We start from the raw sequence: 56,208 nt of genomic DNA, 5'->3' as shown, positions 1-56,208 counted from the left end.
AAGTGAAAAAAGAACTGCAAGACAGTCAATCTAGGTCCCTAATTGATTATGGGAGCGGTACTGGGCTCGTTGGTTTGGAAGTGGCCGATATGGTCGCCTCGACTCTATTAATCGATTCATCGGAGCAGATGTTAGAAGTGGCAAAAGCAAAGATCACTCAGAGAGGAATCACCAAAGCTGATGTCCTTCATTCCGACTTTACACAGGGAACGCCTGAAGTGAAAGCAGACATTATCCTCATGTCACTCGTCCTTCTCCACATCCCAGATACCCGAAAGATTTTACAAGAAATGTTCACCATCCTCCATGACGGCGGCAAGCTTATCATCGTGGACTTTGACAAAAACGAAGAAATCAGTCATCCAAAGGTACATAACGGATTTGTACATGAAGAGCTAAAAGAAACACTCTCTGAGGTGGGATTTACTTCTACCGGGATTAAGACATTTCATCATGGAAAGCGTGTGTTCATGAAGAAGGATGCTTCGATGTTTATTGCGAGCAGTATGAAGTAAAGAAACAGTCATTCTAAAAGAAACCGAGTCGGAGGTAATGACTCGGTATTTTTGTTGTGTGACAAGAACTCTACTTGTTCCACATAGGGAGGGGATTTTAGAATAATTGAAGAATAAGTAGACAGAGATGTAATTTATTTTGGAGGATTAATATGAAGATCAGACCTGTAAAAAAAGAGGAATATCGTTACGTTGAAGACTTTGTCTATGAAATATTCAGGAACACCACTTTTTCAGATGGAGTCATTGAAAAAGCATTGGTAAGGGAGATCCGTGAAAAAGCCTATTATATTCCCCAACTAGATCTGGTTGTGGAGGAAGAAGGAAAGATCATCGGTCACTTTATCCTCTCAAAACTCCCCATTAGTCATAAGCATGAACATGAAATCTTGATGTTATCCCCTGTTTCAGTCGTAAAGGATCAACAACAACAGGGCGTTGGCACGTTTATGTTAGAGGAAGGAATCACATTAGCGGCTGAAATGGGGTTTAAAGGAATCGTGGTTGAAGGAGATCCCCGGTACTATCACCGTTTTGGATTTAGGACATCGACTGCATTCGGAATCTACGCGTCGGAGAAAAACCTCCCACCTTCTGAAGAGAATTTAATGGCCATGGAATTGAGTGAAAAGGGGCTCGAGAATATTTCAGGCGAAGTGGATTATTCGATTTATCGTGCGTTGAGACATTAGTGTTTAAAATGCTCAAATGATAGACCAAAGGAAAAGGGCTGCACATTCCCTTCCCTTTTCCTTTGGAAACTAAATGATTATCAGGAAAGGATGAAATATTCTTTCTCAGTTGGACTGTTTCACGCTAAGTACGGTGATCGTCACCAGGATGACCGCCATTCCCAACACTTGAATGAGGTTCAAGTGATCCCCGATTACCAGAACGCCAAATAATGATGCGGTCACCGGCTCTACCATAGCAACCATCGAAGCATTTGCCGGAGTAGTCTTTCGAATTCCAATTACATACACTAAAAAGGACAGTCCAGCACCCAGGAGCCCTAATAGTAAAAATAGCCCTAAATCCTTAGACGCCAGTACAGCTGCTGATTCCCCTTTGTCCGTAAAAAGAAAAAGGATGAAACAAAATGAAAAAAAAGCAATGCTTAACGTGGTGGGTGGTTTTCCATGAGAAGACGCATTCTTAAACCCGAATATAAACAAAGCATAGGAAAGGCCAGCAGCAAGCCCGGCAGCCATTCCTACCAAACTCACTGAAATCGACTCAGTATCATAGGCACCAGTAAGCAGGATAATCCCCAAAAGAACACCGGTAATGCAACTCCATTTAAACCAAGTAGAACGTTCTATTCGTAATAAAAAGGAGATTAAAAGGACGAATACAGGCGCGGTGTACATTAAGGTAGCGGCAATGGCAACGCTCGAAGCTTGGATACTTAGAAAATAAAAGGTGAAGTTACCAGCAACGCCAACACCTGCTAAAAGAGACCATATCCAAATACGAGTAGAGATGCCACGGTTTTGTTTAAAGCGAAGGAGAAACCACACGAAAAAACAAATAAACCCAACAGCCCCTCGGTAGAGTGAAATCACTATAGGATCCCAGCCCTTATTCAATAAAATATCGGCAATTCCCCCACTAATGCCCCAGCATATAGCGGCAACAATAACTAATCCTATCCCTGTAAATTTCATCGTGTGCCTCCTAAAGATAATATTTGGTACGAAAAGCTTGAGCAAGATTATTAAAGTTGTTAACGGTGATTCCTTTAATCTCCCTTGCCTAAACCAATGAAAGGATAATTTTTAAAAAATGGGTAAAATGAAACAAAAATAAAGGGTTACAAGAAGTAAATTAATAAGAAAAGTGAGGATTCATATGACTCAACTAACATTCCATGAATTACAGAACTATCTGGCACTAAAATACAAAGAAGGACGCACGTCGTCTGGTTTGTTTATGAAGCTAGTAGAAGAAATCGGGGAGGTAGCAGAGGTACTGAACCAGTTGGAAGGCAGAAAAGAAAATACAGGGAATCCTTCCTTAGAAAAAGAGTTAGTGGATGTTATACACTACGCAGTCGCCATTGCGAGCATAAATGAGATTGATCTAACATCGGCCATAATTGAAAAGGATAAACAAGCTGCATTGAAGTATAATCAATCTCCAAATTTAGAAGAATATTTAAGCCGTCCATAAATAACAAAATCACTAAAGGATTTGTTAATTTCCAAATTTTTCTTTCTGTTTATGTTAAAATAGCGTTATAAGAAAAGCGAGAAGAGTGGAGTGGGAAATGCGATGGAATTGTTCGAAATTAAAGTTTCTTAAAATGGTGAAAACCTTCTTATCAAATACCAATTAACCAAAATTGAAATTCCTTTATCAGATATTAAGGATGTTGTAAATGATGATACGTATGGAGGAGAAGAAAAGTCAGCTCTAAGAATTGGCACCCCTTATGGACATACGGACCGAGTTGTGATTAAAACTAAAAAAGGAACGTATATACTGTTCACTAGCATCGGTGGACTTAGAGTGAAAATCCTGTCCATTATGGCAGCATAGTGTAGTATTCTACTCGAATTTATTAGATTAAAAGCTAAAAGCTCCAAGGAATGATTCCCAGGAGCTTTTTTCATTCTTAAGGTTTGCTAGGAACCTTAATCGCTTTAATCATCTGACGTATGGAACCAAGGTGGTAGGCGGAGTGGGCGATTGCCCCGAGCAGGCCCGTTCCGGTCTGTTCATCTAAGGAGTCAAGGGAGTCAATCGTTGTAAGCAGTGTGGAGTATTCTTGTTGAAGTTGAGAGGTGAATTGTGTCCATGTGTTGGTGTCTACACTCGTGATTTTCCAGGATGCTTCCCAGTCCTTGTCGGGTTCTTCTCCATTCAAGTAGGATCTCGCCACCCATACATAATAACGGGTATGATCGGTTTGGGCGGCGATTGTCGTGCCGTTGACCGGTATCGAAGCGTCTTCTGCCGATAATCCTTCGAGCGTCCCGAATAAACCACTGCCAGGCTTAGATTCTGTGTACCAGCTTCCGTTTCCTTCAGGCCCTTCAAATGTTTCCTTTAACAACGTCTTTACAGCTGCCAACATCGGATTCTTCATTTTAGTACCTCCTGAATTTGGGTTTAACCATCTAAAGCGCTTTAGATGGTTATAAGTTTACTCCGGTTGTTTCTAACTGTCAATATGTATTATGATGGTTAGAGTAAAGGAGTCATGATTATGTCGGAAACAAACCCTTATATGATGGTCGGAGAACGAGTATGTATGGATTTCATCAATACCGTCAGCTGGCGGGAAAGTACGGAGAAAAGGCGGGACTGGTTTACGAGTTACGCCAAATTGGTCGACTGGTCCGTTCACGCTGAAGTGTTGACAGTTCAACAGGCACAAGATCTTCTTAGTGAAGCAGATGAAAACCCCTCTAAAGCAAAAGATGTCCTGAAGCAGGCAATCGAATTGCGTGAAGTCATGTATCGAATGTTCAAGCGCATTTCAAAGAAAACCTCACCCAACGAGCAGGACCTGGCACGCTTCAATGAATCAGTGAGCCACTTTTATCAATCACTACAAGTTATCCAAGACGAGGATCAATTCATATTAAAGTTCAAAGAAACAGATGCCCTGGATACCATGCTGCCACCTATTCTACAATCAGCTGTCGATTTACTTACTTCAAAAAATGAGTTGGGGAGGGTCAAACAGTGTGAGGGAGACCCTTGCGGATGGTTATTTTTCGATACGAGCCGGAATAAAAGTCGCCGCTGGTGTTCCATGGCGGATTGTGGGAATCGTGCGAAGGTGCGGAGGTTTTATCAGAAAGGGAAGTGACGATGCTGGTTCACTTTCCTCATCATTCTGTAATCAACCTAATATGATAAGTATGTCAGAAAGATTGACGTACTTTTTTTCAGTAGGAAGTTCAAAAATCGAAAGGACGAATGCAATTGAAGCGACTATGGATCATAATGGTCATCTTGCTCTTGTCAGGGTGTAATGCCACTGAACAGAGTGAGAAATCTTCTAATGAACTTGAAAAAACTCCTTCAACAGAAACAAAGACAATTGGAAATCTCAAAGAGGGGTACACTTTCGATGAGTTCATGGAAGATCAGGAGGTCTCGTTAAAGGGGACTGACATTCCTTACAGGGTGGAAGAAGAATTTACAGATCAATCAATTGCTCTTGAAGGAAAGGCACAGCTCAGCAGGTATTATAATTATGGCTTTAACAAGCTAGAAGGCAGTCACTTTGTCATCAAGGTGACGAAAAAAGATGAGTTGGATTGGTATGTTTATTTACCAAGGGAAGAGTACCCGGACCTGTTTGAAGCGTTAAAGAAAGGACCGGTGGGTGTGTACGCGACCGTTTCCATCCCGAAAGAATATTTCGAAACGGGGCAGGGTCACCTTTCAATCGTTGAGGAAATATTGTTTAAACAAAGCGATGTAGAAGAAAAGCCGCTGGATGACGAATTGGCAGACTATATGAAGGAGCATTCGGTTGAGCTTACAGCAAGGGATATTCTGTACGACTTAAAGGGGATGTCAGATCGACCATTCGCCCTCAGTGGGAACGCACAGCTCGTGACCTTTCGCTATGCCAGCGCATACAAGGACCTAGAGCCGACCCATTTCGTATTAAGTGTGCGGGACACGGTAAATAGCGAGGAGCAGCTTTGGAGGATTGTTTTTGACAGGATGAAGTACAAGGAATTGTATGAACAGGCGCTCGGTGGGATGGTCCATGTCAATGTCACCGCGATGGTGGAGGAGGATCGCTTTACCGAATATTCCGGAACAAATGCCGTCGGACAGGATGTGGAATTTGAGCCGTTGGAACGCTATGCCGATACATCGATGGAGGGACAGTCCTATATGGAGGAAAACGGATTATCTTTCATCGGAAGGGAAGTATTGTATGATCCGATTTCCTATATTGAAGAACCTTTCTTTGTAGAAGGAACGGCGGAGATGGACCCTTATGCCACTGCCAGCGGAGAGTATGAAGATCTGCAGGAAACCCACTTCCGAATTGATATCGTCGAAGATCCTTACGGTGAACAGTATGTCGATTATCCCCGGGCGCTGGAAGGGTGGACGCTCTACCTTGACCGACAGAAATATCGGCATATCTATGAGAAGCTCAGCCAGGAAAAGTACCTTGATGTCATGGTAACTGCACGCATTCCCCGGGACAGATACAAGATGGGGCAAGGCGGGAAAGCGCTGGTTGAGAATGTGGTTATCAAGTAGTGCTATTACTGCAAAATATGAACCAAAGAAGCAAGAGGTCCAATCCTCTTGTTTTTTTGTAGTATTTCAAATTAATGAAGCCAAATCCATCACACGGCCGTCTAATACATAGTCATACACAAAGGAAAAGAAGGTGAGTTCAATTATTGAATTAGTTCACAAAGCTCAAGAAGGCGACGAAGAGGCTTTCTTGACAATGTTTCAAGAATACGAGAAAGATATTTATCGAATGGCGTATGTCTACGTGAAAAATCAGGAGGATGCTCTTGATGTCCTTCAAGAAACGGCCTATCGCTCCTTCAAGAAAATAGGAACACTAAGGAATCCTGCCTATTTTAAAACGTGGTTAATCAAAATTACCATAACCTGTGCCACGGATATGTTAAGACATAGAAAGAAAGTCATTCATCTGAACCCGGAATACGATACCCCTATTGAATTAGAAGATTATGATCTTCCGCTTTCATTATCCTTGCAAGACTTGATTGAGACATTAAATGAAAGTGAAAAAAACATCATACTCTGGAAGTTTTACCATGGATATACCCTTAAGGAGATTTCAGAACTCGAGGAATCGCCATTGGGCACAGTAAAGTCTGTATTATATCGAGCGCTGGCAAAACTCCGAAAACAGGTTAGGAGGGTTGATATGTATGAATAATCATATTAGACGCGAATTAGAAAAAATTGAAATTCCCGATGAATTACATAGCAGAGCCAGATTAGGCGTCGAAAAAGCAAAAGCAGAATTCAATGTGCCGAGTCTTCCCCCTGGAAAGGAGAAGAAGCCAAGTCCAGTACTCTCTTCAAAAGGAAAAAAACACCTTTATAAAAGACTTTCAATCATTGCAGCGGGACTATTGCTCATTGCTTCAACGCTAACATTCACACCTGTGATAGCGGCCATTCAAGAGGTATATGACAAAATTTTCTCAAGTAAGCATATTGATGATTCAGGAGTGAGAAATGCCGTTCTATCAGGTGATGGACAAATTCTTGATCAAACCTATATTGATGAAGAACATGATATAACCGTCCATTTTGAACGCTTGTTGACGGACGATAAGGAAACAAAACTCCTCCTTACCTATCAAAGTGAAAAAACCGATTTAAAAGATTATTATATTGATTTGTTCGAAGGTGTAAGTTCGATCAATTTAGTGATTGGAAATGAAAAAAGAAAATTGAAAAATGTAGGTTGGGGAAGTAGATATTATGACAGTAAAGAGAACAAAGTAGTATCAGCCCTTTCGTTTGAATCATTAAAGGATTATAAGGGGAAGGACATCCGGTTGGAAATTGATCAATTAACGATTTATAAAGATAACGGTCGGGACGGCGTGGAAACAACCTGGCCATTAGAATTTACCATCAAGCCAGCTGCAGTATCAGAAAGGAGAACGGTAGAACTCAATAAAACATTTACTTACAAAAGGGAAACCTACACTGTTACAAGGGTCGAGTTCTCAAAGCTTGAAACAAGAGTAGTCGTTACGGGGTCCGACACAGGGACCATAACAGAAGATGGTATAGAATACGATGTGATGAGTAAACTGGAACGACAATTCCTCCATGCTAGGAAAAATAGTGAAGAATACGGGTATAGTGTCAACGAAAAGAAATCAGGAGTGTTTATAAAATCAGAAGGCAAAAAAGTGGAACCGATTTTTAGTAAAGGTGAAGTAGATGGAGAAAAAGATGAATACATCATGACGTTTGCCCCGGTTAAGAGTCAAAAGGACTGCATTCTTGAAGTGGGTGACGCTGTCGATATACCTCTAACTAAATCCGGAAAGGTAATTCAAAAAAAGGTAGAGGATGAAAAATCAGAAATTGAAGCGTTGTTAGCTGAATATGGATATACATTAGTTCCACTGTCCAAAGAAGAAGAGAAAGAGATTAATCAATATCTGGAGGCATTCCCAAAAGAACTCTCTATAAAGAGAAAAGCGATAGGGAAGCTAAAAGGTCATGAAAACTCGAAAATTCTAGAAGTCAGTATATCGGAAAGATCTGGAGTCATTAGTCGTTCTGAGGCTAGTACTTCAGAAGAAGCTAAAAAAAATCGAGAAGAAAATGGTTTGTCGTTCATCCCAGTTTATTTAAATCCAAATTAATTTTATGAAACTACTACAAGAATAAATAATTCATTTCAATATAGGGTGAAACAGTAGAAAGTTGGCCATTTGGTTTACGTTTTTTCGTTATAGGATAGGGTGATTGTAAAGGATAATTAGATTGGAGCTAGAACCGATGCCCCCAATAAAAAAAGCATACGCCTACGTCACTAGAGTAAGAGATGGAAGGCTACAAGTACTGGTATTTCAACACAGGGATATTCCAGAAGCAGGTATCCAAATACCTAAAGGTACAGTAAAAGAAGATGAAGACACTTTTAGCGCAGTAATAAGAGAAGTTAAAGAGGAAACTGGAATTCAAAAATTCGAAGTGGAAAAATTGATGTCAGCTGACTATTGGGAAAATGATGACGGTGCTATGCATAATAGGTATTTTTATAAAATCATTTGTAATGAAATGGCTGATGCGTGGGAGTACAACCCAATGGGTGGAGGAGAAGAAGAAGGCCTTACTTTTCAGTTCTTTTGGATCTCATCCGATGAAGAAGTTGAACTAATAAGAGGTCACGCTGACTATTTGAAGCGGGTTTTTGATGAATAAGAAGTGGATCGTAACTTTGAAGTGGGCTTATCCAAAATAGGATAAGTCCTTTTTTATGAAAGAAAAAGGGATTTTTAGTTAGGGATGAGGTATTGGAAATACAGGCTTATTTTTCTGAAAATTCAAATCTTCAATTGCTAAAAAAATCCAGTTTGTTATAATTAAATAGGATATGAAATTGATTCGTGAAGGGGGTTGTAAATCGTGCGTTCAAAGAAACTTCATACAAGAACAACTACATTTACGATGTCAAAACCTTCTTATCGCATATAGTAAATCCTGAGATTTCTTAATCTTATTAGTGAGTGGGGACTATCGTGTATTGATAGTCTCTTTTTTATTCGGAAAAGAGCAATTGAATGAGGATCAATAGGAGGAAATGTAAATGGTGAATTTTCGATCAACCGAGTTGGTAATGGAAGAACAGGAACTGAAAAGATACTTACAAGAATATAAGAGCGGAGATAAACCATGGGACGTAAAGAATCATGTTCGTCTTGTAAAGTCCATGATGCATTTCATCGGATCTACGGATAGTGAGCTTAGGGACAAATTGATTTCCAGCACCTTTTTTCAGTTAGCCATAGACAACCAGTTGGAGCATGAATTATTGCGGGATCTATTGGATTACTGTTTAAGTGACGACATGTTGTTCAAAAGGATTGGTGAAAACGGTACGGATACCGTGTTTACAAGGGCATTTGTCTCACTTGTCATCGCCGTTATTTTATATAAGGATAATGAGGATGATTTTCTCACCCGGGACGCTGTGTATAAAACCAAAGATCACTTAATCAACTACATCAACTCTGAAAATGATCTGAGGGGCTTCGTACCTGTGAAAGGCTGGGCCCATAGTATAGCCCATGTGGCAGACGCGTTTGATGAATTGATTCTCAATAAAAAAATGGAACAGAAAGATTACTTAGAGATGTTGCCCCCACTTTGGGAGAAAATCCTTGTATCTGACAGTGTCTATGTTCATGGTGAAGACGAGAGAGTGATCACACCGATACTCGCCATGTTAGAAAAGGGATTGAACGTAGTGGAAATAGAACACTTATTAAAAGGAATACCGGCCGAACTGAAACGTAGAAAAGAACATCTAAAGGAAGAGAATTATTGGTATTTAGAAGCGAACTTGAAGACATTTTTAAAAAGCTTTTACGTAAAGGTAAGTTCCCGTGAAGAGTTGATTTCTCTTCGTCGGGATATTGAGTTGTGCTTATCTGAATTTTAGAGGGGGCAGGGGATGAAAAAGAATAAAATGGTCCGGGAATTCGTTGATACCGAGTTCAAAGCGGAAGAGGGATATGAAGATATCCTAGAATTATCACGGGCTTGTAAGTATTCGAACTGCACTCATATAACCGAGGAAGACTGTGCGGTTCAAAGAGCCATCCATGAAGGCACTCTTTCAGAAGAAAGATTTAACGCCTTTTTTAAAGATAAAAACGAAGCAGAATATGTTTCTAAACAAAAGAATAAAACCAAGGCCATCGAGTATATGAAGAAAAGGGATCTATTTAAAAGATCTTAGATCGAAGTGCTTTGTTTAAACAAAGGGGTAAAAAATATGAATAAGCATGAACCTATCGAGATTGAAGACGGATTAAGGTTGGTTTATAAAGAACCCAAAGTATACACTCGCTATTACTCTATTTACCATGGACAGAAATATGCAGATTCCTATTTTAGAAGATCCCCGGAGACGTTAGTGGAAGTGGCAACCATCTTTGACTGCGGATATTTCATCATGGAAGGCGAAATGATCATTGGCGGTGTACTTCTGAAACCCAATTTCCTGTCGGATTTATTTGTAGTGCCACCCTTTAAAGATTACGAAGGGTTGGCCAGCAAGCTATTAAACTATGTAAAAAAGATATCTGCGACTGAAGAAAAAATCATTGTAAGAGAAGTGGTAGAGGAACTTGTGGCAACGTATGAGCAACTTGGATGCAAGATTCATGAAGTGAATGTATGGATGATTCGTCCGACGGAGCCCATGATGGCCATTCTGCCTGAAGGGTATAGCTCGAGGGCTGTAGCAAGTGAAGATGCCAATGATATCGCATGTTTACTTATGAAAGCCTATAGGGCCAATCCGGCGTATAAGCAAATTGGAACGAAAGAGGATTATCTCCTCCACGTAAATGAATTTATCGACGTACATAAACATAATAAAATCATGGATGAGTGTTCGAAGGTTGTGATCGATACTCATTCGAACAACATTGTGGGTGTCTGTCTGCACATGGAATTTGAAGACTATCCGCTTATCATGAGTTTAGTCGTGGATCCTGATCATCAACAGAGGGGGATCGGACGATACTTGTTGACCCATTCGATCCATTCTTCGAGTGTAGGGTACCCGGCCACTCGCTTATCTGTCATTAGGGATAATACAGCAATTAAGCTTTATGAAGACCTTGGATTTCTTAAAAGTAAATCGATCAGTGATCTGTATTTAGCATGCGAAAGGAAGTAGAAGCTATGTTGAAGAAGCCAGAAACAAACGAATATCCTCCGTATTATAAAGAGTATATAAAAAATGTACCAGATGGAGATCTGCTCCAGATTCTTGATGATCAACAAAAGAAAACCAAGGAATTGTTGAAAGACGTAAGTGAGGAAACGGAAGAATATCAGTATGCTCCGGGAAAATGGACCATCAAGGAAGTCATCGGACACATAACTGATACTGAGCGCATTATGTGCTACCGCCTTCTCAGTATTGCCAGGGGGGAAAAGGGAATGCTGCCTGGATATAAAGATGATGATTATGTGAAAAGAGGGCAGTTCAATCGTTTTTCACTATCGGACCTTCTCCATCATCAAGCTCTTGTCCGCCAACACACCATTCTTCTTCTAAGCAGCCTGGATGAAGAAGCGCTGCGCCAACGTGGAAACGCAAACGGCTCCGAAGTGACGGCCCGTGCGATTGCGTACATTATTGCGGGGCATGAAATTCATCATCGAAGGTTGATTAACGATCGATATCTAAGAGATGCATTGAACAAATCTTTATAGTCAGTAGAAAGGATGATACCGGGATGATTCCAGAGCTTGAACCGTCTGAATTTTATAAATGCAAGAAATTACTAGTGCACGATGGACTCTTGGAATCCAAAGCCGCTGTTGAAGGTATGCATTCTGACCGCATATTTGTGGATGATCCTATGTCTCCTGACTCTGGATTTATATGGCTGGGAAGTAATAATGGCTTTATCTTTATTGGAAACGAAGAAAACACAGGATTTAATAGCCAGCTGAACCATCACTTCAATACAGTCATCAAACCAGAAGCCAATAGAGTGGGTTTAACAGGTTTCGAAGCGATAGGAGATCATCCAAAGTGGAATAAGACGATCAAAAACGTATTTGGTGAGAATCTGAAAGGGTACCATCAAAAAGTATATGAATTACAAAAGGATCATTATATCCAGAAAAATGAACCTCTTTTAGAACAAGGATATAAAACTGTTAAAATCACAAAAAGTATGGTGGAAAACAACGGTTCCGAAACATATCGAAACATTGAATTTTTGCAATCGAAAGTATTACAGTTTTGGCCATCACTTGAAAGATTCTTCCGTCATGGTGTCGGGTATATGGTGGTTTATGAAAATGAAATTGTAAGCGTTTGTTTCTCAGGGGTTGTAGCTGGGAATGTTCACGGCATTGACATTGAGACGTTACCACATCATCAAGGGAAAAAGCTTGCGCAGAAGGTAGCTCATGCTTTTCTTCAAGATTGCTTAGAAAATGAAATCATTCCGTATTGGGATTGTATGGAGATCAATGAAGCTTCTGTATCAATTGCGGAAAAGATAGGGTTTCGGAATAAGCTTAATTATAGTTGGTATAGTGTCCCGTTTGAATGATTTTCTTATCTGAAAGGGGCTTTTCTTGGTAAACGTCGAAAGGAGAGATGACCATGTGGTGGCAGTACTATGGGGATGCAGTGATTGCAGTGTCAGTGCTGGCAGCAATATTGATATTGAGTTCAATTCATTTCTCCAGGTCGAAAAGTAAAAGAGGGTTCATCATTCCTTTAATCATATCCATTATAGGTTACATATCCTTTGTAATAGGAATCGTTTTTATTAGAGGATTTGAAGGATTAGGATTCATGGTCTATGGGGTGATCATTATGGGGATTGGTCTCTTATATTACCTGGGGGTCGGAGTTTATAGGAAGATTAGATACTAATAAAAATATGTGGTATAGCTGAATCGCTTAAATAGCATCAGCATTCATAATAAAAAGGGGTGAATCCATTGTTGTCCACAGAAAGCTGCGAATTACATATGTTAAAAGAAAGTGATTCTCACCATATAAAAAAATTATACGACAACGAGCAGGTACGAAAATATTTAGGTGGAACCGTTAATGAAGAATCATTTAAACAAAGATTTCATGAAATGATCCATTCCCCCAATAAGGAACATTACTGGACTATTTTCAATAAAAGTTCTCAGGAATTTGTCGGGATGGTCTTCCTTGATACTTATCATGATGGAATTCACACAGAAATCGGCTATCAATTTTTACCGCAATTTTGGGGGAGAGGCATCGCCAGAGAAGTAATTAATAAGGTATTGCATTATGGGATTCATACTATGCAATTAGACAAAGTCGTGGCTGAAACACAGTCACAAAATAAGGCGTCTTGCAAACTATTATTGTCAGTAGGGATGAGGTTGGAGAAGAAGATTCAACGCTTTGGGAATGAGCAATCCGTTTTTGCCATTTTGGGTTCTTGAAGAAAAGAGATGTAGAATCAAATGATTATAAAAATTATTGGTTAGTCAAATAGGATAAGAGAGGAGGTATAAATATCACGGAAAATACTGCTGGATGTTTTACTATAGTGATGAATCAAAAGGGTTATATTCTGCTAGCTAAGCGAAAAGATTATCCTTTATGGGATCTTCCTGGAGGAACACTGGAAAAAGGGGAAGAATTAGCGATATGTGCTATGAGGGAAACACAAGAAGAAACGGGTTATAGTATTTCAATTAAGCAGAAAATCGGGGAATACTATAAGCCACAATACAACGATGTAGAGCATTTATTTTTAGGGGAGTTAGAAGGCGGGTCACCGATTGACGAGGGACCGGAAACAGAAGCAGTAAGGTGGTTTCATCCTCGTAAACTTCCTTTTCATATGATTCCAAATAGAAGAAAACAAATTAGATATTATTTCAAATTCAGGGGGGAAGTAGTGGAAAAATCCCTAAGCGTTTCTCCTGCTAAAATATTCTTTTATAAAGGGTTTTTAAGAGTCTTTGGTAAGTATCTATAATGCAATGTTCCAATCTATTAGAATGCCAATAGTTATTGATGAAATTACATAGAATGCGAAAAGAAAATAGTAGGTGAATGCATGAGTTTATTAAAAGGAAAAAAGATCCTCATAACAAGCGGAGGTACGCTAGAGAAATGGGATACGGTTAGGGGACATACTAATTTAGCAAAAGGAACGATGGGGTGTTACCTGGCAGAAGTAGCATTGAATCATGAAGCAGAGGTGATTTACTTACACGGCTATTTTGCAAAGGTTCCTGAAAACCATGGAAGCATGCGATTGATACAATTTGAGGGGATAGAAGATCTGGGTGAGAAAATCAAATCGATTGTACAATCTGAACCTATTGATGTCGTGATCATGGCAGCTGCCGGATCAGATTGGGTGGTCGATAAAATGTTGGACCAACGAGGGAATCCGATTTTGGAAACAGGAAAAATGACGAGTGATGAACCCCCGATCATTCATTTTAAAAAAGCCCCCAAAGTATTATCAGAAATAAAAAAGTGGAATCCCAATGTCTTACTTGTTGGATTTAAGTTAGAGCATACAGATGACTCAGAGTATTTATTCAAGAGGGCAAACCTTCGAATGGATTCTTCCGGGGCGGAATTCATGGTTGCGAATAAAACGGCGTCACTCTATGGTGAAAATGCCGAGCATTTTATTGTTTCAAGAGGTCAACTTCCCCAAACGTACATAAGTAAGAAAGATACAGCAGAGGGGTTGATGGAGTTACTTGCAGGTCGTGTAAACTATTGATTGCCCCCAATCTGGCGTAGCCCTTTTGAGTTACGCCTTGAATGTGGGATTCCTTGGATTGAATAATGTATCAAAACTTCATTTATTAACAGAATTTTTATAACCAAGCCTTCACTAGCTGAGATACCCCGCTCATAATCTTCTCTTCAGACAAATTACCTAATCCAAGTTGCACATGAGGGTAGGTTGGTTGTTCTCTTACGTAATACCTGGAGCAAGGATAGATCATGACTCCTTCTTCAAAGGCTCTGCCAATAAGCTGCTCTTCCCTTAGGTTTACTTTCACTTCAATGATGATAAAAATACCTGAGTTTTCTCCTTTTATTTGAATGAGGTCGCCAAAATGCTTTTTTAATTCGGTTACTAGTAAATTCATCTTCCGTTTATAGACGGCTTTCATTTTCCTTAAATGAGGGTACCAATGTCCTTCATTCATGAAAGTGGCAAGTGTTCTTTGATGGATGGCTGAAGCGGTTTGTTCGAATACCGCCATTTTCTCTCTATACTTCATCATCAGCACCTCTGGTAAAGCCATGTAACTGATTCGGATGGTTGGAAGCAATGCTTTAGAGAAGGTACCCATATAGATCACTCTTTGAGTCGAATCAATACTCTGAAGGGAAGGTACCGGCTGGTGGATATATCGGAATTCACTATCGTAATCATCCTCGATGATATATCCATTCACCTCGTTAGCCCACTGGAGCAATTCGACGCGTTGGCTGACCGGAATGGTCCCGCCATAAGGAAAGTGATGCGTCGGCGTCACATATACCAATTGGGTATCCGCTGAGACTAATTGATTGACCATGATGCCATCATCTTTCGCCGGGATGGGGTGAACGGAGAAGGACATTAAGCTGAACAGCTCTCTTGCCACATCATATCCTGGGTCCTCAACGGCGATTGAACGAACACTATCTTTCAGGAGTAGTGATACTAACACTAATAACTGTTGGGTACTGCCCCCAATGATAATCTGGTCCGCACTCGTCTTGACCCCTCTGGATTGAAACAGATAATCTTCCAATTCCACCCGCAACCATCTATCTCCCTGTTTATCTCCATACGAATATATGTCCGGATCTTTCATGACTTTATTTGTGAGCGTCCTCCATTTTTTTAGAGGGAAATTCGCTTCGTCCACTGTTCCAAGCTTGAAATCAATAAGCCCAGGTTTCGTTATGGTTTCAACATGAAGAGATTGATTCTTTGTGTCAAAGGCAAGCATGTCATCGGAAATCATCGCTTCGACAAAATAGCCCTTCTTGTTTTCACTCCGGATATACCCTTCTGATTGCAGTTGTTCATAGGCAACTTGTGTCGTATTCCGACTTACATTGAGTTGTTCAGCCAAACGCCTGACGGAGGGTAGCTTCGTGTTTTTATCTATATTTCCAGACAGAATCTGAGTACGCAGATACTGATAGATTTGATGATACATCGGGATATGGCTTTCTCGATCGATACTGAATAAAAGCTCAAACATCTTTGGTCCTCCAATCTGTCATGTGCATTTATTGTAAACTGACCCTTTAGGAAATGACAGTGAAAATCAATAATAAGTGGAGAAAACAACTACTGGAGGCCATCGTATGACAAAGCTTTTATTTGGATTCTGCACATTGGTTTGGGGGTTGAACTTCATTGCGGTTAAGATTCAAGGGGATCCCGTACCTTTGGAGCTATCGTTATTCTTCCGATTGATCATCACAACACTTCTGTTCTTACTGCTCATCTTTGTAAGGAAACCTTTTTACACACTTAAGAAGAAAGATTATCTGACAGTCATCCTTTTTGGATTATGCAATTTCGCATGGAGTTATTTATTCCTTTATTATGGGACCATCATGAGTTCAGCGGCTATCGTCACGATGATCTTTTCCCTGAAAGTGGTGCTGACACCGGCAGCCCTTGCACTAGTGAAGAAAGAATCTGTAAGCAAAGGGTTAGGCATTGGGGGAGCACTCGGAATCATGGCAGTGTTTCTATTGTTATTTCCAACTCTGATGGAGGACCCTGAAACGTTATCCGTAAAAGGGATTCTCTTCGCGCTTACAGGAACCATCATCACGTCCATAGGAGATGTATGTTCCTCCATTAATTCTGACAGGGGGATTGATCCAGTTTATTCGAATGCCATTGGCTTCACGTTTGCAAGTATCTTCCTTGGAGGCGTAATAGTTATGCAAGATACCGAGATGACGTTCCCTGCCATACCTTCCTACTGGATGGCGGTTGTGTATCTTTCATTGTTTGCTTCCTTTTTCGCCTGGCTATTTTATTTGAAATTAGTGAGTGAAATGGGAGCGGGGAAAAGTGGCTTCATGGTGGCTTTGTTTCCTGCCGTTGGTGGTGCTGCCTCAGTCATCATCGGTGAGACGGAACTGAACGTATTTTTAGTGGCGGGATGTTTGGTATCGTGCCTGGGGGCATTTATTGCATTGAGCGCTAATAAGAAACAAGCAGAAGGGAGAAATAACATTGGATTCTATCACAATCAAACAACTGGTAACCGATGAGGAGTGGATATTTGCATATGAAATCATGAAACAATTAAGAACAGATTTGACGCTTGAGAGGTATATGAAGCTTGCTCATGATATGAGGCAAGATGGCTATCTATTGTTTGCGTTGTTTGTTAAAGATGAAATCGTCTCGTTGGCAGGTGTAAGAGAGTCGATTAATTTCTATAATAAGCATCATTTATATGTATATGATCTGCTTACTCTTCCGTCCTATCGTTCCAAAGGGTATGGGGAGCAACTTCTAAAACATATCCATTTCTATGCGAAAAGTGTAGGGGCAGAATACGTTGCTTTAGAGTCAGGTATTACGAGAAATGAAGCTCATCGCTTTTATGAACAAAAGCTGGGATATGAGAAGTGGTGTTATTCTTTTAGAAAGAAAATGTAAAAGGTGAGGCTAGTTAGCTTTTCTAAAGGGAGACAGAAAGTTCGATCTGATAGTTGGAGAGGAACTATTTGAGTGATCGATTGTCTTGTTGTCTCTCAGTATATTGTCAAAATTAAAAAAGTTTGAAATAATGGGTATTTGTGGTAGGTAATTTTTTACTGAAAGGCGGATACGATGAAACAACTATCAACCAACATTTCTCTCATTATTTTAGGGCTATGTATTTTAACAGGGGCATTGGTGATTTCGAATGCCATCCAAATCATTGATTCTCAAAATGCAGATGAGCAAGTTACGGTGAATATGAATTCAACAGAGGAACCTCAATTAATGAGTTCTACGGAATTAAAAGATTACTTAGGCATAAGCGACGAGCAATTAGAAATGATATATCCCAGAAAAGAAGATGATGTTGTTATTAGTGAAATTCCTTACATAAAAATAGGATATGAATACTACTTCCCTGTTAAAGCGATCAATCGGTGGTTAGAAGAGGCGGAAGGTAAAACCTTTCAGTGAACTCATTAAACAGCTGAAGGTTATTTCAATGACCTTTAGCTGTTCACCTTTCTAAAGGGGGGATGAGATTTTGCAGCAATGCAAGAACTGTCATACCCAATTCAAATGGAAAAAGGTCTACCGGTATTTATGGGGGCCGATCATAAAACCGTTCATATGTCATGCATGCAATCAAGAGCACTTGATAACGATGAAGGGAAGGGTCATGCTTAGTCTGTTGTTTTTACCGACGACCCTCTTTATCCTGTTCCTTCCACCTTTCCAAAACATATTATTGAATCTTGGAATAGGGATTCTTTTAATGTTATTCGGTTCTCTTTTGAGTCCGTTTTTAGTGAGATTTAAACTGAACGCTCAATAGTAAAGAGCTTTTCTTAGACAGTTGATTGGAGCGGAAGGTGCTCGACTCCTGCGGGAAACGCGGGAAAGTTGAGACCCCACAGGGCAAAGCCCGAGGAGGCTCAACTCACGCCCCGCGGAAAGCGAGCACCTGCAGCGGAAATCAACCACTGCTCGCTTTGTCAAAAGCAAAAATCCTTCGCGAAAAGAGCCAAAACATAAACATTATTATACTAACAGTTTTCAAAATATCCAGGAGGAAATACAATGCAAACACATATCCGAGAAGCTACCAAAAATGATTATGATGCGGTTCATCGAATCCAAAGACAAGTGCACGAAATGCATACAAATGAAAGACCAGACCATTACCAAATGGCAGACACCACGTTAGACCGGCAGTATTTTAACAATTTAATAGATGGAGAAAACACAAAGGTATTCATATTAGAAGAAGACCAGCCAATCGCCTATACCATCATCACGGTCAAGAATACCCTTGAAAGGCCGATCCTCATTCCTAAGAAAGTGGTCTATATGGACGACTTTGGTGTGGATCAGTCGTTCAGAGGGAAAGGCTTGGGGAAAAGATTCTTCGGGGAAGTAGTAGAGTACGCTAAGACGATTGGTGCAGATTCATTGGAGTTAGGCGTGTGGGAGTTTAACGAAGATGCGATTAAATTCTATGAATCCATGAATTTAAAGACTAAATCAAGGCTGATGGAGATCCGTTTATAAGATTCTCTCAAGCTTTCACAATAGGGGAGGGACTTCGAGTTGAAGGAAATAAGGGAGATCAATCATTCTACATACGCCTCATTCTGTTCACTTGCCAATGGGGCATTCCCAGGTTTACATGCCGATCAGTGGCTGCAGGGGCATATTGAAGAAACACCGAGCGAAAGCTTATATGGATTGTTCAAAGGGAGGGATTTAGTGGCTGGCATGAGGACATTTTTGTTTGAAATGAACTTGAACCAAACCACCATCCCTGTTGGCGGAGTCGGGATGCTTGCTGTTGATTTGTTACATAAGAAAGAGGGAAATGCGTATCAACTAATCAAGTATTTTTATGAGCTTCATAAGTCCAAAGGGCATCATCTTGTGATGTTATATCCGTTTAACGTTGCATTCTATAAAAGGATGGGATTTGGAATCGGGACGCAGGTCTATCAATATTATGTCAGCCCATCCTCTTTTCAGAAGTTTTCCCGTAAAGAGCATCTTGAACACTTAAACGATGAAGACAGAGAACTCATTCTGGATTGTTACAACCGTGTTTTTCAAAAAACGCATGGGATGACGAAACGATTTCCAACAGAGCGGGAATTGAATCGACCATTTAATTTTGGAAGAGTGGTTGGCTTTAAACAGGATGATCAAGTACTTGGCTACGTGTTGTACGAGGGTAAGGGGAAGGATCTTTACATCCATGAGTTATTCTTTGAAACAAGGGAAGCGATTGAAGAACTATCTACTTTTTTATATCAACAGGCCGATCAATTTAAACGAATCATCATCAATTCTAGCGAGGATGACCTCATTCATTTTCTGAGTTCACCTGAAAGCGGGATGGACACCATGCTTGATACGGCGCCTTCTGCAGACAATAAGCATATGGTGAACCTTGGGGTTGGTGTGATGTATAGGGTTATTGATTGTAAAGGGTTATTGATGGAGCTATACGAAAAGAAGCACCGATTCGGCAGTGCTTCAATAACGATAGGGTTTGAGATACAGGACGAACTGCAAGATGACGAGTCAAAGAACTTCACCGTGACGTTTTCACATGGAGAAATTCAACGCTTTCATGAACGGGCAGTCGATACTGTCGTACGAATGGATATCTCCGAGTTTTCTTCGATGATCATGGGGGCCGTGACTTTCCGCTCTTTAATTAAATGGGGCAAAGCAGAGATATCGAATCCAAGCTTCGTGAATCAAGTCCATGACCTTTTCCACACACCTGAAAGACCGGTATGTACGAAAGCATTTTAAAGATGAAGGGGTATTTGAATGAATAAGAGTAATACATATTTAAGTATAGAAGAGCTTCTTTCCATACCTGTCATATCAGATCTACACATAAGTGAGGACGGACAACACGTAGCTTTTGTCAAAAACACAGCTGACTGGGAAGAGAATACATATAGGAATTCCATCGTGATATATGAAAAAAACAAGGGGGAATCCACCCCATTCATAGAGGGGACATCCCCACTATGGTCGCCGGATTCCACACAATTGGCCTATCTTTCAGCTGGTGACGGAGGTACGAAGAATCAAATCTTTGTAGAGTCGATCAATGGTGATGGCAGGGTTCAAGTTACCGATGTGGGAGAAGGGGTCATTGTATTCAAATGGGATCCTTCGGGCAAGGGAATATACTATATTGCACAGTCACCGGAATCTGAGAAAATCAAGAAGCGCAGGGAGCAGTATGGAGAATTCCACCATGTAGGCAAGGAATACCGTAATCATTGTTTATGGTACGTGGAATTAATTGAACAGGTTCCGAATCAACTGACTGACGGAAGGGATTTTCACATCCAAGAATTCGATGTTTCAGCCGATGGGGACAAGGTGGTGTTCATGGCTGCGCCAAGCCCGGATGGGGAGGATGGTCACAATGGGGAACTCTTCCTGCTCGATCGTCCATCTAGAGGGTTGCGGAAGCTGGAGGGAGATAAGGTAGTCGGAGGTAAGGTATGCTTTTCACCTCAAGCTACGAAAGTGTGTTACACGGCAAGCTTACGTGAGAAGGATTACTATACAACTCATATCATGGACAGTACCCTCGAAATCTATGATCTTACGAATGGAGAGCGGATTCAACCATTGCTAGATTTTGACCATGCGGTTGTTCCCATACGCTGGACAGCTAAAGGGATTTTACTAATGTGGCAGGATAAAACGAATTATCGGATCGGGTTATTATCTGAAGATGGGAAGCTGAATATGATAAGCGAGACAACGGATGGATGTACCATGGAGTCTTCTATAACAGGAGATGGAAATCATCTGGCCTATAGTAAGGCTGCTTCCAATGAAACATTCGAAGTCTATGCTGATGGTGAAAAAGTCACCAATGAGAATGGTCTGCTCCAGGGGAGACTTACAAGTAACAGGGAAGTCATCTCATGGAACAGCCGTGATGGCCTTGAAATAGAAGGGGTATTAACAACCCCGAAAGACATGGATTGGAATAAAAAACATCCTTTATTGGTTTTCATCCATGGGGGGCCGGCGTGGGCTTCTTTCCCCATCCATTCAAGCTGCTTCAATGATAAGTATCCTGTTGAAAAGTTCATTGAAAATGGCTTCATCGTTTTGGAGCCAAACTATAGAGGTAGTTCAGGATATGGGAATGACTTCTTGAAGGCAAACTATCGGAACCTTGGCATCGGTGACTACGAGGATGTGATATCCGGAGTCGATGAACTCGTGGACCGGGGAATTGCAGATCAAGATCGAGTCGGGGTGATGGGCTGGAGCCAAGGTGGCTTCATCTCAGCGTTTTGCTCTATCTACAGTGATCGATTTAAGGCTGCTTCGGTTGGAGGCGGAATAAGTAACTGGGTCACGAATTATGTGAATACAGATCTGCCTTCCTTTATCAGGATGCATGTAGGAGATACACCGTGGAACGACCCGGAGATCTATGCCAAAACCTCACCCGCGACCTATATTCAATCAGCTTCTACCCCAACCCTGATTCAGCATGGTGAAAAGGATGCAAGAGTCCCGCTTCCTAATGCATTTGAGCTCTATAAAGGACTCAGTGATATGGGAGTCGAGACAGAATTAGTCGTATTTGAAGGCATGGGATACAGCTCTGACAAACCGGGAATACACCGGGCTATTATGGAGCAGAATCTGAGTTGGTTTTTAAAGTGGTTGGTTAATTAGGGACAAAATTTATATAAAAAAAGCCATGGGGTCAGGTCCGTTGTGAATAAACGGACCCGCACCGTGGCTTTCTATTTTTTACAATCAAGTCATCACGTTGATGATTTAACCCCACATACAGCCACCGTATGATACCCACGCGACACGGGTCCCTCCAGTACGCGAAGATCCTTAAACTTCAATTGTTCCATGATCGGGAGTAATTCACCTTGAATCATCTTCTTGATTGTAGTCCAGTCTTCTCCGTCCTTTCCATCGCAAAGTGTGATCAGGACGGTTCCTCCAGGTGACAGCACCCTTTCAATTTCCACCAATGATTTGAACAGGTCCTCCCAGAAGTAAACAGAATGGATGCTGAACACGGCTGTGAATTCTTCATCAGGGAAGGGCATTTCTTCAACGCTTCCGTGAACTAATGTCATCTGCTTTTGTCTGATGGCTTTTTTGTTGCGTAAAGCTGCTGACTGGAGAAGGGTTTCTGACAAATCCAATCCGGTGACTTTGTGACCTCCATTCGACGAAGCGATCTGTTTCATCGCAAATCCTGCCCCGCATCCTATCTCAAGGATCCGTTCATTTTTCTGAAGCTGGAGGTTTCCAATGGTCCACAGCGTTTCAGGCTTATGTTGGCGAATCATTTTCTCCCCTATGAACCATCCGAGAACTCCAGCGGGCCGGCTATACTGGGTGTCCATGAGGTGCTGGAACTTTGCTTTCACATTCATTTAACGCCCTCCTTTTATTCATTGTGTATTTACACTATAATTTTCTTATCACTATTAAACAATCCTATATTACTTATAGTCACTATAAAATATTTTTATAGTTGGGAGAGAGCAAATTGGAAATCAATCAACTGATTGCGTTTGAGCTTGTTTCAAGGCTCGGTTCATACAGCAAGGCTTCGAGATACCTGGATGTCTCGCAGCCTACTATCAGTTTGCGGATCAAAGAGTTAGAGAAAGATGTAGGGGGATACCTTTTTGTCAGGGCAGGGAAACAGATGGAGCTGACAGATTTGGGTAAAGGGTTCCTTCCTTATGCCAGGCAGGCTCTTGAAGTATTACAAAAAGGAAAAGAAAGGGCTCAGTCGATAAAAGAAGGGAGAAGAGGGGAAATCACGATCGGAACCCTTCCGACATTTACATCGGGCCATTTCACCTCGATCATCAAGGAAATGTACACTACATTTCCCGATATCCAGATCGCCATCCACACCGGTCATAACCAACAAATCATCGACATGCTTTATGACGGAAGCATCAAGCTGGGAATGATCACTTCCCCGTTTTTTAATAAAGATTTGAAAAAGCTTTATACGATAAAAGAACCTCTCGTCTTTGTCGCCCGTCCGGATCGAGCATTAAAGGGTGGATATAGCATCGAGGATGTCTTTCTCACAAGCAAACCGTACATTATGACCGATTGGAGTGAGGAGAGCAAGCACTGGCAACGAACCCATATGTCCTTCGGTAGTGACTCCATCGAATTGCCGCCTGCTACGGCACTGGAATTTGTCCAGAACTACAGTGGAACAGCGCTTCTTACAGAATCAATGGTTTCTGCTCTTTTAGAAGAAGCAACATTGGTAAGGCTGGAACCAAATGATATGCCGGCTCTCTATAGGGAAGTCGCTTTAGTAAGCCTGGATAGCGAACAGTCCCTGCCTCCTGCTGCCCGGCGCTTTTTGGAAACAGTAAGGTCCGGCTCATGGGGACAGATATAGAGCGGGTGTCTACCCCGCTCTCAAGTTATGCATCTAATTCCTCAAACAACCCAACTGAATTACCATACGGATCACTAAACGTACACCAGGCAGCGGGAACGCCTTCCCGGGTTTGGACTTCCTCTATTGTCGTATTCAATGATTCTATCAATCTCTCACGTTCAGAATAGATGTTGTGAACACCTAAACGCAGCGGACCATTCCCGACTGCAGGCTCTCCCTTTGCCACTTGCAGCCAGGTACCTTTCACGATTTCCCACTCGGCAAAATTTTCATGTGGGATGAAGTCAGGGTTGCGATTGAAGAGGGTTTTGTACCAACTAAGCCCTTCTTCGTAATCTGTCACTCGAACTTGAAAGGTGACTCCTGTATATTTCTTCATTTCTTTTCCTCCTCATAATTATTCTACTTTTTCGAAACTTTCATCTTCTATTAGACGTATAGAGTACTAGAAGGTTGCTTTTAGAGTCGGCTCAAAAAAGGTTATGCAGGTATCGATTATCATAAACAGCTATAGATGACGATCTGCAGCTGTAACGGTCAACATTAAAATATATGAAAAGTTAACAGAATAATTGAAACTATTCCATTTTGGCTCCCGTCTAATAGGTAGTAGTGTTTAAGATAAAATACCCAATTAATCCAAAATAATGATACAGACAAAACAGAATGGGGGAGTAAGTATGTGGCAACAAAAGCTGATCCAAACCGATCGAGGGGATTTCGAAATCTTTGAAGCAGGGAATGGTGAGCCGTTGTGTGTGACGCATCTATACAGTGAGTTTAACGAGCGCGGCTACCACTTTGCTGACCGGTTTGTGGAAGATTATAAAGTGTACCTGGTCAATTTGAAAGAAACCGGGAATAGCACGGAGGTGCAGGATGAAGAGGAGTTAAGTATGAGTGAAACCAGCAAGGATCTGGAAGCGATCCGATCCGCATTAGGATATGATAGCTGGAACTTTGCCGGCCATTCCACAGGCGGGATGTTAGGGCTGGTTTATGCTGCTGAGCATCCGGATTCTCTCAACCGATTAATTGTAGGCGGGGCCTCAGCTACAAATGAATATATGGACGATCAGGAAAGCATTTATTGTGATGAAAATCCGAATAACGACCGATTGAAAAAGGTATTTTCCATCCTGAATTCCGATGATGCAACAAGAGAGGAACGAAAGCAGGCACGCAGGGAATGGACGAAAATGTCCCTGAACGATCCAAGCAGATATGATGAATACTTTTCCAAGCCAAGCAGTGGAAAAGTGGTTCAGAAACGTTTGGAGTATTACGCTTATAGCGAACTGCCAACGTATGATATCAGAGAAGACATTTCGAACATAAAAACCCCGACAATCGTTTTTTGCGGGAAGCATGACTCTCAATGCCCATTTGTGTATTCAGAGGAAATTTTCAATCTTGTTCCCAACTCAACCTTTTATATCTTTGAAAATAGTAACCATTCCCCTCATATAGAAGAAAAAGAAAAGTTCAGCGGGATGGTGAAAGACTCTTTTCATCTTGCCTGAAAATAAATCAAGGACAAAGGACACTAAAAAGTTCCTTTGTCCTTTTACTTTATGTCTAGAGAACAAACTTCCAATACGCAAAACAGATAAACGTACAAATCCACGAAACAAACCCAAAGGCGGTCACAATGGTCGTTTCACCCCAGCCGTATTTTAAGCCGTAGTGATAATGAATCGGAGTCATTCTGAAGATTCGCTTACCCCTCGATTTAAATGAAGCCACCTGCAGAATGACGGAAAGTTGTTCTGCAAAATAGATAAAGAATAGCAGGGGAATGAGAATCTCCACTTTTTCAATAACCGCAAGAAATGAAAGTGAGCCCCCGATCGCCAATGACCCTGTATCCCCCATAAAAGCCCGGGCCGGAAAGATATTATAAATAAGAAACCCGAGTAAGCAGCCAATCATCACTAAACAAAAAAGCTGAACATCACTGCTGTCCGAAATCATAAAAAAGAAAAAATAGGTAGGAATCGCGACCACTCCTAGTAGGCCGTCCAAGCCGTCTGTAAAATTAATCGCATTGGCAGAACCCACGATAAATAAGGTGATCACAATGAGATATAAGGCCATTGGAAGATCAATAGAGAAATCTTGATAGATGCCAATGGTCGTGTCTATTTCTTGTTCAATCATCAAGTAGTAAAGCAGGGTACCCGTAAATAGAAATTGGAAGATAAGCTTCGTTCTACTTGAAACACCGCCGGGATCTTGACGGGATGCCTTCCAAAAGTCATCCAAAAAGCCGATGAAGCTGAATAGAATGTAGGTAATGGCCAAGAAAAACATCAGGGGCGTAGGTGAAAAAAATAAGGAGACGATGATTCCGATAAAGAGAATGATTCCAAACATCAACGGCGTACCCTTTTTAATCTGATGATTGGAAGGAAGCTCTTTTCGTATCGGTTGCAGGAGCTTTAATTTTCTTAAGAGTGCAATGAACAGAGGGGATAAAGCTGCGACTAAAACAAAAGCAATAATGGCCGGGATTAATTGATCTCTCACTCGTATCTTCTCCTATTCTATTTAATTGTCTATACATAAGTTCTATGAAGAGTGTGGATATCCTTTAATTCAATTACAGAATTATGGACTCACTTTGATTGTATGGTTTTGAGTCTCTTAACTTCCCATATTTTTGGTAGAGGAAGATATTGGGAGGGATTTGGGTAATATACGTCGAATATGTAAATGGAAAATGGATTATAGAAGGGCAAGCAGACACCAAAATTGGAGGGGAATCATAGTTGAACGAAAAATTATTAAGGGTCGGAACTACATATATTCCAGTGGCTGACGTGGAACTTTCTTCGGAATGGTACGTAACGAAATTGGAGGCTGAATTAAACTACAGGGATGACGATAAAGCCATTTTGAATCTCGCCAACCAGAGTATCTTTCTTGTGAAATCAAAAGAAAGCGAGAGTGCTAACTTTATAGATGTCCATGGGAATGAACGCTTTTCTTTGACGTTTGAAGTGGACGGCTTAGAAGCTCTGGAAAATGTGCGCGGAGATTTTATTCGTCGCGGGATGAAGGTTGGAGAGATTGAGGACCGAGGTCACTCAGGAAGGAATTTTGTTTTTTGTGATGTGGATGGGAATAAGTTCGATGTGTGGAGTGAACTTAGTCCGACTTTCAGGGAGAAGTATTTGATTTCGGAATCAAAATAGTATGGATGGGTGGGCCACATCTGATGGGTGTGGTTTTTTTTTATGAGGTAGGTTCTTGGTTTCAGCTGCTGAATATAAGGCGATAAGCAGCAGCTGAATTTTCGGGTTAAATCAGCAGCTAAATAACAGGGATTATTCAGCAGTTGAATATATCAAGATAATCAGCAGTTGAATATTCCAGTTAACTCAGCAGCTGAACGAACCAAATTCCAAACTTTCCCCCACCAAAAAAGGTGCTTATCCACAACAGGATAAGCACCTTTATACAATTACTGAGCAACTTTCTCCGCACTTTCCAACTGCTGAGCACGTTGTCGCTTCGACTTCCTGAAATACAGCAATTCATAAAACACAGGAACGACCACAAGCGTCAGCACCGTGGCACCGGCAAGACCACCGATGACGACAACGGCAAGTGATTTCGATACGAGGCTTCCATCTTCCGTATGACCGAAAAGAAGCGGGAGCATGGCACAGATCGTGGCAATCGCCGTCATGACGACCGGACGGAGACGGGTGCCGCACGCTTCCAGGATCGAGTCACGAATGATCATCGTTTCCTCATTCTGCTTGACGCGGTCGATCAAGACGATAGCGTTTGTCACAACAATACCGATCAGCATCAACGCTCCAATTAAAGCCGTTGCGTCTGCAGGGACGCGTGCAATCAGCAGTCCGAGGACGGCGCCGATTGAGGCGAGTGGCAGTGTGATCAAAATCGCCAGCGGTGCTTTCAACGTCTTAAAGGTCAGGACCATGATCAGGTAGACAATCATGATGGATGCAAGCATTGTCATGCCAAGGTCCTTAAAGTCGTCGGCCTGTTGGGCAGCGGCGCCGCCGGTATCAAGGGAAACGCCTTTTGGCAGGTCGATATCCTTGATTTCGGTACCGATATTCTTCGAAATAACCGAGAGCTCTTCAGGTTTTACCTCTGCCGTGATTCGGACATATAAGTCACCATCTTTATGCAGGACGGTACTTGGCTTTTCTTCTTCCGTTATGGAAGCCACTTCTGTAAGAGGCTGGATGCCTGAGTTTGTGGCAATCGTCAAGTCTTTCAAATCTGACGTTGATTCAGGATTGACGCCTGCGTCCAGAAATACAGGTGTCGTTACATCATCCAGATTGATGGCTCCGATCGGCTGTGGATTCAATAAGGAACGGATTTGCATGGCCGTTTGCTGGGCATTCGCTTTCTCCGTATTGATGTTCACGGTGAAGACCGGAGACGTTTTCTCTTGATTGCTTGAGACTTTCTTCACGCCGTCTACATCTTTGATCTTATCCATGATGGTTTTGGAAGTAGTCAGAAGTTCATTGGTATCATTTCCGACAACATCATAGGTGATGCTTGAGTTGGATGAGCCTCCGAAGATGGACGATGGTGATGCTGTAATCGTCACACCTTTTTCATCCTTCTTCGTTTCATTCACTTCATCAATGAAGGATTCTGCATCGGATCCTTCTTTCATGATGACGGTATACACTGCTGTGTTTGGATCACTCACGGCTCCGTATTCGGCGTTTTCTTCACTTGCACCGTACTGGGTGATGAGGTAATCGTATCCTTCAAAACTTGATAACGTGTCTTCGAATTCCATCGTGCGCTCTTTGATCGTCTCTTCTGGTGTATCACTCGGGAACTCCATGGTGACAGCTACAAAAGAGGCGTCGTTTGCACTCGTAGCGGCTTTCGGTAAAGCGACATAAAGAGCGATGGAGCCTCCGAACACAAGAACGGCGAGTAAGATTGGAACAAATTTATGATTGAGTGACCAGCGCAGCACATTCACATAGCGGTGCGGCGTATTGTGTTTTGGCAATGTGGTGTTTTTCAACATTCCACGGCTTAACAATGGCACGACCGTAACGGCAACAAGCAGGGATGCAAGCAATGAATACGTAACGGTCAAACCAAACGGAAGCAGGAACGCTTTCAATGACCCGTTGACGAGTCCCATCGGCAGGAATACGGCCACCGTAATGAGAGTGGACGACGTAATCGCACGGGAAACTTCTTTTGTCGCAAGCAGAACATTCTGTTTGGTCAGCTTCTCATTCTGGCTTCGCCTGAAAATATTCTCAACGACGACGATGCTGTCATCGACCAGTCGACCGACCGCTACCGCGACCCCTCCCAGTGTAAGGATGTTCAAGGTGACTCCGGATAACGAGAGCAGGAATAGCGTGATACAGAGTGATAATGGAATGGACACGACGGTAATCAGTGTCGGCTTGAATTTTCTTAAGAATAAAAGAATGACAAGCGTTGCGAAAAGGGCACCTAGTGCTACTTCACGAATCATGGTGTTGACCGAGTTCTCCACCATATCACCAGTGGTAAACAGTGCGGTCGCTTCCACACCGTCATAATCCTTGTTGATTTGATCGACTGTGTCTTTTACATCGTCTCCAGCCGTAACGGCACTGGCATCACTCTCTTTGAATAGGACGGCTGCCAAGGCTTCCTTCCCGTTGACACGGGTGATGGTGTTTTCAGCTTTCACTTTTTCAACGGTGGCGATGTCTTTCAATTGGACAACAGGAGCGTTCGGCACTTGCAGAGGTATCGGCAAGTTCTTTAAAGCGTCAACGGAAGTCAGATTGTCCGTGACGTTGATCGTACTCTTCTGGCCGTCAATCGTCGTGCTTCCGGCAGAGGCAGAAACATCCTGCCCTTGCAGTACGCCCATCACTGCGTTAACCGGGATATGTAACTTCTCCAGTTTGTCGTGATCAAGATTGATTTGGACCCGTGGGCTGTTTTCTCCGGCAATGCTTACCTGAGACAGGGAGCCCTTATTTTCAAAAAGAGGCTTGAATTCATCGTTGACGAGGTCGAGATTCTCTTTCGTCAAGCCGTCATCAAATGTTATCGATACCTGACTGATCGGAATCATCGACGTATTTAGCTGGGAAATTTGCGGTTGTCCGACTCCCTCTGGAAGCTGGATGCCTTTGATGGCCTCTTCGACTTTGTTTTTGGCCTCCTTCATGTCGCTTTTTGAATCAAAGTTGATGGTCACCTGGGAATATCCTTCCCCGGTGGTGGACAGGATCGATGTTTTTCCTGAAATCGATGCCACCGCCTGTTCCACGGGTTCCGTGATGTTCGTTGTCATGGAGCCGGCGTCATACCCCTGTCCCAGGGTGACGACTGTCACTTGTGGATTATCCGCTTCAGGCAGGAATTCCATAGGCAGACGGAAATAACTTATGATGCCGAGAAGCAATGTGATGATGATAAATAGTGTCATGGCTGCCTTATTGCGGAATACCCAATTGGTTAAAGTTTGCATGTGTTTCCCCCCTAATACTGTTTGGTTTTGAATCTTCTTTTTAAAGATACTGTAATACGAACGGCATCACAGCCACCTCCAGGCTAATATTTGCCTAGGTCTTGAGGCGGATTTCACCTTGTCACAAAATTCATCTTACGGTAGAGCAGTCCTTGTTATTCTTAAACTTGTAAAATTTTTATGTAGGACGTGCTCTGTGTAAAAATATTCCTGCCACAATATAGTATTATAGTATGAATGGTAAGAAGTGGGAATAGTGAATTTTATGTAGACAAAAGATTTACAAATCGATTGTTTATTGGAAGAGTTTTTGGAATAATTGGAATTGAATGGATTGAAGGGAGAACAGTAGATGGAAAGTGTGAAAAAGCGGAAAAGTTTTAATTGAAGTTTTAGAAGCGGACATACGTGGAGGCGATTGATATGAAAAATTTAATAGCTTCTGTTTGGATAAACCAGCTTGCTGCGATTGGTATCGTGATCAGTTTCTTCGTGTATGACCCATACATGCATGTACGAGTTGTATTATTAATATTCGCATGTACTGAACCAATACTTATGTACTTTCAAAAAAGAATGGAGCGTGCCAAACTTTGGTTCTGGGCATATTGTATTTTCATTCTGGCGAGTGTTTTTCTGGCTTATTCTTTAGACGAACCACTTATGATCACATCTAAATTATTTTACTTCCTTCTCTTTACCACGGTGTTACTAACTGGAACATATAAAGGTTTATTTCAATCAACTAAACAAAGTCAAAGCTAATGGGGACCGTTTGATTTACATAGTAATATGATTGGTGAGTAAACTCTAATAAGCCCAGCCTATGAAAATATTCTTCGTGAAAGGAACAAACATGACACAATCACTGATATTCGATATGGATGGAACACTCTTTCAAACAGACAAAATATTAGAAGTATCCTTGGATGATGCTTTTGAACGGTTACGATCAAATAACCAGTGGGATGCCGAAACACCGATTGAGAAATACCGGGAGATCATGGGTGTGCCTTTGCCAAAGGTATGGGAAACACTGCTGCCTGACCATTCTCTTGAAGAAAGAGAGAGGACGGATGCCTTTTTCCTTGAGAGGTTAATTCAAAATATAAGGAATGGGGAAGGTGCCCTATATCCTTATGTTCAGGAGGTTTTCAGCCATTTAAAAGAAAATGGTTTTAGCATTTACATAGCCAGTAACGGATTAATAGAATACTTAAACACCATTGTCGATTATTATGGGTTGGACCAATGGGTAACGGAGACATTCAGTATTCAGCATATTGAATCTCTGAATAAATCAGATTTAGTCAGGCATATTGTGGATAAATTCGAGTTGACGAGTGGAGCTGTGGTGGGGGACCGGTTATCGGATATCCACGCTGCAAAGGACAATGGTTTGATTGCAGTTGGCTGTCGTTTTGATTTTGCCCGGGAAGTGGAGCTTGCTCAGGCTGATGTGATCATTGAGGATTTACTGGAATTAAAAATGCTGTTTCCTGCAAAAAAGCAAGGTATTAAATGAAATCGTTCATTTGAAAAGGGGTATCCAAGTGATCCAACATAAATCGATCCATATCCTAAATGGAACAGAGATGTACAAACGTTTCAAAGAGACAGGGTTTCTTAAATCAGAAGAGATGATTCCATTTAACGAAGCCATGTGTTGGGGAGAGACGTGCGAAAACATATTTTCAGATGAGTTTATTGAGATGCGTTCGAAGGTTCATCATGTACCGCGGAATCAATATACTGACATCACCCTGAAGCCGTTGGAGCCACTCTTTCATGAGAGTGTGGACACTATTGCCTTGTGGTTTGATGAAGATATGTTCTGTCAAATGAATGTACTGACGATACTCGCATGGCTGGATCAGAGGGAGTATAGAGGATCGATTGAGCTGCATCTTGTAGATCATCAGTATATGCCAGTGAAAAAGTATAGCTTAGAGGCGAAGGGGTATGCGGCCCTTTACGAAAAAGTGATGATTCATCGAACGGTGCCTGAGGACATTGTGCTAGAGCCTTTAAAAAAGGGAGTTGAGCTTTATTTAAACTACCAGGAGAAGGATAGTGAACTGATGGTGTATATCCAGAAGCATCCGGATGTTCCGATAGAGAAGCTGGTATCGCTTATGCTCGAGAATTTCAGAGAGTATGGGTTAGGGGATACGCAGTATAAAGAAATGATTAAGGAATGTCGTCGGAGTCGAAGGACTACTTAAGTTGTATTTTTAATGGTAATAATTAAAGGGGTGATCTAGTGGGTGTTTATTATTTTGCTATTCTTTTTATAGGGATATTTCTAATTTTCCGTGCAGGTTTGCAAGCGTTTAGGCAAGGTTCATTTTTAAAACCAGGGGTATTGTTGTTTGGAGTTATGGGTGCAGCGTTAATTGGCCTCTCTATTTTCATGTTTACTCCGGGGAGCGCTGATATTGTGGCTGACCTTTTAGGGATGACTAACTAGCGAAGTAAATGTTGTGGGAATTTAAAAGAGCGATTGGATATAATCATAAAAGTTGAATGATACTTTAGAAAACAGATGAAAAGGAGTAGATTAACCATGAACAAGGTTACACCATTCTTAATGTTTCAAAACCGAGATGCCGAGGAAGCAATGAACTTTTACACCTCTCTGATTGAGGATTCTTCCATTACTAACATAGTTCGCTATGGTGCAAATGAAAGTGGAGATGAAGGGACGGTCATGCAGGCGACGTTCACGTTGAAGGGACAAGAGTTTATGTGTATTGACAGCAATGTGAAGCATCAGTTTGACTTCACACCTTCTTTCTCCATCTTTTTGACATGCGATACGGAAGAAGAACTCGAGACGATCTATGAGAAACTGAATGAAGGTGGTCAAGCGCTTATGCCACTTGGAGATTATGGATTCAGTAAGAAATTTGGCTGGGTGAATGACCGTTTTGGGGTATCGTGGCAGCTGAATTTGCCTAATTGATCTTATGCTCAAAAGAAAATACGGAAACCGTGCTGATTGGAAGAGAGTAGAACAAAGGAGATACGCTCAAACCCATCTTCACACGAAGGAGTTCCAAGGGTATATCACTCTGTTGAACACAGTGAAAGTGAAGGAACCTTTAATCACCCAATACGGAGACAGAGAAGTGTGCATCGTTGATAACGGATATATGTGGCTTCAGCACTTTCCTTTGGAAAAAAATCATTCCGTCACTACCATTTTTGATGCAAACGGAGAGATAGTTCAGTGGTACATAGATATGCCTGGAAAATGGGGGCGAGGACGGTGTCCCGTGGATGGATGATCTCTTCTTGGATATTGTGGTTCTGCCCTCTGGGGAAATCTTTCTCCTTGATGAGGATGAGCTTGAGCAGGCTTATAAAAACCGAATGATCTCTGAAAATATGTATGATTTAGCCTGGAATGAAAGCAAAGAAATGATGAGACAGCTGCAAAATGATGAATTTATGATAAAAAAACTGGCTCAAGAACATAAAAGAGTGTTGGAGCTCGAACTTAAATAAACAGAGTAAAGGTGTCTGAACCTCAACAAATTGAGCCAGACACCCGTTTAATTTTATAAATCCAATCCAAAACACATCGATTTACTCTTCATTGCCTGAGTTAACCTTTCTCTCAAGCCTACTAACCATTCCGGTTCATGGTTCCATTGTTCTTCTGATGATTTCAAGATACGTACATACCCGTATAAATCGGCAAACCTTCTGAAAGCCGGGAGTAATGCCAGCATATCATCCTCGATTTCAAATTCGGTTCGATACCCATCCAGGAAGCATTCTTTTTTCTCTTGATACTTCTCAGATGGAATACAATCTTGCAAACTATCAAGTGTCTGCTCAATGTCCATCACATACCAATGGTACATCGCATCGTCAAAATCAATGACATGACAAGATTGAGATTCTGCATCATAGAATACATTGTCGTATTCAAAATCATAATGGATCAATCCAAAATTGTTCTTTGATTTAGGAATGGACTTAAAATACTCCTTTAATAACTTTGTCTCTTTTAACGCTAATGCCTCATGAGGAAGATCCATCAGAATCGACTCAATGGAAGTGAGGACATCGCTACAGGACCACCGCTTGGATTGAACAGGATAATACTCACTGGACAACCGATGAAGTTTACCTAATGATTTTCCATAACTGAACATAATATGATCATTTAGATCAGTCTCGCCAATTGGTACGCCTGGTACCTGTTTGAATACAGATGCAAAGAACTCTCCCCAGGGTGTTTGAACTTCCATAAGCTCATTTCCACTTTTTGAACCCACCGTTTCTAATACGCCATACTGCTTTGAGCGAAGGTAAGAAATAAAATCAAGTTCTGCGAGAAGGTTTTCCCGGCTCTTCTCAGATGTTGGGGCAAATCTCAGAAACTGTGTCTTATCTCTGAATTGAAAAGAATAAATAGCATTCGATGATATTCTGTAGGTTGTGAACACGTCTGGTGATTGTCCATCACATTCCCAATTCCTTACCAACATTTCTGCCAGGTCTTCGTTGTTAAAAAGATATTTCAGCTTCAACATAAAACAGTCAACTCCTCATTTTGTTTGGTCATCCATTTGAGAAGAATAACTGGAGAAGATATTTGCTAGTGAGGTACGAAAATAAAAAAGCCACAAGGTATATAACATAACCCTGTGGCTAAAATTTCGTTCTTCATCATAAGCAGATGTTGCCATACTCATTCTATTTTCACATTGTATCCGTATGAGTGAGAGGGCAATCCATATCATTCTCCAAGGTTATCTTCATGAAATTAGTCATTGCGTCATCTCACTCCCTTCGTTATCACTATGAAAATTATACCATTTGTAAGATTGGCAAATCAAGGGATTTCGAATGGGCGAGTCTGATGTATAATGAGTGTTAAATAAAATGAAAGCGAGTGGATGGTTCATGAATAATATCACTCAAATGAAAATTCAAAAGCCGGCACATGAAATCTTCGAGGCATTTGTTGATCCCGAAAAAATAGGAGGGTTCTGGTTTTCTTCAAGCTCTGAAAGGTGGGAGGAAGGAAAGACGGTTACGTTGAGATATGAAGAGTATGGGGCCGAAGGGGATATACATATAGTAGAAATCCAAGAACCAAAGAGGATTGTCTTCGAGTGGGCAGGAAACCATAAGGTGACCATTTCCTTTACTCAAGAAGAAAATGGCAGCACAATCGTAGGGGTTAAAGAAGAAGGGTTCAATGAGGACAATGAACATGTTATCAACGAATTAGTAGATAATAAAGAAGGCTGGGTATATATGCTAACATGCTTGAAGGGATACATGGAGTATGGTGTGAACCTTAGAGCATCGCTTGTTAAATAAATCTGAATGATAGTCCATTTAACAAAAATCATCCTGTAACTGAAGGATGATTTTTATATAAATGAATACCTTGCATTATTAGGTAATATATTATATAAATATGTAAGGGGGTGTAAAATTTGGAAATTAATAAAGAGGTCTTAAAAGGTCATATCGATACATTAATTCTCTCGCTTCTGAATAGCCGTGATATGTATGGGTATGAGCTAGCAAAAACGGTCCGTGAAAAAAGCGAAGATCAATTTGAATTAAAAGAAGGTACGCTTTATTTATCATTGAAAAGGCTAGAAAAAAACCAATGGATCTCTTCTTACTGGGGTGATGAGCAGGGGCCAGGCGGAAGAAGGAAGTATTATACGCTTACCCCCATAGGCCAAGAGGGGTTTGAAGAAAAGCGCAGAGAGTGGCAATTTGTAAAGAAAATCATTGATACCTTTATCGAAGGGGGAGAGAACTTTGAGACAGATTGATGCATATGTAGATTCTGTTTATCAACATATCGGGGGTAACCGAAAAGAAATTCAGGAATTGAAGGCTGAGATGAAAAGTCACTTGATGGAGGCTGTTCATGAACTGAGAGCTGAAGGATTGGGTGAGCAAGAAGCCGTTGATGTGGCCATTGAACGTTTTGGCGGAGAGCAGGAAATGCGTTCGATTGTAGGACAGCTCTTCAAGGCTCAAAAGTCGTTCGCTAAATGGGTCCTTTACCTTGCACTGGCTGTACTTCTTTTTACCGTGTCTGCATTCGGATATTTATGGTCACTTGAAGAAGAAAATGCTAATGAAAATTCTGAAGTAGCTACACAAGTTTCAACTATTTTACAGGATAAAACCAGCGTTTCTGATGACATGAAAAATAAAATAAATAGTTTAATACAAGGCACGGATCAAATCGCAAATATTGAAATTTACGATGTAAGCAGTGTTGAGAATACTAATATGGTTTTTGATTATGTCAGGGATGCAAAGCCGGAATACCGTTACGAACAAAAAGTGTGGAATCCCAAATGGCTACAGGCTGATTTCTTCCCATACGGAAACGGGGATGGCAAACAGTGGTATGTGGAAATGGAAACAAGACATATCAGTGATTTGATGTCGATCATCTTGTTCTCGGGAATGGCGATTTATATCACATTGTTTACGATTTGGGCAACGGTTAATGCTTATCATCATAGACGATTAAATATTGGGTGGATAGTGGTGTTTGCTTTGTTTAATGTCTTGGGGTATTTGGTTTATTACGTTGTGGGGAGAAAAAAGCTTAAAACGAGAGTTAAAGAAGCATAACACGTTTAGCTGAATGACCAATATGAAGTTGTATTTAAAGAAGCTCAGAGCTATGATCTCTGAGCTTTTATCATCTTTATTCGTAGGTTTTCTACAAACCAAACGTCTCTTCCTACTTCTATTATACCACGCTAATAAAATTCATTATAGACTGTTTCTTCCCATGCAGTACTGCTAAAATCAAAGAACATTGATGGATAAGGGGAGTGGCAGGATGAATTCATTGGTTCTCAGCTTTCAGGAAATGGAACAATCGGAGCTTTCGCTTGTGGGTGGAAAAGGCTTAAATCTAGGGTTGTTATCAACGATTCAAGGAATTCAGGTGCCGGATGGTTTCAGTGTGACGACGGTTGGATTTCGGAGAGCGGTTGAACAGAAGGAGAACTATCATACATTGCTGGCGAGGTTATCCAAGCTTAAACCCGAAGATCGGAATCAAATAGGGGAAATCAGCAAGGAGATTCGGAAAGTCCTCCTGAATGTAACGATTCCTTCCGATGTAGTGGAAGCCGTTAGACACTATCACTCCCGGTTTGGAGAGGAACATGCCTATGCCGTCCGTTCAAGTGCCACGGCGGAAGATTTGCCACATGCCTCTTTTGCCGGGCAGCAGGATTCGTACCTTCATGTGATCGGCATGGATTCCATCCTCGAGCATATCCGCAAGTGTTGGGCATCCCTTTTTACGGATCGGGCCGTCACTTATCGTATGCAAAATGGGTTTGATCACAGTGAGGTTCACATTTCCGTTATTATTCAGAGGATGGTATCCCCGCAGGTTTCAGGGATTCTGTTTACGGCTGATCCCGTGAGTTCCAATCGGAAAGTGGTATCCATCGACGCAGGGTTTGGTCTTGGAGAAGCTTTGGTGTCCGGCCTGGTTTCACCAGATTCCTATAAAATACAGGATGGAATCATCATAGATAAGAAGATTGCAACGAAGAAACTGGCTATCTATGGGGTTAACGGTGGAGGAACGGGGACGCAGCCTATCCCTCCAGATCAGCAGCAGGCAGCGTCCCTTACAGATGAACAGGTTATACAGCTTTCCCGAATCGGCAGGAAGATCGAAGCGCATTTTGACTGTCCTCAAGATATTGAGTGGTGCTTGGAGGATGGCACATTCTACATTGTCCAAAGTCGGCCGATTACGACGCTATACCCGATTCCGGAAGCGGTTGATGGAGAGAACCGAGTGTATCTTTCCGTCGGCCATCAGCAAATGATGACGGATGCCATGAAGCCTCTTGGGTTGTCCTTTTTCCTGTTAACGACCCCTGCACCGATGAAAGTCGCCGGTGGAAGATTGTTTGTGGATTGCACACCCCGGTTGGCATCACCTGCCAGCAGACAGTCGTTCATCGATATAATGGGCAAATCCGAACCACTTATAAAAGATGCTCTCACAACGATTGTGGAGAGGAACGGTTTCATCAAAAGGGTTGAAGATGAAGGTATGCCTGCTCCAAGGAAAGGTGGAGTGGATCCAATCGACCCCGATCCTGCCATCGTTGCGGAACTAATAAAGAAAAGTGAAGTCTCGATCGACCAGTTGAAACAAACCATCCATTCGAAAACGGGATCTGAGTTAATCGATTTCATCTTAGAAGATATGAAGGAATTAAAGAGAACTCTATTTGATCCGCAAAGTTCCGGGGTGATCATGGCTGCGATGGATGCTTTATTCTGGATCAATGACCATATGTACGAGTGGTTGGGAGAAAAAAATGTGGCGGATACACTGTCTCAATCGGTCCCGAATAATATCACTTCTGAAATGGGCTTGGCATTGATGGACGTAGCCGATGTGATTCGTCCGCATCAGGCCGTAATCGATTATTTGCATCAGGTAAAAGAGGACCATTTCCTGGATGAATTGGTGAAAGTCGAGGGTGGGGAAGAAGCCCGGGAAGCCATCGAAGACTTTCTCTCCAAATATGGGATGAGATGCAGCGGAGAAATCGATCTTTCGAGAGTACGCTGGAGTGAAAAGCCAACAATCATTGTCCCGATGATCCTCAGGAACCTCGAACAGTTTGAGCCGCAGGAAAGCAAGCGTAAATTTGAGCAAGGGCGGCTGGAAGCTATAGAAAAAGAACGAGAATTACTGGAGCGATTAAGCTCATTACCAGATGGTGAACAAAAGGTAAAAGAGACGAAAAGAAGGATCGACATCATCCGGCATTTCACCGGTTACCGGGAATATCCGAAATACGGCATGATTCACCGCTACTTTGTTTATAAGCAGGCATTATTAAAAGAAGCTGAACGGCTAGTCGAACAGAATGTTCTTCAAGAAAAAGAGGACATGTTCTATCTTACATTCGAAGAATTACAGGGCTTGGTGAGAACCAATGAGTCGAAAGATGACCTCATCTCTAAGCGAAAAGAAGAGTACGACTACAATGAAAAACTGACGCCGCCACGTGTGATTACGTCGGACGGTGAAATCATCACCGGTGAATACAAACGGGAAGATCTTCCCGCAGGTGCCATTGCCGGCCTGGCTGTTTCATCAGGGGTGATAGAGGGGCGTGCACGGGTGATTGTCAACATGGAAAACGCGGATTTGGAAGAGGGAGATATTTTGGTTACCCCTTATACCGACCCGAGCTGGACACCGTTATTTGTCTTCATCAAAGGGTTAGTCACTGAAGTTGGCGGACTGATGACCCATGGAGCGGTGATTGCACGGGAATATGGACTACCGGCTGTCGTCGGCATTGAACGTGCGACCGAGCTGATACAAGATGGACAAAGAATCCGTGTGCATGGGACAGAAGGGTATATTGAACTATTATAAGAGGATCATCGTCTCGCTTTGAGACAGAGAAAATCATCCTGGTCGGTTATCGATCGGGATGATTTTTTTGATTTATTTACTTTTATTGGGATTGGAAGAGGTATAATGGGAGTTAACTAAACTGGTTAAGTTAGAGGGTGATTTAAGTATGCAGGGTTGGGGTAGGAAGTGGGTGATAGCCATGCTATGTGTCCTTCCAATGATAGCAGGGTGCAGGGTGATTTTGGTTGATGAAAGTAAAGAGAAGAGTGAAGTGGAAAAGGTCGTGCAAATGCATGGTGAAGCATTGAAGTTGGACGCAACAGTGCAGTTATTCAAAAAATCACTCCTATTACGCGGTGAGACCACTTTACCTAAAGGAGCAGTCGTAGGTGTTCAATTAAAACCATATCCCGATGATGCAACATCCCTTCAAATTATCAGAAACGCTATTGAACCACTGAACACTGTCGCATCTTCAGGAACGGTCAGAGTGAAGAAGGATGGGACAATTGAGTCGATCACGATTCCAAGACCGGATGAAAATAAACGCTATAGACTGGAAATCGTCCTTGATCCGAGAAAACAAGATGAAGATGTACAAGAAGCCCTCGGTCCTCATGGTGAAAACCTCTCCAACAGTGACGGAAATGTTTCCATCACAGAAAAATCACAAGCCATCACCTTCCTAAAAAAATACGCCAACATAATGAAAAGAGAAGAACCCGATGGCTTCATGGCAAAAATCAACCTCGTCTCCTTGGAAGAACAATAAGAGGGACGGACCTTGCATTCCAAGGTCCGTCCCTCATCTTTTATAACGGTGGAAGGTCAAATTTTCCTTCTTCGAATAGTTGTTTCAGCATGTGTTTGGTGTAGCCGGCGGCTTGGGAGAACTGGATTTTGGCTGGCATTGGTGCTTCGTCGGCGTCGACTACGACGTCGATGATGCATGGTTTCTTTTGTTGGATCGCTTTTTGGAGCGATGGAAGGATGTCCTCCGGGCGCTCGACGCGGTATCCGACTCCACCACAGGCTTCGGCGTATTTAGCGAAGTCAGGGTTCTGGAGGTTTGTGCCGAATTCAATATTCCCCATCACTTCCTGCTCGAACTTGATCATGGCAATCTTATGATTGTTTAGGATCACGACGATGATGGGTAAGTCATATTTGACTGCCGTGACGAAGTCCGCCATCGTCATGGCGAAACCACCGTCGCCACAAATCGCGAATACCTGTCGATCAGGATAGGCGATTTGACCGGCAATGGCACCCGGAAGCCCACAGCCGAGTGTCGCAAGCCAGCTCGAAATGATGAAGGACTGATTGGTGATTGGGAAGTGCCGGGCCATCCACACCGTTACGTTTCCGACGTCAACGGACAGGATGGCGTCATCGGACGCGACTTCCTTAAGGGCATGAATCAGTCGCTGCGGTTTGAGTGGGACCGATCCATCTTCCTCTTGTGATTCTAAGTTATCCCACCACTTGCTCGTGCGTTCCTGATTTTTCTCCAGGAATGTTCGATCTTCTTTCGTTGCGACATGTTCGGTCAGCCACTTAAGGGAAGTGCCGGCATCCCCGGCAAGACCAACATCAACGGGGTAGCGCTTCCCGATTTGGGATGGGTCAATGTCAATATGAATGGTTTTGGCATTATCAGGCAGGAATCCGGTGAACGGGAATGAGGTCCCGATCATCATAAGCATATCGGCTTCCTGCATGGCTTCATACGAAGGCTTTGTCCCGATCAGGCCGAGTCCTCCTAAGCAATACGGATGCTTATCAGGGATGACCCCTTTGCCAGGCAGGGTCAACACGATGGGTGCCCCCACTTTTTCAGCAAATGATAATAGTGTTTCCCGGTGCCCGTGGACGCCTTTTCCCGCAAGAATGATCGGTCGTTCCGCACCCTCGATGAGTTCTTTTGCTCTTTGCAAATCCTCAGGAAGAGGCGCAATGTTCTGCTTTACTGAAAAATGGGACGTCACACGTGCTTCTTTTCCTACTTCAAAGCGCGGGATGTCATCCGGGATGGTCAGGACGGACACCCCTTTTTTCGCATAGGCAGTCCGGATCGCCTGATTGACGACGGCGGGAAGCTGATCAGCGGACATGATGCGCTGATTATACACGGCCACATCGTCGAACATCCGCTCAAGATTCACTTCTTGAAAAGAGTCCGTCCCTAAAAGGTCCGTTTCCACTTGGCCAGTGATTGCCAACACCGGAGCTTTATCTAGCTTTGCATCATACAATCCATTTAGAAGGTGGATCGCACCTGGACCGGCAATCGCCGTGCATACGCCCAGTTTCCCCGTTAATTTTGCATAAGCGGCAGCGGCCAATGCCCCTGCTTCCTCATGCCTGACTTGAATGAACTTGATTTTGTCCTGTCTTTTCCGAAGTGGTTCTATAATGGAATTGATGGAGTCCCCTGGCATACCGTAAATATGGTCGACTCCCCATTCAATCAAAAGATCAATTAACTTCTCACCAGCGTTCTGTTTGAACATTACAACGTCTCCTCTCGAAATTGGTTATTCCTATTTTGGTACAATACTTCCTAAATTACTCAATATTTCTATTCCGAGATGCACATACTGAAAAAAAAGATCTGGAGTGATGAAAATGAAGAAGCTTGTGTTCCTTCGTCACGGCGAGAGCCTCTATAATCTTGAAAACAGGTTCACCGGTTGGACGGATGTCGATTTAACCGATGACGGCTATACAGAAGCAAGAAAAGCAGGGGCGGTCCTGAAGAAACACGGGTTCATTTTCGATGTGGCCCATACATCTGTTTTGAAAAGGGCGATCCGTACGCTATGGATCGCTCTGCACGAAATGGACCTGGTCTGGATTCCCGTATATAAATCATGGAGATTAAATGAGCGGCATTATGGGGGTCTGCAGGGACTGGATAAAGATGAAGTGACGGAGCAATTCGGGGAAGAGCAGGTTCATGAATGGAGAAGGTCGGCCGATGTCCGGCCACCGGCCATTTCAGAAGAGGGCCATCGCGAAAATCTGTCCGATCCGAAATACGCCGCCGTTGGCAAGGAGAATATGCCATTATCAGAAAGTCTCCTCGATACGGAAAAGAGGGCTCTCGTCTATTGGCATGAGGTGATCGTCCCGAGCATTCGGGACAATAAACGTGTCATCATTTCAGCACACGGAAACACGCTTCGGGCCCTCGTGAAATTCCTTGACCATATTCCGGATGACGGGGTTGTCAGTCTCAACATCCCTAATGGCATCCCCCTCGTATATGAACTGGATGACGACTTGAAACCTATCAGACATTATTATTTGGATGACGAGGGAGAGGTGCCGCATGATCGAATTCCGCGGCATATGGATATAGAGGATAGGGAGAATTGGGATTGGATGGGGTGAGGAAAAAGGAAAAGGACCAGGTTGCATGGTCCTTTTTTTTCTGTTACCTATCCTTTTCGAACCTGTCCAGCCAATTATGCACCAATGAATTGAACACATCCTCCTGCTCAATCTGCACATTATGACCACCCATATCAAGCACGGTGAAGGTAGCCCTTGGGTAGTTCTCGATTAGTCGCCAAGCATCCTGATATCCGACTACATGATCTTGCCGTCCTGTTACGATCAGAGTTGGACAGTCAAGTGTATGTGAAAGCTCGAAGGTGAAGCCGTAGCCATTTTCCCGGATCCTGTTTACGAATTCCTCGTTCGTATGAGTGGAAGGAAGCAGGATGTCATCACGGAACCTTTCCCATTCCCTCTGACCCTGCACGACTCCCATCGCGGAAAAAGCCTCTGCTTCCAGTGAGGAAAGATTCGATAGTAAGTCAGGGTCCTTTTTCAGTACGATTTGCTGCGGCAGTTCTCTTTTATCCGTATCGGGTATTACCATGGGTGCCAGAAGCATTAAGCCCCGAACTCTATCTTGTCGAGCCTCTACAATTCCCCTCGCCATATAGCCCCCATACGAATATCCGCACACAATGAAGGGTTGATCTGGAATCAACTCGTCCAGTAGTGCCAGTACAGCTTCCAACATATCGTCGGAATTTTTGATGGAAGGTAGTGCTTCCGATTTCCCCATTCCAGGCAGATCTATGTAAATCCGTTTCCATCCGGTGCGGTTCTCGAAGTTCGGTTCCATTGCATGCATCATGGCCTGATGATCCAGCGTCCACCCATGCACCATTACGATGGGAAAGCCGTCCCCGATGATTTTATGATAAATAGCCATGTATCTTCCCCTCCTTTTAATCTATTAAAAGTATATGTTATTTTCTGGATTATTCAAAGGGTACATCGCTGTGCGGATGGTGAGTTATTTGATGTGGTGGTTATGAAGATATCAAATTGAGTGTGAGGGGAGAGAAATCCCTATTTTTAGGCGTGATTTGAATGTAACCCTCCCTTTTTAGACCATGAAATTGTCTGTTGTAGATGGGAGCTGGGTCCAGGACAAGTCTCATGGCCGGTTTGTGAGATGATCTCTGAGTCAGCAATCTCCTTTGCGGGAGTATCATGCGGGAAATGAAAGGAATCATGCCTGATGGTAGATAATCGAGCGGGATCTGGACTTTTCATGCCGGAATAGAGATTATCATGCGAGATATCAAATAATCGTGCCGGGATGTCGAAAATTCTTTATCCTAAGGAAAGAAAGAAGGAAGAAACATCCCGCGCATGATATCACAAAACTTACTAGCTTGTGTAGAAAACAATCTCCTCAATATCCCGAACCCACTCCATAGCTTCAGTCCCATCCCTATTTCCGATCCACAGATCCCTTTTCGTATCAGTGAGGGATTTCCCCCTTAACCAAGCGAGTTTACCAATGGACGAGATATACTGAGGAGCATAGTCTCCAGACCCTTTAGGAGGGCTGGTTATCTTCATTTGTTTCTTCGAATCGATACTCAAGGTGTAAAGGACGGGCAGGGGATGCTTGCTAAAGTCGTTTGTCCACTCTTGCTCCTTGATCCTCGACACGACAAGTGATTTGTCAGTCATCCAATCAAAATCAAGGTCAGCGTAATCGGCAGGTGTGTATGTCCCTGACGCAGGCATTTCTTTTACCTTTAAGTCCTTATTTTTGAAGCCGAACACGATTCTTCCGCCGCCTGCGATATAGGCTAATGTATCGGTGGAAGGTGACCATTTCGGCTGTCCTACCTGCAAAATCATCTCGTCCAGTACCTCGAAACTCTTTCCTAGACTATCAATGACACAGACCATATCGCTGTCCATGGACCAGGAAGCGGTGGGAGACACCACAAACGAAATCCACTTGCCACTCGGGGAATAGGTCAGCTCTTCCGCATTGACGGCAATCAGTTTGTTTTGTTCATTTGTCCCGATTTCTTTAGGTAGTGTGAAAAACGGCTCCACGCCTCCGAACAATACAATATCCTCATAGTGATTGCCGACTTTTTTAGTAAACAAAGAGGCACTAGACCATCCATCCGGATTGAGGGTTCCAGATGAAGATAGAAGGAATCCACTGCCGTCCGGGAGCCACGTGAAATCACTGACCCCGGTTGCGATGTTGTAGAATCGGTTGAGGTCAGAGATATCTAATATTCCATTATTAATATAGGCAAGATGGTTTTTATGGGGAGCCCACTCCGGTGAGGTGCCGTTATATGAAATTCGCTTTTTTTGTCGGGTATTGAGATTGTAGGTCCATAGTTCTGATTGCCCTTCCGTTGCTGTCTCTACTTGAAAAGCGAGGAGGGAGCCGTCGGTCGACCATTTCGGCTTAGAGTGCACATTACCGGTATTCGTTAGTTGTTTTTCCTTTCCATCTACCAAGGTCCACACATTCCCTTCCCTGATAAAAGCGGCTTTTACTCCATCGAATGAAGCTGCGGATGTGGCTAAAGGAAAAAGTAGAGAAAGGATGAAGGCTAGGAGGATTGCTTTTTTCATTTGGTAAGTCTCCTTTTTTGTATATGGTCTTACTATTTTCCATGAGGGAATGCTTTATGTGATAAAGATAGTATTTTAAAAGAAGGAGTTCATCCCTTTATGATGAATACTATCAATGGAACGACATAATAAAGGAGGCAGACGAAAATGAATCGAACAGATCTACTCATAAGAATGCTCGACACAACATACGACCAGGAAAGCTGGTATGCCCCGTTCAAACCAGCAATCGAAGGACTCACGGCAGAACAGGCTTATTGGAGACCGGATGGAGAAGCAGCGAAAACCATATGGGAGAATGTAAATCACCTTACTTATTACAAAGAAAGACTGACGGCACAATTGGAAGGCCGTGAATGGACTCAAGCTCTCGATGGCAATGATACTTTCTATCTAACGGAACAAATAAATGATGACAAGGAATGGGGAGCAGTCGTTGAGCGTGTTGAATCGGCCCATGGTCGCTTAAGGGAAGCGCTTAGTAAAACAACGGCTGAAATGCTTGAAGAAAATTCTCTTGAAGAAAAATTGTTGGACATCATGATGCATGATGCTTACCATACGGGTCAGATCATGCAATTGAGGAAGATGCAGGGGGCGTGGCCGTCGCAGAGGTGAATAGTGAGGCGTGAAAAGCTGGGATCAAAAAGGGTCTTCAGCTTTTTTCTATATAAAAAATAAAACCCTTTCTTTTATATCGTATATTACGATATAATTTTTACTAACGATACAAAGGAGTGTTCTTATTGAAAGATAAAGTTATGTTGTTAAACCAGTATTGGACGGATATTTATTTTCATTTGCATTATCTCCATAGAGAAAAAATTTCTCATCAGGTGGTTCGTATTCTTCAACTTGTAGACAAGAAGTCAGGAGTTGGGGTAAATGAAATTGCTTCATACTTACAAGTTTCTCATAATACAGCATCAGAGCATGTAAAGAGAACGATTGAAAAAGGGTATTTAGTGAAGGTGAGAGATCCCCTTGATGAACGAAAAGTAATCCTGAGTTTAACAGAATCAGGGGAAGAGGTTTTGTATAGGAATACAAGCCTGGATGAAGAAAAGCTAGGAAAGGTTTTGGAGCAACTGAACGACGATGAAGAAGAACTGGTTGAACAAGCCCTCAAAATACTAAGTAAGAGGGCAAAAGAATGTACGTGATGGCGAAAATTATTGTATCGGCAGTCGTTATAGGTGTGGTGACTGAAATTTCAAGAAGATTTCCTTCATACGGAGGCATAATCGCAGCACTGCCTTTAGTAAGTTTACTGAGTATTATCTGGCTGTACGTTCAAGGCGAACAATCCACTGAAATAAGCAAATTTGCATTAGGGGTCCTTTGGGGATTCCCGGCGACTGCTTTCCTTCTGGTACTCGTATATGTAGCGATTCAGCATTCGATTAATCTATTTTTATCAATTGGGATCGGAATATTCGGATGGGGATTGTTTTTATTTATTCAAGAGTTGTTTCTGAAATATTTTAAAGAATCTTTAATAGGTTTGTTCGTTCAGAAGTAGGACATGTATCAAAAAAGTAAATCAGGTTAATTCAGTTAAGATTAGTTGGGGCCAGATCCTCAGGAGTTTTTTGGGGGACTAGACCTCAGCTTTCGAATTTTATTTTTTTTGGATCTCAGTCTAAACAACATTCACTATTTATGAGCTGTTTGTCGGAAATTTGAATTCCAAACTTTTTCTCAAACAGATTAATAGTGTTGTTGTGAATTAGAAATTATTGGATAATGGATATAGGTTTATCATCGAAGTTGGGAGAGAGATACGAATGGTCATTAATACAATAGAATTTCATATTCGTAATCTACCTTATATCATAAGGTCAGCAAGAGAAGAAGATGCTAAGAAACTGTCAGAAGTCCGGCTTCAAATCGATGGAGAGACAGAAAACATGGATAGGGTAAAAGGTGAGGCATACATAGATGAGCCGGGTTTTAAACATATAATCAGAGAAGATACAGAGAGTCCAAGAAACCTCTTCCTCGTATGTGTAGTCGAGGACAGGATTGCAGGCTTCTCCAGATGTGAAGGAAAATCATTAAAGCGGATTGCTCATAAGGTAGAGTTCGGTGTAGGTGTATTAAAGGAATTCTGGGGATACGGCATCGGGAAAAATCTATTAAAGATGAGCATACGCTGGGCAGATGACAACGACATGAAGAAGATCACCTTGAATGTCCTCGAAACCAATGGAAAAGCCATCATGCTCTATAAAAATAACGGATTTGAAGTTGAAGGAGTATTGAAGAGTGATAAATTATTATCGGATGGACGTTACTACGATACTGTGGTGATGGGACGGTTACATCCGTAAGGAGTGGTTCCTATGAATCTGACAGATAAGCCAACGAAAAAGTATAGCCTTCTTTTATTTGACCTGGATGACACGCTTCTTGAAAATTCTTCCTGGTTTGACGACGGGCTTGTTCAGACTCTTTCCGAGCATCCATTGACAAAGGGAATGGATGAACAACAATTTTTGAAGAAAATAAAACAACCTCCAAGATCTCTAATCGATAAACTTGTAAGTGGTGAACTAACTACATTTGAATTTAAAAGAGAAAGATGGAAGAGTGCTCTTGATTCATTTGAGGTAAAAGCAGAGATTGAGGAAATTGATCAGCTTGAATTACTCTTTGTTAACAGGAGTATGAATTTTATTACTGCCGATGAATCCGTATTACATTTAATGAATGAACTGAATAAGCAATTTGAAGTTGGAATTGTTACGAACGGACTTTATGACCCTCAACAAAAGATACTCAACATGGGTTTAGGGGAGATATTCAGCCAGGATAAAATATTCCATGCAGAACCATTAGGTTTTAGAAAGCCTGATTCCAGAATCTTTACTACTGCTCTAGAAGCATTTAATAGGAAACCTGAAGAGACGATATTCATAGGTGACTCGTGGACGCATGATGTAGTCGGTCCCATGGAAGCAGGGATGGAAGCGATATGGGTCAATTTCAGAGGGGAAGAAAAGCCAACCGATCATACTCCGTATGCAATTGTATCTTCTATTATGGAAATAAGAGATATTTTGGTGGGTGGCAGTGGGTAATAGCTCAGCGGGCATTCAAATAACTTGTAAAAACAGCACGGTTAATGAGATTCGGGTTAGAACAGAGTTGGATTTTTTAATAAGGAAGTATAATTTGAAGAATTATTTCTTTACAGATGCTGTAATCATTAACGAATCAGCCGATAATCCTCATAGTCACCCGGTATTAACGTTAAATACCAGACACTTAGGGAAAGAACATATTCTACTTTCTACTTTTATACATGAACAAATCCATTGGTATGCAGTTCAGCATTTTCATAAAATTAAATTAGCAATACAAGAGCTGAAAATTATTTATCCAATAGTTCCAGTTGGCTATCCGAATGGAGCAAGGGATGAATTTTCGAGTTATCTTCACATCATCATTAATTGGCTCGAGCTAGATTCTCTCTATCAAATACTGGAGAAAATCCAATACGAAGAAGTAGTGAATTTTTTGCAAAGCGATCATTATACATGGATTTATAAGATTGTTATATCGGATTATGAAATAATCAAAGAGAAATTAGATAAGTACGGGATTCAATTGAAGACTTCAAAAGGGGGAGAAGAAAGGTATGAATAAAACTTTAAAAGATCATCTCCACCAGCTAGAAGAGAATCTATTAAAACCAGAAACTCGCTCATCCAAAACAGAGCTTACCCGGATTCTCGCAGAGGGCTTTTTTGAGATTGGGAGTTCGGGTAAGATTCTTTATCAAGATCAGGAAATCAGTGAAGAAGGTATTGGTTTAGTGAAAATGACAATGGATCACTTTGAAGTTCAAGCATTATCTGATGAAATCGTATTGACAACATATAGAATTTTCAATGAGGAAACTCACCAACACTCGTTGAGGAGTTCGATTTGGAAATGGGCAGATGAAAGATGGCAAATGGTGTTTCATCAAGGTACCAGGGTTAGTTAGGATTATTAATCTTTAAATAAAAATTCAAACGGAAGACCAGGGTGAGCTTACCGTCAGGAAAATGATCAAGATGGTAGCGGGACATGCAAAAGGGCATCTTGAACAGATTGAAGAAACAAGAGAACTTCATTAAGTGTGAAGATAGAAGCTTATCAATCTCTAATGATAAGCTTCTTTTTTATCACTATATATTGAGTTGTTGTCAATAAACTGGAATAATTGGAATTGTCAGTAATATGGCTATTGTATCAAGGGGGAACATCATTTGAAAAAAATAAGCATGTTTATGATTAGTATTTTAGTTGTCCTTTCCCTGGAGGAAAAACAATGAACTACGTCAAAGATCTGCGTAAACTCGTTGGCACCAGACCCCTCATTCTCCCCGGGGCTGTCGTCATCATCTTAAACGACCAACAGGAAGTCCTTCTGCAGCACCGGACAGACGGTGGCTGGGGGCTTCCGGGAGGATTGATGGAACTGGGTGAAAGTTTAGAGGAGACGGCAAGGAGAGAAGTGAAGGAAGAAACCGGTCTTGAGATCGGGGAGTTGACCCTTGTAAATATCTTCTCCGGTAAGGACTATTATTTCAAAGTATCAAATGGGGATGAACTATATTCCATCACGGCTGTTTATGTCACGAAGGACGTGAGGGGAAAAATGAACATTGATGAAACCGAATCGGTTGCAGTCCAATTTTTCAAACTGAATGAACTGCCGAATGGATTAACAGATGAATATAAAAGCTATATTACGCCATACATAGATCAGTTAAAGAAGGTGCAAGTATGAACGCTTCAGAAAGCATATTGAAAACATGGACAAAATTTAATGATTTTCCCATGGAAACGTTAACGAAAGTCTGGTTTTATCACCAGGGGACTGTGAAGAAACAGCGTGAGGTCTCTCTTATGCGTGAACATCGGGAACAATTCGGCATGTCGGGGAATTGTTTCGATCTCGCTCTCTGGTTACTGGATGAGTTTAAAAGAGATGGCGTCGAGGCTTATCCCGTCGGTCATAACCTGAATTCAGAAGAGGCTCATGCGGCCGTCATTGCTCTGAATGAAAAAGGGGAACGATTCCTTTGTGACCTGGGCGATCAATGGTTGAAGCCGATTTTAATAGATTCGAAGAGTCCCGATTACTCCAACGAAAAAGTAGATGGTTTCTTTCCTGCTGCAAAGGTGCAGGTTCAAGCTCATCCATCAGGTACTGAAATCCTCTATCATAGACCAAATGGAAAAGTATCGAAACAAGTTTTCCAGACTGAACGAATTGAGATGGATACCTTCTTGAAGGCGGCTGAGCATTCTCAACATATGATAAAGAATCATCCATTATTGGAGTGCAGAATCCCGTACCAATCCGAAACGGCGCATTGGGAGTTTTATAACTGGGAGAGCTTTATGAGTACGACAGAAGGATTGATGAAAGACTCGAAGCTTGAAACGGTGTCCGAATGGGCTGAAAGGATTCATGGGAAAACGGGATACAACGAAGAAATTCTAATCGAGATATTAGAGCGTTATAAAAGCATACAAGTTTGAAAGGAATCATGATTATGAAAACAACCGCATACGTGACACTAAGAGAATTGACGCAGGACGATGCAGAAGACCGCTACCATTGGTGCCTGGATCAAGAAGTGACCAAATACTTAAACATGCCAGAAAAATATCCTCCCTTCAACCTGGAAGAAACCCGTGCCTGGATCGACATGTGCATCAACAAAACCAATGGATATGAACAAAAGGCGATCATGACGGGAGAAGGCAAACACATCGGCTGGATCGATTTGAAAAATATTGACCGGTTAAATAAACATGCGGAACTGGGGATTGCAATTGGGGATAAAACGTACTGGGGGAAAGGCTACGGATTAGCCGCCATGCGCGCGATGCTTCAATGGGGGTTCAAGGAACTCGGGCTGAATAAGATTTGGCTCAGGGTGGAGATCGATAATGAAAATGCCATCAAATCGTACAGAAAAATGGGATATGTGGAAGAAGGCATTTTAAGACAGGATCGATTGAGAAACGGAGAGTTCGTTGACCGACTCCGGATGAGTATTCTCAGGGAGGAATTTGTCTATGAATCAAAAATTTAAGGAGTTTATTGATATTGCCCGGAAGTTAAATGGGATGGGCATTACGCCACTGCTAATGGGGTCGGTGGGATTGGAAGTGGTCACAGGAAGGAGCTGGGATGCACAGGATCTGGACATCCATGTGCCTGGTGATAAGCGGGGATGGGAAGTCCCTGCAGAAACATCCATACATAACTGGAGTGAAATTGTAGAGCTCATGAATTCCATGGGCTATGCGCTGATCGATTTGCATGAACATGAATTTTCGAAAGAGGGATTATCCGTGGAGTTTGGAATCATCGATACGCTGCCGGAATTTGCTGGAGTTCGGATGGAAGATTTAGAGATTCATCAAAAGGGAGAGGCGACCTATTATTTGTTGAATCACAAACAATATTTACGCGTGTACGAAGCTTCCTCCAAGGACAGCTACCGGGCAGATCAAAATAATCATAAGGACTTGGGGAAGATCGAGTATCTGAAACGTGAGTTAAGCTCTCAGAGTGAAGAAGCAAACTCATAAACTATTTATGATACAGTAAAAATAAGCCAAATTCGAAATAATGGAGGTGTAATCATGTACTTTTTGATATTTCTAGGAATCGTCATCTTATATTTTGCCATCCGTATTTTTATCGGTTCAAGGAAAATGGAGTTTTATGGAGACAGTATAAAAAAGAATTCGTCAGATCCAAGAGATGAAGCTTATCAAAAGTCGGCTCAACATTCTCAACAAGCCACGAATGGCAACAACCAAACAGGTGGCGGTGGTGGGCCATCCGCTTAATTTTCATGAAAAGAAAGTGAGATGTTTGCCTTGAGAAGCCTGCCTTTTTCCCTTTTTCTCGTATTAGTTATGGTAGTTGGCTGCAATAACAATGGTGTTAAGCATAATAAAGACTTCGAGAAGTCCATCTTTTCTAAGGTTAAAGATCATAAGAACAGGGAAGTTGAAATCAATTCAATAACAGACTTCAAGTGGGACAAAGCTTACCTGTTCGAACCCTATTCACCCGAAGAGCATATTGAAAAACAGCTGGGGGTTGAATATGATGATCCAAGCCATATCAGTAGTAGGGAGGATATCTACTTACTTGTCTTTCTACATGAGGGTAAAGTGGTTCAGTATGCAGAAATTAATCGTCAAAGAGGGAATTTTTCAACTGGGGGAAAAGAGTATCTGTCTCCGAGTGAGGATGGATTGAAGATTGAAAGACAGTAACATCGTAGACTCTCTCATATTACCAAACCAAAAGGGAACTCCTTATCTCAGGAGTTCCCTTGGGTGTAAGGGTTTACTGGTTCAATTTCTCCAATAATCCCCCATCATCCATATTCCGGATCGTCACAATATCCCCCTCTTCATTGAGGTTCATTCGTCCACTGACCGTTGTAGTATTGGTTTCACCATTTTTCTCGTATTTCACTTTGACTTCATACTCATAAGCGAGATCTTGATCTTTCTTCACTTCAATATTACTTGGCTTCAATTGATACCCTTTTTCATACGCCATACGCTGATAAAATAAAATGTGATTCGTATTCAACATGTCTTCCCAATCCATCACCAGAGGCTTATAGTTCTCATCTACATACTCTTTTAATTCTGGTGGAAAGGCACCATCTTGTTCAAATGCAGCTTTGAGTTCATCATCAGGTCCAGTGAATTCATTTTTCAAAAAGGTTTGGATGGTTTCTGCGTTTTCATCACTTTCCTTGGGTGCACTGCATCCTGCCACTATAGCTACAAGAGCTGTTAACATGAATAATCTTATCGCCAGGTTTTTCATTCGTAAAATCGCCCCCTTATTAGTCTATACGATTCTCAATGGGAAATGTTTCAAATTATTCAGATAGGTATCGAAGAATTTAAAATCCAGTGTGTGGAGGAAATAATAAATGAACTCATTAGAAGAACAATACCGCAATCCAACGAAGCTTAATACCCGGATCAACATTCACGAAAAATATAGTGAAAATAAAATGGATTGGCATCGATGGCTTTTTGAACAAATAAACATATCTCCTAATAGCAGGGTTCTTGAAATCGGATGTGGAGACGGTACTTTTTGGTTGAAAAATAGAAATCGGATTGATTCTAGTTGGAGCTTAACTCTCTCTGATTATTCAGAGGGGATGGTTCAGTCTGTTCAACAGAATTTAATAGAAATACCTAATATCCAGTACACTCAACTTAACATCGAAGATATTCCTTTTGAAGATAATCGTTTCGATGTGATCATTGCCAACCACATGTTGTATCATGTCCCGAATAGAAAGAAAGCTTTAAGTGAAGTAAGGCGAATATTAAAGCCAGGTGGAACATTCTACAGTTCAACGATCGGCCAGAATCACTTGAAAGAATTTGGTGAGTTGTTAAAGCGCTTTGATCCTAATCTGGACTTTCCATCTGCCAGAGAACATGCTTTGAACTTCGGAGTGGAAAATGGGGCTGAGCAGCTTCAGGGCTATTTCAATGAAATCGTCTATAAAGATTTTCCAGGCGGGTTGAAGATTACAGACGAAAAAGCCATTTTAGATTATCTGCTTTCTTCAAATACAGAACTTAATGAAATCTTAGTCGATGACACGTTAGAAGAGTTTCTTCGTTTCCTTGCATCTGAAAAAGAAGCCAACAATGAAGCTATTCATATCACAAAGTCAACGGGATTGTTTGAGTCTAGATCATTTAGCTTGTAAGTCAATCCATTTTTTAAGAAAGCGAGGCAATCACTATGACCAATATCATCATCCTAAACGGAGGCTCAAGCTCCGGTAAAACGATCCTCGCAAAATGCCTCCAACATTCATTTTCAGAGCCATGGCTGAGATTCAGCATAGATGACCTGATCGAGTCTATGCCTGATGCCATGCTCAAGAAAGACAGCGGAATGAAATTCGGTGAAGATGGATCGGTCAGTCCAGGTGCGGAATTTAGAGAGCTGGAATCAGCATGGATGCACGGTATTGGAGAGATGGCACGAAGAGGAGCCAGGATCATCATCGACGATGTTTTTCTTAGTGGATTGGAGGGTCGTCAAAAATGGGAGACTGCCTTGGAAGGGCTACAGGTGCTGTGGATCGGTGTTTACTGTGATCCGGCAATAGCGGCTACCCGTGAGAAAGAAAGAGGAGACCGCATTGAAGGGATGGCTGTATCACAGGCTACTATCGTGCACAAAGGTATGAACTATGATGTGACGGTGGATACATCCATGTCAACGGCTGAGGAATGTATTCGATTGATTAAACAAAAAGTGTAAGCTTAATATCTTATTTTTCCTGGAGGAAGATTCATGAACCATATAACAAAAGGTATCGTATTTGTATTAGCAGGAATTCTATTCTTATTATTATCATTTATTCTCCCGCTTCCAACCCCGTTGTGGGCGGTCATCCTCAGTGCGAGTATTATTCTAAACTGTGCAGGGACTGTGTTTCTTATAAGATTCATTCAGGGATTTGAACAGAAGGAGAAAAAGTCAGAATAGAAACGAGTACATGATTCTATGAATATTGGTATGTGATATCCTTTCTATTTTAATGCACAAAAAAATAGCTTACCAACAACACTTTGGTAAGCCGCTACAAATAAGGAATTTTTCGATTTACAATAAGGGGTCCTGCCTTAAACCACTATCTTCAAGATGAAGAATAATTTCAGTATACTATTATTTTTAGGTTAGTAAAGGTGATATGCCTAGATGAATATTTTTTCTTCATGTGTTGATCAGAATAAGTTATTCTAAGATTGGAAATTTTAGTGAATAAGCGGAGGTAGGAAATGATTATTAAGAAACTAAACGAGACTGAAGAACTTCCCATGGAATTGCTTCTCCTGGCAGATCCTTCAGAGACCATCGTGAAGGAATATACCACCAGAGGAGAATGCTTTGTAGCAGAGCTCGAAAAGAAAATCGTTGGCGTATACGTCTTACTGCCAACAAGACCGGAAACCATCGAGCTAGTGAATGTGGCGGTTGCAGAAGAGATGCATGGGATGGGAATCGGTAAACAGCTGGTGATGGATGCCGTAAAGGTGGCTGGGGAGAAAGGGTACAAGACCATTGAAGTCGGGACCGGAAATTCAGGCGTCGGGCAATTGGCCCTTTATCAAAAATGTGGTTTCAGGATCGTTGGGGTGGATTTGGACTTCTTCGTGAGACATTATCCTGAAGAAATTTATGAAAATGGAATTCAGTGCAGGGATATGATCCGGTTGTCGCAGGATTTATAAGAAGAGACCCTTCCGAGGGTATCGACCCCCAAAAGTTAGAGTAGAAAACTAACTTTTGGGGGTGTTTTTATGGCTAAATATAGTGAAGAATTTAAACTAAAACTTGTCACCGAGTATCTGGAAGGCCA

69 protein-coding genes and 1 pseudogene (1 of these 70 only partly in view) are annotated in these 56,208 nt (G+C 41.9%); 58 read left to right on the top strand and 12 right to left on the bottom strand.

Annotated elements, in window-relative coordinates:
- Positions 1–515, top strand: partial view of a class I SAM-dependent methyltransferase gene (locus tag V8G47_RS16735; protein ID WP_336201136.1) — the 3' portion only. The gene continues 82 nt to the left of window position 1, outside the view; only the last 515 of its 597 coding nucleotides appear in the window; its start codon lies off the left edge, out of view; its stop codon occupies positions 513–515.
- Positions 516–667: 152 nt separating this feature from the next.
- Positions 668–1,207 carry a GNAT family N-acetyltransferase gene (locus V8G47_RS16730; RefSeq protein WP_336201135.1) on the top strand — a complete coding sequence of 180 codons (540 nt, stop codon included), beginning with the start codon at positions 668–670 and terminating at the stop codon, positions 1,205–1,207.
- A 105-nt stretch (positions 1,208–1,312) separates the two neighbouring features.
- On the opposite strand, the gene V8G47_RS16725 is transcribed toward V8G47_RS16730, so the two are convergent.
- Positions 1,313–2,182, bottom strand: coding sequence for a DMT family transporter (locus V8G47_RS16725; protein WP_336201134.1), 870 nt, complete (start codon positions 2,180–2,182; stop codon positions 1,313–1,315).
- A 184-nt stretch (positions 2,183–2,366) separates the two neighbouring features.
- Between V8G47_RS16725 and V8G47_RS16720 the strand changes: the two genes are divergently transcribed.
- Complete coding sequence (locus V8G47_RS16720; RefSeq protein ID WP_336201133.1) at positions 2,367–2,687, top strand: MazG nucleotide pyrophosphohydrolase domain-containing protein; 321 nt, start codon at positions 2,367–2,369, stop codon at positions 2,685–2,687.
- Between the two features lie 147 nt (positions 2,688–2,834).
- Positions 2,835–3,056 (top strand): annotated as a pseudogene (locus tag V8G47_RS16715) (SunI/YnzG family protein); the annotation flags it as partial.
- Between the two features lie 76 nt (positions 3,057–3,132).
- Here V8G47_RS16715 and V8G47_RS16710 read toward each other — a convergent pair.
- Positions 3,133–3,606, bottom strand: coding sequence for a hypothetical protein (locus tag V8G47_RS16710; protein ID WP_336201132.1), 474 nt, complete (start codon positions 3,604–3,606; stop codon positions 3,133–3,135).
- Between the two features lie 120 nt (positions 3,607–3,726).
- Here V8G47_RS16710 and V8G47_RS16705 point away from each other — a divergent pair, with 120 nt between their 5' ends.
- The 14 genes from V8G47_RS16705 (at position 3,727) to V8G47_RS16640 (ending at position 14,512) form a co-directional block, all read left to right on the top strand.
- Complete coding sequence (locus V8G47_RS16705) at positions 3,727–4,335, top strand: CGNR zinc finger domain-containing protein (RefSeq protein ID WP_336201131.1); 609 nt, start codon at positions 3,727–3,729, stop codon at positions 4,333–4,335.
- A gap of 116 nt (positions 4,336–4,451) precedes the next feature.
- On the top strand, positions 4,452–5,759 hold the full coding sequence (locus tag V8G47_RS16700) for a hypothetical protein (protein ID WP_336201130.1): 1,308 nt from the start codon (positions 4,452–4,454) through the stop codon (positions 5,757–5,759).
- 133 nt (positions 5,760–5,892) lie between these two features.
- Positions 5,893–6,420: a sigma-70 family RNA polymerase sigma factor gene (locus tag V8G47_RS16695; RefSeq protein WP_336201129.1), complete on the top strand. Its 528-nt coding sequence runs from the start codon at positions 5,893–5,895 to the stop codon at positions 6,418–6,420.
- The gene (locus V8G47_RS16690; protein WP_336201128.1) at positions 6,413–7,876 is read left to right on the top strand and encodes a hypothetical protein; all 1,464 of its coding nucleotides are present in this window, start codon (positions 6,413–6,415) and stop codon (positions 7,874–7,876) included. Before V8G47_RS16695 ends, V8G47_RS16690 begins: the two co-directional genes overlap by 8 nt.
- A gap of 121 nt (positions 7,877–7,997) precedes the next feature.
- The gene (locus tag V8G47_RS16685; RefSeq protein ID WP_336201127.1) at positions 7,998–8,438 is read left to right on the top strand and encodes an NUDIX hydrolase; all 441 of its coding nucleotides are present in this window, start codon (positions 7,998–8,000) and stop codon (positions 8,436–8,438) included.
- A 385-nt stretch (positions 8,439–8,823) separates the two neighbouring features.
- On the top strand, positions 8,824–9,678 hold the full coding sequence (locus V8G47_RS16680; RefSeq protein ID WP_336201126.1) for a DUF2785 domain-containing protein: 855 nt from the start codon (positions 8,824–8,826) through the stop codon (positions 9,676–9,678).
- A gap of 12 nt (positions 9,679–9,690) precedes the next feature.
- The gene (locus V8G47_RS16675; RefSeq protein ID WP_336201125.1) at positions 9,691–9,978 is read left to right on the top strand and encodes a hypothetical protein; all 288 of its coding nucleotides are present in this window, start codon (positions 9,691–9,693) and stop codon (positions 9,976–9,978) included.
- A 36-nt stretch (positions 9,979–10,014) separates the two neighbouring features.
- Positions 10,015–10,926, top strand: a complete 912-nt coding sequence (locus V8G47_RS16670; protein ID WP_336201124.1) for a GNAT family N-acetyltransferase — start codon at positions 10,015–10,017, stop codon at positions 10,924–10,926.
- 5 nt (positions 10,927–10,931) lie between these two features.
- Complete coding sequence (locus V8G47_RS16665; protein WP_336201123.1) at positions 10,932–11,468, top strand: DinB family protein; 537 nt, start codon at positions 10,932–10,934, stop codon at positions 11,466–11,468.
- A 23-nt stretch (positions 11,469–11,491) separates the two neighbouring features.
- Complete coding sequence (locus tag V8G47_RS16660) at positions 11,492–12,322, top strand: GNAT family N-acetyltransferase (RefSeq protein WP_336201122.1); 831 nt, start codon at positions 11,492–11,494, stop codon at positions 12,320–12,322.
- A gap of 53 nt (positions 12,323–12,375) precedes the next feature.
- Positions 12,376–12,651: a hypothetical protein gene (locus tag V8G47_RS16655; protein ID WP_336201121.1), complete on the top strand. Its 276-nt coding sequence runs from the start codon at positions 12,376–12,378 to the stop codon at positions 12,649–12,651.
- 98 nt (positions 12,652–12,749) lie between these two features.
- On the top strand, positions 12,750–13,205 hold the full coding sequence (locus V8G47_RS16650) for a GNAT family N-acetyltransferase (protein WP_336201120.1): 456 nt from the start codon (positions 12,750–12,752) through the stop codon (positions 13,203–13,205).
- 110 nt (positions 13,206–13,315) lie between these two features.
- On the top strand, positions 13,316–13,747 hold the full coding sequence (locus V8G47_RS16645) for an NUDIX hydrolase (RefSeq protein WP_336201145.1): 432 nt from the start codon (positions 13,316–13,318) through the stop codon (positions 13,745–13,747).
- 81 nt (positions 13,748–13,828) lie between these two features.
- Positions 13,829–14,512 carry a phosphopantothenoylcysteine decarboxylase domain-containing protein gene (locus tag V8G47_RS16640; RefSeq protein WP_336201119.1) on the top strand — a complete coding sequence of 228 codons (684 nt, stop codon included), beginning with the start codon at positions 13,829–13,831 and terminating at the stop codon, positions 14,510–14,512.
- Between the two features lie 97 nt (positions 14,513–14,609).
- Here V8G47_RS16640 and pdxR read toward each other — a convergent pair whose 3' ends face one another.
- Positions 14,610–16,001, bottom strand: coding sequence for a MocR-like pyridoxine biosynthesis transcription factor PdxR (gene pdxR, locus V8G47_RS16635; RefSeq protein WP_336201118.1), 1,392 nt, complete (start codon positions 15,999–16,001; stop codon positions 14,610–14,612).
- Positions 16,002–16,107: 106 nt separating this feature from the next.
- Here pdxR and V8G47_RS16630 point away from each other — a divergent pair, with 106 nt between their 5' ends.
- The 7 genes from V8G47_RS16630 to V8G47_RS16605 all read left to right on the top strand — a co-directional run bounded on the left by V8G47_RS16630 (position 16,108) and on the right by V8G47_RS16605 (position 22,195).
- Positions 16,108–17,034, top strand: a complete 927-nt coding sequence (locus tag V8G47_RS16630; protein WP_336201117.1) for a DMT family transporter — start codon at positions 16,108–16,110, stop codon at positions 17,032–17,034.
- A complete protein-coding gene (locus V8G47_RS16625; protein ID WP_336201116.1) occupies positions 16,997–17,428 on the top strand; it encodes a GNAT family N-acetyltransferase in 432 nt (143 codons plus the stop codon). The genes V8G47_RS16630 and V8G47_RS16625 overlap by 38 nt, the downstream gene beginning before the upstream one ends.
- Before the next feature lie 174 nt (positions 17,429–17,602).
- Entirely contained in the window at positions 17,603–17,947 is a 345-nt protein-coding gene (locus V8G47_RS16620) for a helix-turn-helix domain-containing protein (protein WP_336201115.1), read from the top strand.
- Between the two features lie 70 nt (positions 17,948–18,017).
- Entirely contained in the window at positions 18,018–18,308 is a 291-nt protein-coding gene (locus V8G47_RS20840; protein WP_442970871.1) for a TIGR04104 family putative zinc finger protein, read from the top strand.
- Between the two features lie 245 nt (positions 18,309–18,553).
- On the top strand, positions 18,554–19,024 hold the full coding sequence (locus V8G47_RS16615) for a GNAT family N-acetyltransferase (protein WP_336201114.1): 471 nt from the start codon (positions 18,554–18,556) through the stop codon (positions 19,022–19,024).
- 39 nt (positions 19,025–19,063) lie between these two features.
- Entirely contained in the window at positions 19,064–20,284 is a 1,221-nt protein-coding gene (locus V8G47_RS16610) for a GNAT family N-acetyltransferase (RefSeq protein ID WP_336201113.1), read from the top strand.
- 18 nt (positions 20,285–20,302) lie between these two features.
- Positions 20,303–22,195 (top strand): S9 family peptidase, encoded by a 1,893-nt coding sequence (locus tag V8G47_RS16605; protein WP_336201112.1) that lies wholly within the window; start codon positions 20,303–20,305, stop codon positions 22,193–22,195.
- Positions 22,196–22,287: 92 nt separating this feature from the next.
- Here the strand turns inward: V8G47_RS16605 and V8G47_RS16600 are convergent, their stop codons facing one another.
- Positions 22,288–22,920, bottom strand: a complete 633-nt coding sequence (locus V8G47_RS16600; protein WP_336201111.1) for a class I SAM-dependent methyltransferase — start codon at positions 22,918–22,920, stop codon at positions 22,288–22,290.
- 116 nt (positions 22,921–23,036) lie between these two features.
- On the opposite strand from V8G47_RS16600, the gene V8G47_RS16595 reads away from it, so the two are divergent.
- Positions 23,037–23,921 (top strand): LysR family transcriptional regulator, encoded by an 885-nt coding sequence (locus tag V8G47_RS16595; RefSeq protein ID WP_336201110.1) that lies wholly within the window; start codon positions 23,037–23,039, stop codon positions 23,919–23,921.
- Positions 23,922–23,946: 25 nt separating this feature from the next.
- Here V8G47_RS16595 and V8G47_RS16590 read toward each other — a convergent pair whose 3' ends face one another.
- Positions 23,947–24,303, bottom strand: a complete 357-nt coding sequence (locus V8G47_RS16590; protein WP_336201109.1) for a VOC family protein — start codon at positions 24,301–24,303, stop codon at positions 23,947–23,949.
- Between the two features lie 301 nt (positions 24,304–24,604).
- On the opposite strand from V8G47_RS16590, the gene V8G47_RS16585 reads away from it, so the two are divergent.
- Positions 24,605–25,447, top strand: a complete 843-nt coding sequence (locus V8G47_RS16585; protein ID WP_336201108.1) for an alpha/beta fold hydrolase — start codon at positions 24,605–24,607, stop codon at positions 25,445–25,447.
- Positions 25,448–25,502: 55 nt separating this feature from the next.
- Here the strand turns inward: V8G47_RS16585 and mraY are convergent, their stop codons facing one another.
- Positions 25,503–26,453 carry a phospho-N-acetylmuramoyl-pentapeptide-transferase gene (gene mraY, locus V8G47_RS16580; protein WP_336201107.1) on the bottom strand — a complete coding sequence of 317 codons (951 nt, stop codon included), beginning with the start codon at positions 26,451–26,453 and terminating at the stop codon, positions 25,503–25,505.
- 242 nt (positions 26,454–26,695) lie between these two features.
- Here mraY and V8G47_RS16575 point away from each other — a divergent pair, with 242 nt between their 5' ends.
- A complete protein-coding gene (locus V8G47_RS16575) occupies positions 26,696–27,121 on the top strand; it encodes a VOC family protein (RefSeq protein WP_336201106.1) in 426 nt (141 codons plus the stop codon).
- A 269-nt stretch (positions 27,122–27,390) separates the two neighbouring features.
- Here V8G47_RS16575 and V8G47_RS16570 read toward each other — a convergent pair whose 3' ends face one another.
- Positions 27,391–30,423, bottom strand: a complete 3,033-nt coding sequence (locus V8G47_RS16570) for an efflux RND transporter permease subunit (protein WP_336201105.1) — start codon at positions 30,421–30,423, stop codon at positions 27,391–27,393.
- Positions 30,424–30,846: 423 nt separating this feature from the next.
- Between V8G47_RS16570 and V8G47_RS16565 the strand changes: the two genes are divergently transcribed.
- The 7 genes from V8G47_RS16565 to V8G47_RS16535 all read left to right on the top strand — a co-directional run bounded on the left by V8G47_RS16565 (position 30,847) and on the right by V8G47_RS16535 (position 33,933).
- On the top strand, positions 30,847–31,188 hold the full coding sequence (locus V8G47_RS16565; RefSeq protein WP_336201104.1) for a hypothetical protein: 342 nt from the start codon (positions 30,847–30,849) through the stop codon (positions 31,186–31,188).
- Positions 31,189–31,279: 91 nt separating this feature from the next.
- A complete protein-coding gene (locus V8G47_RS16560; protein WP_336201103.1) occupies positions 31,280–31,948 on the top strand; it encodes an HAD family hydrolase in 669 nt (222 codons plus the stop codon).
- A gap of 28 nt (positions 31,949–31,976) precedes the next feature.
- A complete protein-coding gene (locus tag V8G47_RS16555; protein ID WP_336201102.1) occupies positions 31,977–32,648 on the top strand; it encodes a hypothetical protein in 672 nt (223 codons plus the stop codon).
- A gap of 38 nt (positions 32,649–32,686) precedes the next feature.
- Positions 32,687–32,893, top strand: coding sequence for a hypothetical protein (locus tag V8G47_RS16550; RefSeq protein WP_224519306.1), 207 nt, complete (start codon positions 32,687–32,689; stop codon positions 32,891–32,893).
- A 96-nt stretch (positions 32,894–32,989) separates the two neighbouring features.
- Complete coding sequence (locus tag V8G47_RS16545; RefSeq protein WP_336201101.1) at positions 32,990–33,388, top strand: VOC family protein; 399 nt, start codon at positions 32,990–32,992, stop codon at positions 33,386–33,388.
- A 121-nt stretch (positions 33,389–33,509) separates the two neighbouring features.
- On the top strand, positions 33,510–33,713 hold the full coding sequence (locus tag V8G47_RS16540; RefSeq protein WP_336201144.1) for a DUF402 domain-containing protein: 204 nt from the start codon (positions 33,510–33,512) through the stop codon (positions 33,711–33,713).
- Positions 33,706–33,933 carry a hypothetical protein gene (locus tag V8G47_RS16535; RefSeq protein ID WP_336201100.1) on the top strand — a complete coding sequence of 76 codons (228 nt, stop codon included), beginning with the start codon at positions 33,706–33,708 and terminating at the stop codon, positions 33,931–33,933. The genes V8G47_RS16540 and V8G47_RS16535 overlap by 8 nt, the downstream gene beginning before the upstream one ends.
- Before the next feature lie 53 nt (positions 33,934–33,986).
- Here V8G47_RS16535 and V8G47_RS16530 read toward each other — a convergent pair whose 3' ends face one another.
- Positions 33,987–34,970: a phosphotransferase enzyme family protein gene (locus V8G47_RS16530; RefSeq protein WP_336201099.1), complete on the bottom strand. Its 984-nt coding sequence runs from the start codon at positions 34,968–34,970 to the stop codon at positions 33,987–33,989.
- A gap of 352 nt (positions 34,971–35,322) precedes the next feature.
- Between V8G47_RS16530 and V8G47_RS16525 the strand changes: the two genes are divergently transcribed.
- The 5 genes from V8G47_RS16525 (at position 35,323) to V8G47_RS16505 (ending at position 40,613) form a co-directional block, all read left to right on the top strand.
- Positions 35,323–35,766 (top strand): SRPBCC family protein, encoded by a 444-nt coding sequence (locus V8G47_RS16525; RefSeq protein WP_336201098.1) that lies wholly within the window; start codon positions 35,323–35,325, stop codon positions 35,764–35,766.
- Between the two features lie 119 nt (positions 35,767–35,885).
- Complete coding sequence (locus V8G47_RS16520) at positions 35,886–36,236, top strand: PadR family transcriptional regulator (RefSeq protein WP_336201097.1); 351 nt, start codon at positions 35,886–35,888, stop codon at positions 36,234–36,236.
- Positions 36,223–37,056 (top strand): permease prefix domain 1-containing protein, encoded by an 834-nt coding sequence (locus V8G47_RS16515; protein ID WP_336201096.1) that lies wholly within the window; start codon positions 36,223–36,225, stop codon positions 37,054–37,056. The genes V8G47_RS16520 and V8G47_RS16515 overlap by 14 nt, the downstream gene beginning before the upstream one ends.
- A 214-nt stretch (positions 37,057–37,270) precedes the next feature.
- Positions 37,271–39,859: a phosphoenolpyruvate synthase gene (ppsA, locus tag V8G47_RS16510; RefSeq protein WP_336201095.1), complete on the top strand. Its 2,589-nt coding sequence runs from the start codon at positions 37,271–37,273 to the stop codon at positions 39,857–39,859.
- A 217-nt stretch (positions 39,860–40,076) separates the two neighbouring features.
- Positions 40,077–40,613 carry a hypothetical protein gene (locus tag V8G47_RS16505; protein WP_336201094.1) on the top strand — a complete coding sequence of 179 codons (537 nt, stop codon included), beginning with the start codon at positions 40,077–40,079 and terminating at the stop codon, positions 40,611–40,613.
- 40 nt (positions 40,614–40,653) lie between these two features.
- On the opposite strand, the gene V8G47_RS16500 is transcribed toward V8G47_RS16505, so the two are convergent.
- Positions 40,654–42,354: a pyruvate oxidase gene (locus V8G47_RS16500; protein ID WP_336201093.1), complete on the bottom strand. Its 1,701-nt coding sequence runs from the start codon at positions 42,352–42,354 to the stop codon at positions 40,654–40,656.
- A gap of 115 nt (positions 42,355–42,469) precedes the next feature.
- Here V8G47_RS16500 and gpmA point away from each other — a divergent pair, with 115 nt between their 5' ends.
- The gene (gpmA, locus tag V8G47_RS16495) at positions 42,470–43,237 is read left to right on the top strand and encodes a 2,3-diphosphoglycerate-dependent phosphoglycerate mutase (protein ID WP_336201092.1); all 768 of its coding nucleotides are present in this window, start codon (positions 42,470–42,472) and stop codon (positions 43,235–43,237) included.
- 43 nt (positions 43,238–43,280) lie between these two features.
- Here the strand turns inward: gpmA and V8G47_RS16490 are convergent, their stop codons facing one another.
- Together V8G47_RS16490 and V8G47_RS16485 are read right to left on the bottom strand one after the other, a co-directional pair.
- Positions 43,281–44,072, bottom strand: a complete 792-nt coding sequence (locus tag V8G47_RS16490) for an alpha/beta fold hydrolase (RefSeq protein ID WP_336201091.1) — start codon at positions 44,070–44,072, stop codon at positions 43,281–43,283.
- Positions 44,073–44,536: 464 nt separating this feature from the next.
- Entirely contained in the window at positions 44,537–45,763 is a 1,227-nt protein-coding gene (locus tag V8G47_RS16485) for a TolB family protein (RefSeq protein ID WP_336201090.1), read from the bottom strand.
- Between the two features lie 147 nt (positions 45,764–45,910).
- On the opposite strand from V8G47_RS16485, the gene V8G47_RS16480 reads away from it, so the two are divergent.
- The 13 genes from V8G47_RS16480 (at position 45,911) to V8G47_RS16420 (ending at position 53,065) form a co-directional block, all read left to right on the top strand.
- Positions 45,911–46,381 carry a DinB family protein gene (locus tag V8G47_RS16480; RefSeq protein ID WP_336201089.1) on the top strand — a complete coding sequence of 157 codons (471 nt, stop codon included), beginning with the start codon at positions 45,911–45,913 and terminating at the stop codon, positions 46,379–46,381.
- Between the two features lie 128 nt (positions 46,382–46,509).
- Positions 46,510–46,926 (top strand): MarR family winged helix-turn-helix transcriptional regulator, encoded by a 417-nt coding sequence (locus V8G47_RS16475; RefSeq protein ID WP_442970870.1) that lies wholly within the window; start codon positions 46,510–46,512, stop codon positions 46,924–46,926.
- On the top strand, positions 46,917–47,285 hold the full coding sequence (locus V8G47_RS16470; protein WP_336201087.1) for a DUF3147 family protein: 369 nt from the start codon (positions 46,917–46,919) through the stop codon (positions 47,283–47,285). Before V8G47_RS16475 ends, V8G47_RS16470 begins: the two co-directional genes overlap by 10 nt.
- A gap of 265 nt (positions 47,286–47,550) precedes the next feature.
- On the top strand, positions 47,551–48,096 hold the full coding sequence (locus tag V8G47_RS16465; RefSeq protein WP_336201086.1) for a GNAT family N-acetyltransferase: 546 nt from the start codon (positions 47,551–47,553) through the stop codon (positions 48,094–48,096).
- Positions 48,097–48,108: 12 nt separating this feature from the next.
- Positions 48,109–48,846, top strand: coding sequence for an HAD family hydrolase (locus V8G47_RS16460; protein ID WP_336201085.1), 738 nt, complete (start codon positions 48,109–48,111; stop codon positions 48,844–48,846).
- A complete protein-coding gene (locus tag V8G47_RS16455; RefSeq protein WP_336201084.1) occupies positions 48,833–49,414 on the top strand; it encodes a hypothetical protein in 582 nt (193 codons plus the stop codon). Before V8G47_RS16460 ends, V8G47_RS16455 begins: the two co-directional genes overlap by 14 nt.
- Positions 49,407–49,757, top strand: a complete 351-nt coding sequence (locus tag V8G47_RS16450; protein ID WP_336201083.1) for a nuclear transport factor 2 family protein — start codon at positions 49,407–49,409, stop codon at positions 49,755–49,757. Before V8G47_RS16455 ends, V8G47_RS16450 begins: the two co-directional genes overlap by 8 nt.
- Before the next feature lie 327 nt (positions 49,758–50,084).
- Positions 50,085–50,546, top strand: coding sequence for an NUDIX hydrolase (locus V8G47_RS16445; RefSeq protein ID WP_336201082.1), 462 nt, complete (start codon positions 50,085–50,087; stop codon positions 50,544–50,546).
- Positions 50,543–51,304: a hypothetical protein gene (locus V8G47_RS16440; protein ID WP_336201081.1), complete on the top strand. Its 762-nt coding sequence runs from the start codon at positions 50,543–50,545 to the stop codon at positions 51,302–51,304. Before V8G47_RS16445 ends, V8G47_RS16440 begins: the two co-directional genes overlap by 4 nt.
- Positions 51,305–51,318: 14 nt before the next feature.
- Positions 51,319–51,864 carry a GNAT family N-acetyltransferase gene (locus tag V8G47_RS16435; RefSeq protein WP_336201080.1) on the top strand — a complete coding sequence of 182 codons (546 nt, stop codon included), beginning with the start codon at positions 51,319–51,321 and terminating at the stop codon, positions 51,862–51,864.
- A complete protein-coding gene (locus V8G47_RS16430) occupies positions 51,848–52,366 on the top strand; it encodes a phosphoribosylanthranilate isomerase (RefSeq protein ID WP_336201079.1) in 519 nt (172 codons plus the stop codon). The genes V8G47_RS16435 and V8G47_RS16430 overlap by 17 nt, the downstream gene beginning before the upstream one ends.
- 54 nt (positions 52,367–52,420) lie before the next feature.
- The gene (locus tag V8G47_RS16425) at positions 52,421–52,630 is read left to right on the top strand and encodes a hypothetical protein (RefSeq protein WP_336201078.1); all 210 of its coding nucleotides are present in this window, start codon (positions 52,421–52,423) and stop codon (positions 52,628–52,630) included.
- A 69-nt stretch (positions 52,631–52,699) separates the two neighbouring features.
- Complete coding sequence (locus V8G47_RS16420; RefSeq protein ID WP_336201077.1) at positions 52,700–53,065, top strand: hypothetical protein; 366 nt, start codon at positions 52,700–52,702, stop codon at positions 53,063–53,065.
- 73 nt (positions 53,066–53,138) lie between these two features.
- Here the strand turns inward: V8G47_RS16420 and V8G47_RS16415 are convergent, their stop codons facing one another.
- Entirely contained in the window at positions 53,139–53,633 is a 495-nt protein-coding gene (locus V8G47_RS16415; protein WP_336201076.1) for a hypothetical protein, read from the bottom strand.
- Between the two features lie 109 nt (positions 53,634–53,742).
- Between V8G47_RS16415 and V8G47_RS16410 the strand changes: the two genes are divergently transcribed.
- The 4 genes from V8G47_RS16410 (at position 53,743) to V8G47_RS16395 (ending at position 56,080) form a co-directional block, all read left to right on the top strand.
- Complete coding sequence (locus V8G47_RS16410; RefSeq protein WP_336201075.1) at positions 53,743–54,543, top strand: class I SAM-dependent methyltransferase; 801 nt, start codon at positions 53,743–53,745, stop codon at positions 54,541–54,543.
- Positions 54,544–54,578: 35 nt separating this feature from the next.
- Complete coding sequence (locus V8G47_RS16405; protein ID WP_336201074.1) at positions 54,579–55,106, top strand: chloramphenicol phosphotransferase CPT family protein; 528 nt, start codon at positions 54,579–54,581, stop codon at positions 55,104–55,106.
- Positions 55,107–55,139: 33 nt separating this feature from the next.
- Positions 55,140–55,334 carry a hypothetical protein gene (locus tag V8G47_RS16400; RefSeq protein WP_336201073.1) on the top strand — a complete coding sequence of 65 codons (195 nt, stop codon included), beginning with the start codon at positions 55,140–55,142 and terminating at the stop codon, positions 55,332–55,334.
- Between the two features lie 293 nt (positions 55,335–55,627).
- Positions 55,628–56,080: a GNAT family N-acetyltransferase gene (locus V8G47_RS16395; RefSeq protein ID WP_336201072.1), complete on the top strand. Its 453-nt coding sequence runs from the start codon at positions 55,628–55,630 to the stop codon at positions 56,078–56,080.
- The last annotated feature ends 128 nt before the right edge of the window (positions 56,081–56,208 follow it).

This window comes from Rossellomorea sp. LJF3 (genome assembly GCF_037046045.1).
Taxonomy (GTDB): Bacteria; Bacillota; Bacilli; order Bacillales; family Bacillaceae_B; genus Rossellomorea.
The sequence above is the reverse complement of the archived record's forward strand: the minus strand, read 5'-3'. Positions and strand labels throughout refer to the sequence as shown.

Bases quoted from the DNA above. Each gene is read 5' to 3' on its own strand.
- V8G47_RS16730 (WP_336201135.1), top strand. From the start codon at position 668: ATGAAGATCAGACCTGTAAAAAAAGAGGAATATCGTTACGTTGAAGAC.
- V8G47_RS16725 (WP_336201134.1), bottom strand. From the start codon at position 2,182: ATGAAATTTACAGGGATAGGATTAGTTATTGTTGCCGCTATATGCTGG.
- V8G47_RS16720 (WP_336201133.1), top strand. From the start codon at position 2,367: ATGACTCAACTAACATTCCATGAATTACAGAACTATCTGGCACTAAAA.
- V8G47_RS16710 (WP_336201132.1), bottom strand. From the start codon at position 3,606: ATGAAGAATCCGATGTTGGCAGCTGTAAAGACGTTGTTAAAGGAAACA.
- V8G47_RS16705 (WP_336201131.1), top strand. From the start codon at position 3,727: ATGTCGGAAACAAACCCTTATATGATGGTCGGAGAACGAGTATGTATG.
- V8G47_RS16690 (WP_336201128.1), top strand. From the start codon at position 6,413: ATGAATAATCATATTAGACGCGAATTAGAAAAAATTGAAATTCCCGAT.
- V8G47_RS16680 (WP_336201126.1), top strand. From the start codon at position 8,824: ATGGTGAATTTTCGATCAACCGAGTTGGTAATGGAAGAACAGGAACTG.
- V8G47_RS16675 (WP_336201125.1), top strand. From the start codon at position 9,691: ATGAAAAAGAATAAAATGGTCCGGGAATTCGTTGATACCGAGTTCAAA.
- V8G47_RS16670 (WP_336201124.1), top strand. From the start codon at position 10,015: ATGAATAAGCATGAACCTATCGAGATTGAAGACGGATTAAGGTTGGTT.
- V8G47_RS16665 (WP_336201123.1), top strand. From the start codon at position 10,932: ATGTTGAAGAAGCCAGAAACAAACGAATATCCTCCGTATTATAAAGAG.
- V8G47_RS16660 (WP_336201122.1), top strand. From the start codon at position 11,492: ATGATTCCAGAGCTTGAACCGTCTGAATTTTATAAATGCAAGAAATTA.
- V8G47_RS16655 (WP_336201121.1), top strand. From the start codon at position 12,376: ATGTGGTGGCAGTACTATGGGGATGCAGTGATTGCAGTGTCAGTGCTG.
- V8G47_RS16650 (WP_336201120.1), top strand. From the start codon at position 12,750: ATGTTAAAAGAAAGTGATTCTCACCATATAAAAAAATTATACGACAAC.
- V8G47_RS16645 (WP_336201145.1), top strand. From the start codon at position 13,316: ATGAATCAAAAGGGTTATATTCTGCTAGCTAAGCGAAAAGATTATCCT.
- V8G47_RS16640 (WP_336201119.1), top strand. From the start codon at position 13,829: ATGAGTTTATTAAAAGGAAAAAAGATCCTCATAACAAGCGGAGGTACG.
- pdxR (WP_336201118.1), bottom strand. From the start codon at position 16,001: ATGTTTGAGCTTTTATTCAGTATCGATCGAGAAAGCCATATCCCGATG.
- V8G47_RS16630 (WP_336201117.1), top strand. From the start codon at position 16,108: ATGACAAAGCTTTTATTTGGATTCTGCACATTGGTTTGGGGGTTGAAC.
- V8G47_RS16620 (WP_336201115.1), top strand. From the start codon at position 17,603: ATGAAACAACTATCAACCAACATTTCTCTCATTATTTTAGGGCTATGT.
- V8G47_RS16615 (WP_336201114.1), top strand. From the start codon at position 18,554: ATGCAAACACATATCCGAGAAGCTACCAAAAATGATTATGATGCGGTT.
- V8G47_RS16605 (WP_336201112.1), top strand. From the start codon at position 20,303: ATGAATAAGAGTAATACATATTTAAGTATAGAAGAGCTTCTTTCCATA.
- V8G47_RS16600 (WP_336201111.1), bottom strand. From the start codon at position 22,920: ATGAATGTGAAAGCAAAGTTCCAGCACCTCATGGACACCCAGTATAGC.
- V8G47_RS16590 (WP_336201109.1), bottom strand. From the start codon at position 24,303: ATGAAGAAATATACAGGAGTCACCTTTCAAGTTCGAGTGACAGATTAC.
- V8G47_RS16585 (WP_336201108.1), top strand. From the start codon at position 24,605: ATGTGGCAACAAAAGCTGATCCAAACCGATCGAGGGGATTTCGAAATC.
- V8G47_RS16570 (WP_336201105.1), bottom strand. From the start codon at position 30,423: ATGCAAACTTTAACCAATTGGGTATTCCGCAATAAGGCAGCCATGACA.
- V8G47_RS16565 (WP_336201104.1), top strand. From the start codon at position 30,847: ATGAAAAATTTAATAGCTTCTGTTTGGATAAACCAGCTTGCTGCGATT.
- V8G47_RS16560 (WP_336201103.1), top strand. From the start codon at position 31,280: ATGACACAATCACTGATATTCGATATGGATGGAACACTCTTTCAAACA.
- V8G47_RS16545 (WP_336201101.1), top strand. From the start codon at position 32,990: ATGAACAAGGTTACACCATTCTTAATGTTTCAAAACCGAGATGCCGAG.
- V8G47_RS16535 (WP_336201100.1), top strand. From the start codon at position 33,706: ATGGATGATCTCTTCTTGGATATTGTGGTTCTGCCCTCTGGGGAAATC.
- V8G47_RS16530 (WP_336201099.1), bottom strand. From the start codon at position 34,970: ATGTTGAAGCTGAAATATCTTTTTAACAACGAAGACCTGGCAGAAATG.
- V8G47_RS16525 (WP_336201098.1), top strand. From the start codon at position 35,323: ATGAAAGCGAGTGGATGGTTCATGAATAATATCACTCAAATGAAAATT.
- ppsA (WP_336201095.1), top strand. From the start codon at position 37,271: ATGAATTCATTGGTTCTCAGCTTTCAGGAAATGGAACAATCGGAGCTT.
- V8G47_RS16500 (WP_336201093.1), bottom strand. From the start codon at position 42,354: ATGTTCAAACAGAACGCTGGTGAGAAGTTAATTGATCTTTTGATTGAA.
- gpmA (WP_336201092.1), top strand. From the start codon at position 42,470: ATGAAGAAGCTTGTGTTCCTTCGTCACGGCGAGAGCCTCTATAATCTT.
- V8G47_RS16490 (WP_336201091.1), bottom strand. From the start codon at position 44,072: ATGGCTATTTATCATAAAATCATCGGGGACGGCTTTCCCATCGTAATG.
- V8G47_RS16485 (WP_336201090.1), bottom strand. From the start codon at position 45,763: ATGAAAAAAGCAATCCTCCTAGCCTTCATCCTTTCTCTACTTTTTCCT.
- V8G47_RS16480 (WP_336201089.1), top strand. From the start codon at position 45,911: ATGAATCGAACAGATCTACTCATAAGAATGCTCGACACAACATACGAC.
- V8G47_RS16470 (WP_336201087.1), top strand. From the start codon at position 46,917: ATGTACGTGATGGCGAAAATTATTGTATCGGCAGTCGTTATAGGTGTG.
- V8G47_RS16465 (WP_336201086.1), top strand. From the start codon at position 47,551: ATGGTCATTAATACAATAGAATTTCATATTCGTAATCTACCTTATATC.
- V8G47_RS16460 (WP_336201085.1), top strand. From the start codon at position 48,109: ATGAATCTGACAGATAAGCCAACGAAAAAGTATAGCCTTCTTTTATTT.
- V8G47_RS16450 (WP_336201083.1), top strand. From the start codon at position 49,407: ATGAATAAAACTTTAAAAGATCATCTCCACCAGCTAGAAGAGAATCTA.
- V8G47_RS16445 (WP_336201082.1), top strand. From the start codon at position 50,085: ATGAACTACGTCAAAGATCTGCGTAAACTCGTTGGCACCAGACCCCTC.
- V8G47_RS16440 (WP_336201081.1), top strand. From the start codon at position 50,543: ATGAACGCTTCAGAAAGCATATTGAAAACATGGACAAAATTTAATGAT.
- V8G47_RS16435 (WP_336201080.1), top strand. From the start codon at position 51,319: ATGAAAACAACCGCATACGTGACACTAAGAGAATTGACGCAGGACGAT.
- V8G47_RS16430 (WP_336201079.1), top strand. From the start codon at position 51,848: ATGAATCAAAAATTTAAGGAGTTTATTGATATTGCCCGGAAGTTAAAT.
- V8G47_RS16425 (WP_336201078.1), top strand. From the start codon at position 52,421: ATGTACTTTTTGATATTTCTAGGAATCGTCATCTTATATTTTGCCATC.
- V8G47_RS16420 (WP_336201077.1), top strand. From the start codon at position 52,700: ATGGTAGTTGGCTGCAATAACAATGGTGTTAAGCATAATAAAGACTTC.
- V8G47_RS16415 (WP_336201076.1), bottom strand. From the start codon at position 53,633: ATGAAAAACCTGGCGATAAGATTATTCATGTTAACAGCTCTTGTAGCT.
- V8G47_RS16410 (WP_336201075.1), top strand. From the start codon at position 53,743: ATGAACTCATTAGAAGAACAATACCGCAATCCAACGAAGCTTAATACC.
- V8G47_RS16405 (WP_336201074.1), top strand. From the start codon at position 54,579: ATGACCAATATCATCATCCTAAACGGAGGCTCAAGCTCCGGTAAAACG.
- V8G47_RS16400 (WP_336201073.1), top strand. From the start codon at position 55,140: ATGAACCATATAACAAAAGGTATCGTATTTGTATTAGCAGGAATTCTA.
- V8G47_RS16395 (WP_336201072.1), top strand. From the start codon at position 55,628: ATGATTATTAAGAAACTAAACGAGACTGAAGAACTTCCCATGGAATTG.